The following is a 57671-nucleotide window of genomic DNA, read 5'->3' on the forward strand; positions in this document are numbered from 1 at the left end:
ACCCAGATCGCACAGCTAACAGAAGAGGCCTCCCCTCACACACCATAGGCTTGGTGCATTTTCTTCTGCAAAGAGGGTTGATCACCCCTCGTTCATAGGGTAAACCCCTCCTCATAGCCGGGTGGCCATGCCGCCAAGGCCCGGTGCCCAAGTAGCTCAGTTGGTAGAGCATGCGACTGAAAATCGCAGTGTCGGTGGTTCGATCCCGCCCTTGGGCACCATTTTTCTTACCCTGAAAAATTATTTTTTTACCGTTTCGATTACTGTTTCCTGCCGGTCTTCGACAGGCGGTAATAGAGCCTTTACGCAAAATAACTTTCCCTCCCTCGGGGGCAGGCTTACCATGCTGGTGTAGAGTCGAATTCGGTCTCTTATTCCAGAAGGAAGGGCCTCATCATGACCACAACCTCCCATCCCACTGTTACGCTCAGAAATGGCATCACGCTTCCAGCTCTTGGCATGGGAACATGGCGCATGGGCGATGATCCTGCACAACGAGCGCATGAGGTCCGTAGCCTTCAGATCGGGCTCGATGCTGGCCTCAAAATTATTGATACAGCAGAAATGTACGGTCATGGCCGCTCGGAAAACGTGGTTGGGGAAGCTTTACGAGGGCGGAGGAACCAAGCTTTTCTCATCAGCAAGGTTCTACCTCAGCATGCATCCTATAATGATATGCTCAAGGCCTGTGAACGCTCACTAAAGCATCTCGGTACGGACTATTTAGACCTCTACCTTCTACACTGGCGCAGCACTATCCCCTTTAATGAAACGCTCTATGCTTTCGAAACGCTCCGGGAGCGGGGCCTGATCCGGGATTGGGGTGTTTCCAATTTCGATACGAATGATATGAATGAGCTGGCCGACTTCGGCGCATACCCTCTCGTCAATCAGATTCTATATAGTCTGGAATATCGTGGCACAGAATATGACCTTCTGCCACGGGACGAAGAAGCGCACATCACCAACATGGCCTATTGCCCGATCGGTCAAGGGGGCGACCTGCTGCATCATCCCGTCCTGCGGGCTATTGCCCATGAGCATAAAACCAGCGTTGGCCATGCGACACCGGCACAAATTGCGCTGGCGTGGGTGCTACGCCGCAGCAACATGATTGCTATCCCCAAAGCAGCAACGCCTCATCATCAAGCTCTCAATATTGCCGCTCAAGAAATCCGGCTAACACAGGGCGACCTGAACGCCCTTGATGACGCCTTCCCACCGCCCAGCGTCAAAGAGGCGCTTGCGGTTATCTAATAAATAAACACCCATCCCAGCATTTCACTGGGATGGGTGTTAAGGGAAAACTTACCCCTGTTCCATACGGTCCATCGTCTTCCGAAGGGGATAGAGAGCCACTTTATGGATCACCGCTGCGGCGTTGGTGACCTGAAAACTCAGTGTCTCCAACGGGCTGGCTGGGTAGATCAGAGCCGTGCCGACAGACATGCCCTCATTAGCAAAAACCTCCAACGTGCAGGCATCCAGCACGATCCTCAACTTAAAGCGGCGGCTACCTGGAATCAGAGCAGAGGAGAATGTCCCCGTAAAGAAGGGATGAGTGAACCCGTGCAGATTGCTTCTATCCAACCACAGCTGGCAGGAGAAGCCATCAAAGCCGATACTCAGGCTTTCCCCCTGACGGTTGGAAAACGCCACCACAAAGCGGCCTGCTCGGCCCTGATCACCATCAGGCAAATTGCTCGCCCGATCCTCCAGCGACACATCAAGTAGTAGCTCCACAGCGTCCCCGGTTGGGAGGGATAGCTGACGGCTACTTTGTGGCTCCAGTCGGGACAGAGCAAACGGGATAGCAGGCTGCCGCAATGCTTCCAACCCATAAGGGTTCTGGGCGATCCGCAACCATCCCGCCGTATCCCGCCGCAGCACAACCTTGCGGGGGATGGTCATAATGCCACGCCAGCTTTTATTAGGCAGCTCCTCGCAATACTGCCAATTATCCAACCATGCGATATAGACCGTCTGATTACCCGGCATGTTCTCATAGGTCTGAAGAGCGTAACTGTCCTTGCCGAAATCCGTCAGGTCCACAATCGTATCATCAGGGGTGAAACGCTCACCATCAAACTGCCCAACAAAATACTGCGTGATGCTGCCCCCCTGTGGGCCGCCGGGGTTGATGGACACAAACAACACCCAGCGTTTTTCGCCGGGGGCTTCGCCTTCTACCTCCACCTCGGCCAGAGCCGGACATTCGTAATCCACCCCTGTAATGCCGGACGGGCCGAAATCACTCAAATGCATCCAGTGCTTCAGATCAAATGATCCATAGAAGGACACCTTATGCTCACGGGAGCGGACCACAACCATGACCCATTTTTCGGTTGGGGCATGCCAGATCACCTTAGGGTCACGGAAGGAATTATGCCCGATATCCAACACCGGGTTACCCTCATAATCCTTCAACGTCTGCCCCCCATCGGGGCTCCATGCAATATACTGTGTTTGCCGTTGCGGGGTTGCACGTGTGTAGATCGCCACAAGGCCACCGGCCATCGGCGGCAGTGCCGGAGCCATAGGAACAGGCGACATATCTCGTGATACGGGATTGTCACTCAGCTGTCTCAAAAGGTCCGTATTCGTCTTTGTTTTATCCAGTAGGTCTTGCGCCTGCTTGTTGACCGAACGCCGGTCCTGCTCATCTTCTGGCAATGATGGGAAAAGCTGGGCCGCTTTCTGGGCTGCTGTTTCTACTGACCCTGGCTGAGGTTTATCCTGTGTGCGGGGCGGGAACAGGCCAGAGCGGTTATCACGGTCTAGCACGGCACAGCCACTATAGGCCTCTCCGGCTTCCGTTTCCCGAATCGCAATCGGAAGGTCCTGCCATGTGTAGAGGTCTGTACTGACAGCATGTCCCCAATGGACATGGCCAGCATAAGGCCCAAATGGGTTGTACTGATAATAAAGATGGAAATAACGCCCATCAAAAATCAGTCCGTTTGGGTCGTTCATGAATCCTGTTGGCGGGGAGAAATGAATATTCGGTCGGTATTGCTTGTCTGCCAGTGTCTCATGCACAGGCTGGGGTGCGGGTGCGGCTGCGTTACCCGGCTCGGCATGGGCGTTGTTAGGCTGTGCAGGCGCCGCCTGTCCGCCGCCATTGCTTTCCGCTGCTTGAGCCCTACCACCCCACAGGGCACCTGCTGCCAGAAATGATCCCAGAACCATACGCCGATTGACGGTCATACTCTGACCCCCTCCCTAGGATTTGATGGAGATGACCCGCTCTCAGGTCCGCCGAAAAAATGCCCTTATCCGGTCCTGTTTTGCAAGTCATTTACCATTAAACATAAAAAATGTTTTATGATGCGCTGCGTTATTAACCATGCTGTTTCACTCATTGGCAGCGTGGAGCTTCTGTTTTACCGTTCCCGCTGCACTGGTCACTAGGATTGCAAGGTGGCCTTCCCGCTGCCACATCGCTCCAACCGCAGGGACCATCGCCCATGAAACGCCTCGACCCTTTCCTGATGTGCCTGATTGGTGCGGTTCTTCTGGCATCGTTTCTACCCTGTCCGACTATCTGGCAGCCGTGGCTCTCCCGCCTGACATCCCTGCTTATCATGCTGATGTTCTTCTTTCAGGGGGCCAAGCTGCACCGCAGGGCTTTGCTCGACAGCGTGAAGAACTGGCGATTACAGGGCATAACGCTGCTCATCACCTTTCTTGTTTTCCCCCTGTTAGGGATCGGGCTGTATGGCCTATCTCACCAGCTATCAGCTACTGGTTTTCTGGGGCCAGAACTCTGGGCGGGGATGCTCTTCCTCTGTTGCCTGCCTTCCACCATACAATCCTCCATCGCCCTGACCTCCATGGCCCGGGGCAACGTGCCGGCAGCTATCTGTGCAGCCACAGTATCGAACATTCTGGGCATTTTCATTACCCCCCTCCTTTGCGGCCTGTTCTTCGACCATAACAGCGGTGGCGGGTCCGGCCTTCAGACCATTCTTAATGTGGCAGAAGAACTGCTCCTCCCCTTCATTCTGGGGCAGTGCGTGCAACGCTGGATGGGCCCCATCGTCCACCGTCATAAGTTCCTCATTTCCTGTAGTGACCGTGGCTCTATTATCGTGCTGGTTTATTCCGCTTTCAGTACGGCAGTATTGCAGGGCCTCTGGCATCGTATCCCCGTCATCCTGCTTATCGGGGTGGGTGTCGCCGATGCCATAGTATTAGCCCTCGCACTAAGCATTACCTATCTGCTGGGCCGGATGATGCGCCAGAGCATTGAGGACGACATCACGTTGCAGTTTTGTGGTTCCAAAAAAGCCCTGACATCTGGCGTCACTATGGCCAGCGTCATTTTTCCCACCTCAGCTGGGATCATCGTCCTACCACTAATGATCTATCACCAGCTTCAGCTTTTCGTCTGCACCGTCATTGCCCGCCATTATGCACGACGCCCCCAGTTGGACCATGAAGCTGGCACGCCACAATAACGCTATCATGCCGCAGGATCATTGCCTGCCTGTTTCACAAATGTCGCAAGCAGGCTAGGCTTACCTCTCTTGCTCGCCCGCCATGGAGACAGACGTGCCACGTCATCCTACTGAATCACCCTCCATACGCCTCACCTATCTGGAGCGTCTACACGCCCACTTGGTACTAACAGGCACATTGCGAGAGAGCCTGCTGGAGCTGCTCAGCCGCCCTGCAGCCCCGCCACCGCTCCAACACTGGATCACCACCATTCTGGACCAGAACCAGAAGCAGGAACGGCAGATCGCCCACCTCCTCCGCACACACGGGGAAAAGCCCCGCAACGACTCAGACACCCTCTCCGGGCTGCTAGACACGGTGGTGACCTGTTTTCCCTCGGGGGATATTCCCGTCCACCTTCTGGGCGTGATGCTGGACATTGCGGGCTACATCGCCCGGCTACGCACCTCCCTTGCCCTGCTCCTGCTGCTGGCTGAAAAACTCTCCCTGACGGAGGATGCCACCATCCTCATGGAGCTGCGCCAGAACAGCCGGCATGCCTCCCGCAGCCTCAAGGAGGTCCTGCCCGCTCTGCTGACGAACGAGCAATAAGACACAAAGAAGGGGCTGCACACTCTCATGTGCAGCCCCTTCCTTTTCATCAGATGATCAGCCTGACCTTACTTCTCGACAGTCCCAGCAAGCAGGCCTGCGAGCGTGCGGGCAAAGCCGCTGGGGTCTGGCAGGGCTTCGCCTTCCTGAACACGGGCAAGGTCCAGAAGGATGCGGGCATGTTCTGCAACGCTCTCGCCCTTCTCCACACGTTCAGCCAGCGCGCGGATGAGCGGGTGACGGGGATTGATCTCCAACACCGGCGGCAGGGCTGGCATCTCCTGCCCGGAACGGCGCATGAGACGCTGCATAGCCAAGTCCGGCCCGCCCTCGCTCGTCATCACCACGGCACTGCCTGTCAGACGCACGGTGCTGCGGACATCCTTCACAGCATCACCCAGAGCGTCCTTCAGGGCTGGAGACAGCTTTGCCACATCGGCGGCTTCACCTTCTTCCTCGGTCTCCAGAGCGAACTTTTCAAGATCACCATGAGCCTGCGCTACAGAACGGAAGGTCTTGTCCTTGTAGGAATGGAGACGGTCCGGCCAGAAGCTATCCACAGCGTCGGAGAGCAGCAGGACTTCTAGCCCACGAGCACGGAAACCTTCCAGCTGGGCAGATGCCTTGAGGGCATTCAGATTGTCCCCGACCAGATAATAGATGGTCTCCTGCTCTGGCTTCATGCGGCTGATGTAGTCATCCAGCGTTGTCAGCTCATCATCACGAGTGGAATGGAAGCGGGAGAACTCGGCAATTTCCTGCCGGTGTTCGGAATCTTCCCAGAGGCCTTCCTTGATAACGAGGCCGAAGTTGTTCCAGAAACCGGTGAAAGCCTCACCACCTTCCTGCGCACGCTTCTTGATCTCGCTGATGACACGCTTGGTCACGGCTTTGCGGATGCGGGCCAGAACCGGCGTGGATTGGAGCATCTCACGGGAGACGTTCAACGGTAGGTCATCCGTATCGACTACACCCTGCACGAAACGCAGCCAGTTCGGCACCAGATTGGCTTCATCGGTGATGAACATGCGCTTTACATGCAGGTGCAAGCGGCTTTCACGGCTGCTCTGCTCCATAAAGTCGAACGGACGAGCACCGGGGAGGAACAGCAGGGAGGCAAATTCAACCGTGCCTTCAGCCTTCCAATGCAGTGTGGCGTAGGGTTCATCAAACGCACGAGCGACATGACGGTAGAACTCGGTATATTCCTCAGACGTGATCTCAGATTTCGGACGTAGCCAGAGGGCTTTGCCCTCATTGATGGTTTCTTCCTTTTCCTTGCCATCTTCGTCCGGCTCATGCAGCACGACCGGCCATGCAATATGGTCAGCCCATTTGCGAATGATGCTGCGCAGACGCCACGGATCAATGAATTCCTCGGCATCGTCCTTCATATGCAGGACGATGTCCGTACCCGGACGGTCACGCTCGGCGGGGCCGAGGCTGTAAGAGCCTTTCCCTTCGGAGACCCAGCGAGCAGCTACATCCTCACCAGCGCGGCGGGATACGACATCCACCTTATCCGCCACCATGAAAGCGGAATAGAAGCCCACACCAAACTGACCGATCAGGTTCGGGCGTTCTTCCGGCTTGGCATTGCTCAGCTTCTCACCGAAAGCCTTCGTACCGGACCGAGCGATTGTGCCGAGATTCTGGGTCAGCTCATCCGGGCTCATGCCTAGCCCATCATCGGAAAGCGTGATCGTCTTGGCATCTTTATCGGCTGAGATATGGATAGACGGCGTCTCTGGCAAGGAAAGGGCCGGGTTGGTCAATGCCTCGAAGCGGCGTTTGTCTATAGCATCGGCCGCATTGGCGACCAGCTCACGCAGAAAGATTTCCCGGTCGGAATAAAGAGAATGGACAACCAGATCGAGCAGCTGCCCAACCTCGGCACTGAAACTATGCTGCTTCATCTCTGCTGCGTTCTTGCCATCACTCATGATGCGTCGCTCTCCTCCAAAATGGCAGGCTCCATAGGCTTCATCTTCTGCGGCCATCCTGCCCCGCCGCCATAAGATGGTGCAGATATGGGAGAGGCCCTTCCCGCTTTCAAGCTATTAACAGAGCGGGAAGGAGTTGTTCATGGTCCTCATGAAACCACAAGAAGGACCTCAAACGAGGCCAAGAGATGTTCCTTCATCCACCACGATGGCCGACCCATGCAGGGCTACAGCCCCCGGGCCAGCAAGAAACTGCACCACAGCGGCAATATCTTCCGGCGTAGAGAAGCTCCGCTTACTGGGGTTGGCGTCTGCCACGGCCTTCAGGACATCAGCCTTCGTAGGGTCGTTGATCAACGCATCATGCATGGAGGTCTTTACCCGGCCCGGCTCCACGGCATTGATGTTAATACCCAACGGCCCGAGTTCGAGAGCAAGACTGCGGACTAATGCCGTAGCAGCCGCCTTACTGGCAGCATAACCCGCATACCCAGCAAAACCATAAAACCCACAGATGGAGGAAATGGCTACAATCTTCCCTCCCGGCACATCACCTTCTTTACGCCGGATGAACGGCAGGGCCGCCTGCACGACGTGCCACATGCCATTGACGTTGATGGTCATCATTTTATCGAACGCATCAGGCGTTTCATCCGTAATGGGCGTTCCAAAAAACACACCTGCGGAATGAACTAGAACATCCAGCGTCCCAGCTTTATCGCCAATGCTCTTCATCACCGTTTTTACGGCAGCAAAATCTGTAATGTTCACACCATAAGCACAAACATGCACATCATGTCCTGCTTCCCGGCCTGCTGCCTCTACAGTCTGAACAATTTTTGTATAATCACGCTCCGGGTTACTGCCCAGAAGGATAAGATTATCCCCTGCCCGTGCAAATGTCTCTGCAATCGCCAGCCCAATGCCGGAGGTACCACCCGTTACCAATACGGTTCTACCCTGTGTCATACCCACTATTTTCCTTCCACATCGTCATGCCACGACCTGAATGGCCATAGCTCAAGATATGGTCAGACGGGCACGACTTGTCCACCATGCCCGCCCCGGAACAAGTTGTCCGGTTTTTAGAACGTACTACCGCCCAGCCTTACGCCCTCTCCAGTAGTTGAGTCGACCTCGCAGAGATAAGGGCCAGCAGCCAGAAGCTCGATGGACAGGAAAAGCGGTTGAGCTGTTTTCTCCGCCCTATCAGACAGAACAAGACGAGCCTCGCCCTTGGTCCAACGGCAAGGAGATGCTTCTTGCACATCCCACCCATCCCGTTGGGGCGCGGAGAGAAAGCCCGTCACCTCTTCCCGCATACCATCTTCCCAAAAGAGTTGTACGCGACTAACCAACACACCTAGCCAGCGTCTATCATCCACAAAAGGACCAATCACATCACAGGGACGACTGATGCGGGAGATAAGCCTAACCTCATCGCATGTCTCTGTCAGACGGAACAGATACCGTTTCCCAGCCTTGCGAACCAAAGGCAAAGCATGACCTGATGGAGCCAATACAGTCAGATCAGGATCGGTGACTAAGTCTCTCGTTTCATTTATTCCTAATATGGAACGTTCCTGAATCTTACGATAAACAGGCTCCACAAAGGCCCGCTGAACACCTAGCGGTGCCGCTGCATCTTTCTCCCAGCACCGGCTAATACTTTCGGACCACTGGCCGGCCTGAAAAACAAAGCCATGACGATTGCCAGTTTCTAGGTAACTTTCCGTCAGCGCACCATCGACCTCGACAATGGCGTGAGGCTCGACCTCGAAATGCCAATAATCATATTCCGTAAGGCTTCGATCATAGAAAATAGAAGAGCCATTGACCAACATCCGTACCGGGATGAAATGGCCCTCCAGCAAAAGACAATGCTCTGCCGTAACGAACATATCCTTCTGCGGTACATTATCCGCCAGTGCATTCCGCCGGATGCATACAGGCCAGCCCGCCTCATCATCGGGTAATTCAGGCCGAACAGAAACATGCCCTTGCCCAACCCACGTAACCCGTCGAAGACCCTGTGACTGCCCCTCGGCCGTAAAGACCTGCACGGAATCCCCTACAGCTAACGTCTCCACGGCTACGGTTCCCGTGTCCGTGCGGACCATACTGCCGGGCAGATAACAGGTTATGACACCACCCCTTCCATCATCATGACCATTATTTCTGGTAAAATTATAGCCATAGCCCGTGATATTCCCCAGAAAATCCCGCTTGACCGTACCGTTAACTCGTAGATTAAACGGATCACCTTGCAGCGTTGTTGTCCGCCCGAGGCTCAAAAAACCCAGGGCATCAATCCCATCACCAATTTTTGTCCGGTCCGTGCTGGGGTCGTAAACAGCCCCGACAGACTGCGTATTCGGAAAGTCCATGACAAAATTTGAGGGAATTTGTGTTGTTGGTCTACCGAGACCGTCCACAAAATTAACTGGAACATCAAGCCGGACACCAAACCCCTGCACTTCTATCCGCAGCTCACCAGCATTAGGCCCCACCGTAATGGAGGACACTGCAGAAGCACTCAACAAACTGGAACGAATAACAAGGCGCCCCCCATCCAGCGTAAGCGAATTGCCTAGCCCTAGATTGACGAACCCCCCACCTACATAAGCTGTTGCGCCCCCCTGCACAGTGATGGAACAGTCACCACGCACCTGCCCTAAGAGAGAAGACAGGTCTACCTGAACAGGATCACCCGGTGAGGTATCCCGCGTGCGGGTCACAACGATGGATGAAAGCCCCCCAAAATCCAAAAGACTGGGGATTGATCCACTACCGTAGATAGTGGCTTTGCCAGCTTCCAACCTGATTAATGCCATGGCCATGTATTATATGCCCCGTTAGCCATTATGAAACGGGGAATGACTTAGGTCATTTTATTTAAAGTAAAATTAAAATACCCTTTTAAAAAAGCAATTTACGCGTTTAAAAAAGATAAACATGAAGTATAAACCAAAATTATGCCAATATTGTCTATATTTCTACACAATATACCAATTTTTGACATAGTTACACTCCTCATCATGCCCCACCTTTCAGGAAAATTATTTCACCCTACTCAGTGAAGCACATCAGCTAATGGAGTTAGAACCAGCTACGGATACCAAAGGTGAAACGGGCCTCACTTGCCGTCTCACCCCGTTTCCGCGCCATATGCCGCCCTTGCGTAAGGGGAGAATCATATGTCACGGCAACATAAGGAGCCATTTTACGCCAAACCTCATACCGCAGACGCAACCCGGTATCGATATCCGCCAACCCTGACCCAATCTGCCGCCTTGGGTCAGCACGACTATAAAGATTCAACTCCACTTGCGGTTGAAGAATCAGCCTGTTGGTCAACAGAATATCGTAAGAACCCTCAAACCGAGCCGCTACACCACGATCACTGAAATAACCGGTCGCCTGCACCTCGAACTGGTACAGGGCCAACCCCTCCACACCAAAAGCACCCCAGGCACGGGTCCGACGACTATCCAAATCCAACCGGACACCACCCTGAAGGTTAAAGTAAGTGGAGATCGCCCGGCTATAAAGCAGTTCCTGATCCCCATCATGAACTTTCCCTTTTGTCATGGTGCCTTCGCTCTTCAGCCAGAGACGGTTATAATCTCCACCATACCAAGCCTCACCATCCCAACGGAGTGATGACTTTCCACCAGCCTGATACCGCCCCTCAAACTCATCCAGCACACCATGAAACCAGCGGCCCATATCCATTGCATGCATATGGTGCCCAATATCCACTACGGGAGCGGGTGCATCTACGGCTTTATGAACGATGCGGGGCTTTTTCTCCGATAGCGGCTTTCCGATAGTCTGTGCCTTCAGTGTGGCAGGGTGGGAAGATGCCTTCATACCCGGCATGTCCATACCCTCCATATCGGACATATCCATATCGCCCATGTCCGACATATTCATTCCGGACATGTTATGATCGCTCTCCCCGACAGGCGACATGGTTCTCCCATTATCAGGCGCAGAATGGGTTATCATCATCCCATCCATTGCCTGCGCTGCCGTGGCCAGAAAACACCCTATTAGTATCAGGGGCAGTGATTTCCCTGTTTTCATGAGATTACCACCTCCCGGAACATACCAGTTTGCATATGGTACATAAGGTGGCAGTGATACGCCCATGTGCCCGGCGCATCTGCCGTTACCAGCACGCTCATGCGGGAACCGGGCTGCGAGATGACGGTATGTTTTAAAGGCCGATGCTGGTCATCCGCCCCATTTTCCAACTCACTCCAAAGACCATGAAGATGAAGAGGATGTTCCATCATCGTATCATTAATAATCGTAAAACGAACTCGCTCACCTCGGGCCAGGTGGATTGGTCCGGATTCGGAATATTTGCGGCCATTAAAGCCCCATATATACCGCTCCATATTCCCCGTAAGATGTAGGATGATCTCCCGTGAGGGGGGGCGTTGATCCGGTGGTGGCCGCAAGGCAACAAGATCGCTATAGGCCAGCACACGGCGACTTATGCCTTCCAGCCCATCCCCCGGACTGCTGACACGCTCAATCGGGCTGGCAGCCACATTCTGGTTTTCCACATTTAAGGGCGGAGGACCGGGATCATCAATCTCATCAGCCGGTGTCCGTTGTATGACGGGCGGCATGGCCATGCCCTTCATACTACCCTTCATGGGCATGGCCATACCCATATCCACCATGCCCCGCACGGGTCGGGGGTCCATCGGTGGCACGTCTCCCAGCAGGCCATATCGTGGCGTCAACGTGCCACGGGCATAGCCTGTTCGGTCCTCACTTTGGGCGAAGATCGTATAAGGCTGTGCCTTCTGTGGTTTCACCATTACGACATAAGTCTCGCCCGGACCGATACGAAACTCATCAACCGGCACGGGAACAACGGGATTCCCGTCTGCTTCCACCACCTGCATCTCCAGCCCCGGGATGCGAACATCAAACAGCGTCATAGCCGCTGCATTGATGATGTGCAGGCAGACCTGCTCACCAGGCTGAAACAGCCCGCTCCATCCAGCTGATGGGGCCTCACCATTCATGAGATATGTATATAAGACCCCACTGACATCAGAGATATCTGTGGCACTCATCCGCATGTGGGACCACTGCAAACGGCTCTTCAACGCCGCACCCAGGCCGCCCGCACGGCGGCTTTCCTCTGGCAAGGACGCAAGACTACGCTGCCGGAAATTGTAATAATCGTCCTGCATCTTGAGGTTATCGACAATCTGCTCTGCCGATACGTCCGACCAATCCGACAGCAGAATCATATGGTCCCGATCAGCCTTTGGCAGCAGGGATGGCCCCATAGGCTCGACCACCAAAGCCCCGTAAAGGCCCGCTGATTCCTGATGGCCCATATGGCTATGATACCAATATGTTCCACTCTGGAGGACCGGAAAGGAATAAGTGAACTTTCCACCAGCAGGAATCCCGGCAAAGCTCAGCCCCGGCACACCATCCTGATCACTTGATAGGCGGATGCCGTGCCAGTGCAGGGATGTTGGTTCATCCATGTGATTATGAACATGAATACGAACCTCCCGCCCTTCCTGCCAACGCAGAACAGGGCCGGGCATCTGACCATTAATGCAATATCCCTCGCCAGAATGCCCCGCAATACGGACCTTCCGACGGGTAATATGCAGGTCCATCTCCAGTGGTGGAAGCGGTTTGGTCATGGAGAGTTCGGCCCGGCCTGTCCCTGACAGAGCCACAAAAGAGCCCGCTGCCCCCAAACCAGCCAGAAACTGGCGGCGCAGCATGGAATGATGCGACATGATAAACTAACGACCTGAAAGACATGACACGAACAGCCAGCCCCTACAGGGCTGACAGAAAAGGCAAGTCAGACAGACAGTGCAGCAGGTGGACGCCAAGGAAGTGCACTAAGGGACCACAAAGGCCGTTGTACTTCATAAAACGGGAAGGTCGCTTTCGACATCCGTACGGGGTGCAGTATCTGCTTTTCTGGCAAAAGCCCAGCCTCGCAAACCGCATGATGGCTCTGACAGCATGGGGCCATGCCATCTTCCATAGCCATTCGGGATGAGGATGTATCGTCCATCATCATGTCCGGCATACCCATCGCAGATTGCAGATGGACCATGGAGGATGGCATGTCCATTCCACCAGCCATAGCCGTAGGCATGACAAATAGCGGCAACTGCATCATCAGACACAGCACTACCCCCATCACCATACGAAAGAGCCATCTAACTGGCATGATACGCCTTTTCTCCTCCTGCGATCCTCACCAGATTAAGGAGGTTCCTCCCTTTTGGGAAGGCAATTCCTAACATCCCCTTATCACAAGCGAGATTTTCATGAGCCACTCCCTAACCCTGCCTATCATCGGCCTGAAATGCGAGGGCTGCATCCGCTCTCTGACCCGTGCCCTTGAAGCCTCCCCAGCCATTGAGACAGCCACTGTCACGCTCGACCCGCCACAGGCGCACATCATTTTCGCTGGCCCCGCCCTCTCTAGGGAGGACTGTGCGCTCCTCATTCAGAAGGCCGGTTTCGAGACGGCCTAAAGAAAAGAACCACCGGGGTCCATGGCCCCCGGTGGTTCTTCAATATCCATATCACCGCCCTGAACAGGCAGTCGTGTCATGGTAGATTAGAAAAGTCCGCCACCCTTGGGCAGCAGGCTGCCTGTCAGGAAGGACTGCACCGCACCATCACGGTAGCCCTGTGTCCCAACATAACCACCGGACAGACCCAGCATTGCGCCCGTCAGGCCACCAAACGCCAGTCCCAGAATCACGCCGACGGCCTCAGCAATCACGCCAACACCGATGACACCGCCTGTACCGTTGGCACCACCGTTAGCACCACCTGTGAGGCCACCAACGGCCGCACCGACAACACCATCCACGATGCCGCCAACGAGGCTATCTGCCAAACCAAGCGAAGCACGCACAGGGAAAAGGCCAGTGCTGCTATTGCTGCTTCCTGAAGAACCCGTCCCGTCACGGTAGCCGAAGAGACCAGCACCAGATACCGCACCAAGCTCGTTAAAAGAAAGTTCACGCATTTCTAGAACCTTTCAATAAACTCACACTCAATTGCGAGTGGGAGCAGTATGCATTAAAAAATGGAAATATGTTTTCATTATGTCGCTGTTATTTTTGATTTTTTACCATATTTTTTATAATTTATTACCTACGCACTCCTATTTTGTACTTTTCCTTATTTTTAAATCTACCTTCTCTGTTTTTTAACATTAATTCCCTAGAGTCCCGCATCGGTGACAGTCATAGAGACTGCCCAACCCTCTGTAGTTTAAGGTACAAAACATGCGTGAACTTAGCGTTGTAGAACTGGATGCCGTTTCTGGTGCTGGTTTTCTGGGCGACCTATTGGGTCTTGGCGGTTCCTCCAACCGTGCTCAGGGTACCGGGACCGGGGTATCTAACGGCTTGGCAGACTCCATCCTCGGCGCTATCGCCGGTGCTTCCATCGGTGCAAACAGCGGTATGATTATCGGCGGCATACACGGCGGTGACGGCGGTGGCGTCCTCGGTATTGGGTCCATTGGTCAGGCTGTTGGTCTGATCGTGCCGACCATCATGGGTGCCATCAACGGTTGTATTCTGGGTGCTATCTACGGCTTTAGCAACGGCCAGACATGGATCAACCAGCTGATCCAGGGTACGGCTAACGGCACAATCGGTCAGGGACCGAATGCTGCTGCTATCCGTATCTAAAACCAGCTTTCACCCTAAATCTCTCTAAAAAATCCCCGCCTGTTTTTCGGACAGGCGGGGATTTTTTTCTAAAATAGACGTCCTTCCTATCAAGCGGGACTAGGGCTGGCAGCTCCAGCCACAGGTGAGGCCGAAACACCCCCTCCCTGCGACAGATTAGCCATCATCTCGGCTGGAACACCCATAACAAATATCCCATCCGCTCTTTCCGCCGTACCGGGACGATGGGTTACAACTACTCGGGTAATGGGCAGCTCATTCAACACCGCTTCCACAGCCTGTTCAGAGGCAGGATCAAGATTGCTCGTTGCTTCATCAAGGAACAGAATACGGGGAGCCTGATACAGCGCACGAGCAAGAATCAAGCGTTGCCTCTGCCCACCGGACAACGTACTCCCCATCTCACCGACAATCGTTTCCAAGCCCATCGGCATACGTTGGATATCTTCATGAATCTGTGCATTTCTTGCACATTCTGCCACCCATTCTAGGTCCATCTCATCATCAAAGCCTGAAATATTCTCAGCAATGCTGCCAGAAAAGAGAATATCATCCTGAAGAACACCAGCAATCCGGGCGCGATAAGCCTCCCTGTTAGAGGCTTTCAGTTCCATACCTTTCCAGAATATCTGGCCCTCTTCAGGCTGGATAAGCCCCATCAACAACCCCAACAGGGTGGATTTGCCACAGCCTGAAGGCCCAACAATCGCCAGACTTTTCCCCGGATAGACCTTTAGATTCAGGTGACGGAACACCCATGTGTCTTCCTTGCCGTAACGATAGCCAAGGTTACGACATTCCAGCATCGGAACATCTGGATTCTCCATTCCATCATCATCGGTAAGCCCAGCAGTATCGCTCACCGGGCTATCTGCCTCGCTCCCCTCTGCCTCGGCCAACGCAATATCCGACAGGCGGTCACACTGAACCTTCAAATTCTTGATCTTGAAAGCAACGCCTATCAAACTGCCAACACGACCACAGAACTGGTCACGATAGCTCATAAAAGCCATCAACATACCAATGGACATACCACCGGACATCACCATCCGTGCCCCCAGAACAAGCGTTGCCACTTTGTCCAGGGCGATCAGAATTTCCTGTGCTCGAGCGAAGATGAGATCATAACGCTGGATACGCAGCCCCGCATTAATGTTGTCGATCATCCGGTTAGTCCAGACGACTGTCCGACGCCGTTGAAGGCCCATCAACTTGATGCTGCGGATACCACGCAATGTCTCGATAAAATGCCCCTGCTGCGCGGCTGAATGAACCAGAGTTTCCTCACTCATCTCCTTATAAGGGCCGTACTGGATGAAGCGCACGACTAGGTCCACCAGCACAGTGATAGCCACAAGGGCCGCCATCCATTTGCCGTAGATGATGATCATGACCAACATACCGATGGCCATGATTCCATCCAGAACACTCTGCACCAGGTCTGTCGTAAAAGTATGCTGAATGGCCCCGAGGCTGCCAAAGCGGGATATGATGTCCCCCGCCCCACGCTTTGCAAAGAAATCCTGCGGAAGGCTAAGCAGATGGGTAAACAGGCTAACATTCCATTGTAGCGAGATACGGGTGGAGAAAATCATCACCAACCATGTACGGAAGGTGGAAATCACTCCCTGTATGACCACAAGAATGAGCATCCCAGCCGCAATGGTCCAAAGGAGGGACTTGTCGCCTGTTGTCAGCACCTCATCAATGACCACCTGCCCTAGCATGGGGTTGATGAGAGCCAGAGCCTCCAGCCCCAAAGACAGCCCGCCCAATGTCCACAGGACCGTTTTTAGCCCCACGATATGGCGGAACATGTCCCGCACCTTCAGCAGGGAGCGGTCATCTTTTTTCTCGAATTTAGTTTCCGGCGTCAGCTCCAATGCCACGCCAGTGAAATGACGAGACACCTCCTCCAGAGCAACTTTCCGTTCTCCTCGAGCCGGATCGTTGATGACAATGCCGGAATCCGTAACCTTCGTCAGCACAACAAAATGGTTAAAATCCCAGTGCAGGACGCAGGGGCGGGAGAGTTTGCTAAGGTCATCTAGCTCCAGCCGGACAGGGCGGCAATGCAAACCGTAGCGACTGGCAATCTTCATCAAAGCCCGCAAATTGAGCCCCGTGCCAGACACCGATGTCTCTCGCCTTATGGAAACAAGGTCCACCAGACGCCCATAATGGCACAGCACCATAGCCAAACAGGCTAGTCCGCACTCTGCAATTTCTGTCTGTAGGATAACGGGAACCTTACGCCGAAAACCAGTATGGATAGTATGAAGATTCACGGCGTCCCCTCTGTCTGGTGATCATGTCTGGAAGGAGCGGAAGATGGGGCGGTTTCTGGCCGGGATACCCTGTCCGCCAGAGAAGCAGCAGGTGCAGCACTGCCAGATATGGATCGGACGGTGTCCACCATGGAAACCACAGGATCGAGCAGCCACTGGTAAAGTTTGCGCTGGTCGATAGCGATTTCCGCATCCACAGCCATACCAGGGGTCAGCTTTTCATGCTGACCATAAGCAATGATGAAATCCTGATCCGGCCGAACACGGATACGATACACATCCGCACCGGGCTGCGGGGCAGACGCACTGCCCCCCTGCTGGGCCGTTTTAGCTGCGTAATTGCTCCGCTCTGGCAAAGGTGCCTTGGTGACCTCCACCACTTCCCCCTCATAAAGGCCGAAACGCTGGTAAGGATAAGCGGCATATTTCAGCAACACATGTTGCCCAGGGCGGACGAAGCCAATGGCCTGACTGTTCACATACAATTCTGCTTGCAGCTTGGCCTTGTCTGGCAGGATGCTCAGCAAAGACTGCCCGGGATTGACCCGCTGCCCTACAACTGTGCGGATGCCATCCACCATGCCACTAACACGAGCGTTGACAACCCCCATGCTCTGGCCATGTGCCTGAATGATCTGCCGCTGCACATCGGAAAGACGAACGGCAAGATCGTTCATGTCTTCAGCAACCTTATACTGGTGCCGATTGATCCTATACTGGAGGTCAGCCATATGGCTGTTCATTTCAACAAGTGTCCGCAAAGTCTGGGACTGCGTATCCATAAACTGGACATAGCTGAAAAGCTGACTCTGGAACTGGCTTTCCGTCACGAGATGGCGATCCATAGCCGTCCGCATCTCGTTCATGGCCCTTTCAATCAGGGGCAGAGACTTCTTGTCCCGCCCTGATTGCTCCTGCAACATACCATATTGCTGATGCAAAAAATTGAGCTCATCCTTAAGAGAGGACAGTTCTACCGGGGCATCGGAAGCCAGAAGTTTCTGCCGGCTTTCCAATAGGTTTTGCTCCCGCCGCAGCCCATCAATGAGCTGCCGCCCAGTCGCCCCGGATTCCGACCAGCTGGAAACATCCACGCTGAAGAGCCGCTCACCCGTTGTCACATGGTCGCCTTCATGGACATGGATTGTGGCAATAACACCGCCTTGATCCGCTTCCGCAACGACTAGCCCTTCGGGCGGCAACATGACCCCATTGGCATGAATACGCCGCGTATAAGACCCAAAAGCAACGTAAACCCCCAGACAGACGACAAGTGCCACAGTACAGAGCGCTGCGATCTTCCCCGAGAGGGGTTCGATCAACTGGACGGAGCCGATCCACGCCTCCTGCCGCCATTTTAGGGCCTCTCCCCTAAAAAGCGGGCTTGCTGAATCTTCAGCCATACACCACACAAACAGTTAAAAGAAAAAGTAAATGAATATTAACGGTTATCATGCATAATATTATATCCACACACAAAACAAGCAAGTCACTAAATGACTAACGCTTTCTTTACTTGGGGTTAATATTTTATGTATCTTTTCTTTTGCTTGCCAGAGAAAAGACACGCCACTCTCCTAATAGCGTTCATCAGCTTCTTCTCACCGCTGCCCACTCTGGCGGCAACGGACCCCGCCCCTGTCACGCATCTTTCCCTGCAAGAAGCCATGGCTATTGCCTATCGCTCCAACCCAGAAATACTCCGTGAACGGGCCATATTGAGGCAAACAGATGAATCCATGCCGGAGGCTCTGTCCGGCTGGCGGCCAACAGTGACGGGCAGTGCAACGGCCAACTATAATGAATCCAACTACGTCACGTTCCCGTATGGGGGGAGCTTCCGCTACAATCAGAAATTCCGGGCACCGGGCTATGCGGCGGGTGTAACCATCAGCGAGCCCCTCTTCCGTGGGGGCAAAACATGGGCTTCCATGCGCAAGGCTCGCAGCTCCATCCTTGGGGAGCGGGCTCACCTTGTGGATATCGAGCAGCAGCTCTTCATCAATGTTGTTTCGGCTTATGTGGCGGTCACACAAGCCCGTGCCCTGCTGGCCCTAACACTGGAAAATGAACATACCCTGAAGGGTCAGGTCGAACTGACAACCCGACAGCTTGCTCTGAATCAGGCTACCCGTACCGATGCCCTTCAGGCGGAATCACAATATGAGGCGGCACAGGCCTCCACACGTCAAGCGGAGGGGCAAGTCCGTGTTGCGGAGGCTACCTTCCAGCGGGTTATAGGAATTGTTACGCCAGAAAAACTTTCTCCAGCAGAACGGCTTCCTTCTCCTTTTGTTTCAGAGACGCAAATAAACCAGCTAACCATCAATGACCTACCACAGGTCATGCAAGCTCAATATCAGCTCGAATCAGCAAAGCATGACGTTAAACTAGCCATCGCCGAGCTGCTCCCAGAGGTTTCCGCTCAAGCCTCCTATCAACGGCAGGTGAATCAGGGGAATGGTAAATTCTCCGAAGATGCCACAGCCGTCATGCTTCAGGCCTCCCTACCGCTCTATCAAGGTGGTGGTGAATATGCCCGCATCCGGGCAGCCAAACAGGCGGTTGATGCGGCCCTCCATAATCTAGCCGAACAGCGTCGTGAAGCCCGGGAAACAGCCCTAAGTGCGTGGCAGAAACTTACTGCCGATAGTGACCAGCTTGCACGGAACCAAAAAGCCGTTGCTACTGGTGTGGAGGCCCTCCACGCCATTCAGCAACAGGAGCTTCTAGGCGTCCGTACCACTTTTGAAGTGCTCCAGCAGCAGGAGCTGCTCTTTGATCAACAGAAGACGCTCGTCCAGAACGCTGCCAACCTAATTCAGGATTCCTACCGGCTGGCCGCAGCAACCGGCCATCTAACAGCCAAAGAACTCAAACTGCATGTAGCTCTCTATGACCCGCACGCCCATTATCATCAGGTGAAATGGAAACTCATCGGGATGGAGTAAAACACCTCCCCCCTAAACATACCTGACACGCTACAGACCTCTCATTCTGCTCTGGTCCTGTTCCAGTAAACAGGGCAGAATGAAGCACCATGCAGCCTAAGTCCGACCCTACCCTCGCCTCGGTTTCCGCTCCTCTTACATCATCTGGTGTAAAGGATACGCCCTGCGCCCGGCAGAAGGCCCGACGGGCAAGGTTCGTCCAAGGTAACATCATGCGCCATGTTATCACCATGGCCGGGACGGGTGCCATCGGGCTGATGGCTGTCTTTTTCGTAGACCTACTCAATTTCTTCTACATCTCCCACCTGCATGACCCCACACTAACGGCAGCCATCGCCTTTGCGACCTCTCTGGGGTTCGTACAGGTGGCTGTGTCCCTCGGCATGTCCATCGGGCTTGGTGCCAATACGGGGCGCCTCATTGGTGCCTGCCGCCATTTCCGTGCACGACGCCATGCTTCGGCGTTTCTGGTCATCATGCTGGCTGTCACTACCACTCTTGGCCTCATCACGGCCTGTCTGGCGCACCCGCTTCTACAATTGCTCGGAGCACGAGGGGCAGCGTTGGACCATGCCACGCACTTCCTTTACATCACCTCACCCGCTCTGCCGCTGGTCTGCCTGGGCATGGCCCTGTCCTCACTCCTGCGTGCTGTGGGGGATGCGGGCCGTGCCATGAGGGTGACCCTGACAGGGGCCGCCTGCACGATCATCGTGGACCCTATACTGATCTTTGGCCTGCATCTGGGGCTGGAGGGAGCGGCCATCAGTACCGTACTTTCACGCTGTGTTATTTCCCTAAGCGGCTTTCTCAATCTCCGGGGGCATGACATGCTGGAGCGCCCCCGCCTAAAAATGATTCCCCATGCCAGCCGGTCCATCGGTGCCATTGCCTTACCTGCAATTGGCACCAACATGGCTACACCCATTGGTAATCTCATCGTCACTCATGCCATGTCCCGCTTCGGGCTTGAGGCCGTATCCGGGCAAGCCGTGATAGACCGCATGGTACCTGTCGCCTTTGCCTTTGTCTTTGCCCTAACAGGCTCCGTCGGCCCCATTATGGCGCAGAATCTGGGTGCCCGTCAGCCTGACCGCGTTAAGGAAACCTTCCTTTCCGCCCTTAAGCTAACAGCCCTCTGTGTTGGACTAGATTGGCTGATCTTCGCCCTATGCGAGCCGCTAATCCTCCATGTGTTCCATGTTCAGGGAGCGGGGATAGAGCTGGTGCGGCTCTTCTGCCACTGGGCCGTGGCCAGCTACATGTTTATTGGGCTGCTCTTTGTCTCTAATACAGCCTTCAACAATCTGGGCCACCCGCTCTATTCCACTGCCTTCAACTGGGGGCGGGCCACATTGGGCACGATCCCCTTCATCGCCGTTGGCGTCCATTATGGCCCCCAAGGGGTGATGATCGGTCAAGCTCTGGGCGTCACGCTCATCGGCTCTCTAGCCCTTATTGCCGCCCTCACCGTCATTCACCGCCTCGGCCAGACCCTCCCTCACCGGAAAGGCAGAATACACTAGCCATTCTTCCCACCGGCAAACACTGCCCGGTAGAAAGCCTGCTCCCGGGCAAGGGAATCCGCAATCACATCGGCATCCCGGAAGCCATGCCCCTCTCCCGGATAAACATGCAAGGACGACGCCAGAAGCTGCTTTTGTAAAGCCTGCCCCTGAGAAAGCGGCACGACACGATCGGCATCTCCATGCAGAAACAGCACGGGGGCCGTAATCTTCTCCGGCCATGAAAGCGGCGACCGGGCTAAATAAACCTCTTCCTCCTCCGGCCAAGGCGCCACAAGGCCATCCAAATAGCGAGCCTCGAAACGGTGCGTTTCCTCAGCGAGCCCCCGCAGGTCTGTAACGCCATAAAGGGATGTCCCCGCTACAAACAGGTCAGACTGCGCCAAGGCGGAAAGGACCGTCAGCCCTCCGGCACTGCTACCACGGATGACGCAGCGTTGCGGGTCCACCAGCCCTTGTTCAATCACGCCTTGAACGGCCCGGCAGCAGTCCTGCACATCCAATACACCCCAGTGTCCATCCAGTGCAGCACGATACGCCCGACCAAAGCCGGTAGAGCCACGATAATTGACATCCAATACGGCAAAGCCCCGTGATGTCCACCACTGGACCTTGAAGGACAGGTCTGTCCGGGCCTGCCCAGTCGGGCCGCCATGAACGATCACAACAAGCGGCGGCTTCCCCGCCACGGCCTCACAATGCGGCCCCTGTGCTGGGCGATAGAACTGAGCATAAAGCGGCCCTGGTCCGTCCTCCACGGGGAAAGATAGCGTTTCTGGCAAAGCAATATCCGCCGCCACAACATCAGATGGCAGCTCCCATGCCTGACGAACAGTCTCTCGCTCCTGCGCTGCACCATCCAGCGTACCGATCAGCAGGGCAGGGGGCGCATCGGGCGGGCTATTTAACCAAGCAAACCGCTCCCCATCACCCAAGGGGACAGGAACATCATCCGGTACAGCACCAGCCAACACATTCTGCCAGCCGGCTTCCGGCTCATAAAGCAGAGTCACCGGCACGCCATGCCGTACGGCACGGGCCAAAAGCCGCCCGCCTGGTAGAGCCGCACAACAACTCTGCCCGAACACCCAAGCCGGAAGCCCCACCTCAGCCGGGGCCGGGGGTAGAGAGCAGGCATGCCATGCCACGGTATCAGATTCCGCCAATTTTTCAGGCTCAAAAGCAACTGGCGTCCAATGTCGATCATAGCCGGAGGGAGCATCAACTGGAGCGGCATCAGACAGCGCATAAAGACGCGATCCGTCCCAGAAAGGCCCCATCACGCTACAATCCTGCCCCGTCCCGCCGGCAAGGCAAAGCGTCCCACCTGCGCCGGAAAGGTCCGTCACATAAAGGCCCGTTTCCGTCCACGGCATATGAGGATTCTGCCATGCAATGAAGGTTAGAAACCGGCCATCAGGCGAAAGACGGGGAGACATGTAAAAATCCGCTCCACTCTGGAGGGAGCAGATCATCCCCTCTGCATCAATTTCCACAAGGTCTGCCCATTCTTCACCTGTGGCTGTTTCTACTTCCCGGACGCAAACAAGCCGACCATCACGCAAGGAGAGGTCGGCGTAGCGATACGTCACACCCTCCGGCCCTGTGGCGGGACAAAGGGGGAGGGCGGTACGACCATTGAAACTGCGCCAAAGGCCCCCTTTTCTACTATCACTAAATACCACAACCATATCCGGCCCGTGACATTCAGCGGCCCATGCCCCGCCACCATAAACATGCATATCCGTGCCCACCTGAGCCTCTGATGGTGTGAGGTCATGCAGGGTGCCATCAGGTGCTCGCCCGACTACAACGCTCCGTCCCTGTTCATCAGGGCGTCGCTCCTGCCAGAGAACCCAGCCCTCCACGGCTCGTATTTCCGCAAAGCTGCGTGTCCGGCGTGTCATAAGGTCTGGCGTGACCCAGGGCAGGGAGGGAAGGGGTAGGGAAGGGGGTGACATCATGGTGTCTCTCCTGCAAAAACGCTCTTGCCTTATTTCGAACTGCCCCGGTATCCTGCAGACAAGAAAAACTGGCAGGGCAGTCCGCCATCTGGATCGATTCTTCCGGCTGGGCTGGCTAGTGCAACCGCATGCCCCCTTTACCTAGAGGAAGCCTCCCCCCTGATACAGCATCTCTCTGCTTTTCTCGAACATCTCCCCCCGCTTTATGCGTATTTAACACTGGGGGTCATTATCCTTCTGGAGAGCACAGGCATCCCCTTGCCTGCCGAGAGTCTGCTTATTTTCGCTTCCCTCTATGCCTCCCATACACACCACTTCACCCCGGAAGGGTTGATCATCTCGGCTATAAGCGGCGCTATCATCGGGGATAATATCGGCTATATCATTGGCTATCAGGTCGGGTATCGCCTGCTGGAAAAGCACGGGCACAAAGTCGGCCTACATAATGACCGCCTCATTCTTGGCCGCTACCTCTTTCGCCGCTTCGGCGGGGTTGGTGTACTGCTAGGCCGTTTTATTGCCTTCTTGCGTATCCTAATCGCCATTCTCGCCGGGGCCTCCCGGATGCCGTGGCCGACCTTCACACTCTATAACGCCCTCGGGGGAGTGCTCTGGGGAGCGTGCTACGTGCTCATTCCCTATGAGTTGGGCAGCCAGATTGACAGCTTCACCGGCCCTGTCGGCATCGGGCTGGCCACTGTTATGCTGACACTTCTGGTCGGCTCTTTCCTTTTTCTCCGCCACCACGAGCAGACACTCGTCAAAAAAGCATTAGCTGACGAGGAGCAGCGTGAAGCCAGAAAAAAGAAACACCGCCATCACTAATCAAAGGCTCGGACTTTACACCGCAACATGTGAGGGAGGGAAAATACCCTCCCTTATGGCCGTACCACGATCATAATGACGATGAGGACCATCAGAACAGTCGGCACCTCATTAGCGATCCGGTAGAAGCGTTCGCTATGCCGGTTCCGCCCGGCGGCAAAGTCGCGGCGCCATACAGCGCAGGCCCCGTGGAACATAAACAGGCCCAATAGACAAACAACCTTCACCCACCACCAGCCAGAAGACCAGCTCACCACACCGGGTAGGGAGGCCATCAAGGCCCCGGTAAAGAACGTCACAACCATGGCCGGAGCCATAATCTGCCGTTGCAGGCGGCGTTCCATCAGGCTGAAACGGGCACTCTCCTCGGAGCCTGCCTTGATCTGCGTGTGGTAAACAAACAGACGGGGCAAGTAGAACATCCCAGCCATCCATGACACGAACGCCATGATGTGTAACGACACAAACCAGCTAAGATGTTCCAGCAGAAACAATACCATAATCCAGTTATCTCCCGTACGTTCCGATCCAGCCGCCAGCCCCGGGCATAAACGCCTTCTATGGCCACCTTACGACTATCCCCGCTTGAAAACCGGTGCCAGAGCGGCCTCCAGCAGAGGCATAACCTCCCCCAGATGCTCCACCTGCACAAATCCTTCCACCGGCCAAAAAGCAGGCAGAGGGTGAGAAGCTGGCCGTAGCAAAATACAGGACATACCTGCCCGCCGGGCTGCATCGGCCCCGGTATCGCTATCCTCAATCACCACGGTTTCCTCTGGCCTGACACCCTCCGCCTCAGCACCATGCAGATAGACGGCCGGGTCTGGCTTGGGTGCCCCCATATCCGCTGCGGAATGGATGCGCTCTTCTGGCAGAAGACGATTCATCCCGGTGAAGCCAAATTTTGCATCCATCTCCGCCATAGATGAATTAGACCCAACACGGACGGGAACATGCCGTGCCGCCAGAGCCTCCAGCAGCGGGATGGCTCCCTCCACCGGCCCGACACCTTCCTGCATGAGCCTGACGAGATTATCCCGCATTTTCGTATTCGTGCCGGGGGGCAGGGGATGGCCCAACTCGACCTCAAGCTCCTTCACCACCTGGGGCAGAGCCTTGCCCGCAAAACGGGCCACCCCCTCCTCATCGGAGATATTCAAACCCAACGACCGGGCAAACCCTGCCGTTGCCCGGCAGGATGGCCCTTCGCTGTCGATCAGCACGCCATCACAGTCAAAGATGACCAGCTTCAGTCCCGGTCGCAATGCGTCTTTCATGATTATACATCCCTGATCGTCTCAACCAGCGTGGCCACATGTTCCGGCGGCGTAGTCTTGATAACACCATGCCCCAGATTGAACACATGTGGTCGCCCTTTAAGGCTGTCCCGGATGCGACGCACTTCTGCCTTCAAAGCCTCACCGCCATTCAACAGGATCATCGGGTCGAGGTTACCCTGAAGGGTCACCGTCTCGGGCACCATTTCAGCCACCTTGGCCATATCCGCCACCGTATCAAGCGCCAGAGCGTTAATGCCAGTCTTCTCAGCATATTCCGCTACCATGACACCGCCCAGACGTGGGAAGCCAATCAACGGCACATCTGGATGGCGGGCACGAATATAAGCAACAATCTGCCGGGTCGGCTCGATCACATAACGGCGGAAGGCCTCCGGCGGGAGGATGCCTCCCCATGAATCGAACAGCATGACGGCCTCAGCCCCAGCCTCAATCTGCCCACACAGCATTTCAGCCGTGTTGCGGGTCAGAATATCCATCAATTTATCAAACAGGGCCGGGTTATTCTGCATCATCGCCCGGATATGGGCGAAATCACGGGAGCTACCCCCCTCGACCATGTAGCACGCCACAGTAAAAGGGCTGCCAGCAAAGCCTAGCAAGGTTGTTTCTGCCGGCAGTTCTACCCGCAAGCGGCGCAGGGCCTCCCGCACGGGGGCCACGGCTTCCATCATCCGCCCTTCATTCAGCCGGGCAAGGTCTGCCTCGCTGCGAATGGGGGTCATCACAGGGCCGCGCCCTTCCTCAAAGCGCAAGTCCTGACCCATAGCCCATGGCAGAATGAGAATATCCGAGAACAAAATCGCCCCATCCATGCCATAGCGGCGGATAGGCTGTAAGGTCAGTTCCACAGCGATATCGGGGGTCATACAGCGTGTGATGAAATCCGCCTGCTCCCGCATGGCCCGGAACTCCGGCAGATAACGCCCCGCCTGCCGCATGAGCCAGACAGGCGGCGGCCAGACAGCCTCACCCTTCAAAGCCCGCAGAAGCAGCTTGTTCTGTGTTTCCCCTCCCATAGGGGCAGCTCTGTCCTGTTGTGTCATGCCTGTACCTTGTTCAATATCCCGGGAAAGGGGAGGGGGTGACGTGCCCCCGCCACGGCCATATCCATTGTATGGCATCCGTAGGATTATCCTTGCCCCGCAGGAGCGGCGGGCGTCAACTATGTTCAACTATGTAACGTAGGTGCTGTCGCAAGAGGAACTGATATGATAGCGGCTGTTCAATAGACCGTAAGGAGTACCCTTCATGCCCGTTCTTGCCAGCGGCTCTACCATCCGCCGTCAGCTTCTCAATGCGGCCGGTGTCACCGTAACTGTAAGCCCCGTGGATGTGGATGAAGACACCCTGCGCCAGCAGGCGGAGCAGAAAGGCCTATCCTTACAAGAGACAGCCCTTGCACTAGCCCACGCCAAGGCAGAAGCGGCTTCTCCCCAACACACTGGACGATTCATTATCGCCGCCGACCAAATTCTGGGACTAGACGGACAGGCCTTTGCCAAACCGGCTGACCTAACCGAAGCCCGTACCCATCTTCTAACCTTGCGGGGCCGAACACATACCCTCCACACCGCCGTAACACTTTGGCGAGACGGGCAGGCTCTCTGGTCCCACAGCAGCAGCCCAACACTGACCATGCGGTCCTTCTCGGATGATTTTCTAACCCAATATCTCCAGCAGGAAGGCACGGCTCTTCTCGCCTGCGTTGGGTGCTACCGGATCGAAGGTCTGGGCATGCAGCTTTTTGAATCTATCTCTGGCAGCAGTGATGCCATTGCGGGGCTGCCGCTTCTTCCTCTACTGGCGGCCCTGCGGCAACAAGGTGCCCTGACAGCATGAAGACAAACCGACAAGCTCCCTGAGAACAGGGGATAATATTTTGTGGAAAAAAGTGCCTTTACCCCCTTGCCTTTCTCTCCTGTGTGACGCTATACACTCCCCACACAGTGCATTACGGATGCACCGTAAAAAGTGGGGCCATAGCTCAGTTGGGAGAGCGCTTGAATGGCATTCAAGAGGTCGTCGGTTCGATCCCGATTGGCTCCACCATATTTCCTCTTACAATTTGTTTCATGTGAAGCATTGGCCGGATAGCCCGTCTGGTTCTATCGCCGGTACTGCCACATCATCTTCAGCCATGTTTCTTTCCTGATGCAGGCTCACCCCACACTTACGACCCGCCTGCGTCATGGTGCCAGAGTGGTTTTTCCTCCCGGCTGGTGGGGGTTTACCCTCCGCACTTGGGCGGCCCTCTTACTCTCCCTTCTTGTCGCCTTCTGGACACAAATTGAACCCCCTGCCAGTGCCGCTGTAACAGTCATGCTGCTGGCTCAACCTCTGCGAGGGCAGGCCCTTAGCAAAGCCTTTTACCGTGTCGTAGGAACCCTGATTGGGGGCGTAGTCGCACTCTGCCTCATCTCCATGTTTGGGCAGGAGCGTCAGATTCTGCTCGGCGGATGCGCCATCTGGATGGCCATATGCGCCTATGTCGGCACATTACGCCGGGGGTTCCGGGCCTATGGGGCGTTACTGTCTGGCTATGTCGTGGCCCTGATCGCCATTGCCCATATTGATGCCCCACAAAATGCTTTTCACGTCACAATCGCTCGTGTGTCCACTGTGATGATCGGGGTAGCCTCCATCGCTACGGTCGCCCTGCTTTCTGGCACGCCGCATGTCTGGCCCCGGCTTGTCCGTGGCCTTCAAAAAGTAGCTGCGGAGGCACGCCATGAAACCCACCTCGCCCTTGACGACACTATACCGACCCTTACCTCACTGGAGACCATTGCCCTCTCCAGTACCGTTTTCTCACTGGCTCACCAGGTGCATGACACCCGCACGGAACTAACCAAAGGCAGACTCCGGGCAAAAGGGGCACAGGTCTGTCTGATCGGTATGGTCACGGCCCTGTCCTGCTGCCGTAGCCTGCTCTTCCTCATGCGCCATGCCACTATAAGCCCCGCTGTCATGGCACTGACACGCTCGGACATACACGCCCCCTCTGGCACGGACCGGACGACCATCATGGCCGACCTGCTGGACCGCCTGCCAGCAGATACACCCCGCCTGACCCGCGCCGATGCGTGGCGTCTGGAGCGCACTGCCAGCCTGATCGCCAGCCGCCATAGCAGCCGCAAAGGACTCAACACGCTTCTAAAGGCGGCTCCTCTGGGCAAGGTAAAGGCCATGAGCCAATTTGCCTTCCATCCGGACAGGGTCGCAGCGTTCATCAATGCTATCAGAGTGCTATTCTGCTTCAGTGTAGCAGCGGCCCTCTTCATTGGCAGTGGGCAGCCCAATGCCTCCACGGCCCTTTCTCAATGTGCCATGCTGCTGTGTCTAGGTGTTACCCAGCCTAATAGTGCTACCTTTGGCCGGGGCATTCTGGTCGGTACGCCACTCGGCATCATTACAGCCGGGATTACATCCTTCTTCATCCTGCCGCACACCAGCACGGTACCCAGCATGGCCATTATCATGCTCCTTCAGGTCATCATCAGTTGCCTGCTCATCATGAATCCGGCCACAGCCGCCATGGGTTCACACTACGCGCCTTTTTTCTTCGTCTTTCTGGGGTTGAACAACCACCACGATTATAACTTCCTCAGTTTTGTGGACCGCAATACGTTCTATCTCTGTGCGGCAGGGATCACCGCCTTCTTTCTCATCAAGTTTATCCCACCACAGCCACGGCGGACACGATTCCGCATCACTCTGTCCATCGCCAACGAGCTGGAACGTCAGTTTTCCTCTCGTTCTCCCGCTTTCACCCCGGCCTTGCTCAGCCGTAAATATGACAGGCTCCACCAGCTTTATACGTTGAGCCGAACCATCAGCGAGGCCAGCAAAGGCAAAGCAGCATGGCGTATCTGTGAACGCTTCATCAGTCTAGCCGACCTCACCACGGCACTGGCCCGGCTGGAGCTAGACCTCAAAACAGCCCGCCAGTACCCAGAACTGGCCCAGCTCGCTGAAACCACACAAAAAGATATGAGCCATATGGAGCTCTTTTCTCTGGCAGAACATCTCTCCCTCATGGCAGAAAAGATGCTCTCTCAGGTGTCTTCCGCCTCCAAACCGGCTTATGTTGTGGCTGTTCTCTGTGCAGCAGGGCTGGAAGAAGTTCGCTTTCTCCTCCAGGAGAATAAATCTGCTCTCCGCCACTACGGAATAGGACGCAGGCGATGGTAATGCGCCATCTAGTCATCAATCTGGACGGGCTTTTTGTCTCTTCCTTCATCATCGATCTGGCCCTTGCCCTGCTGGGGACCTTCTTGCTCCGCCTCATCCTCCAGTGGTTGCGGCTCTGGCGTTTCTTTGCCAATCCGCCTTTGGCACAATTCGCCATTATGATCTGCCTGCTCGGCCTGTTCACCATCCTGCTATAAGGCTGCCAGTGTTTACCCGTGCCTATCGCCTCATCCGTTTTTCTGTCACGGCCTCCATCCTTTGCGTGGCTGGGTTTGTAGCTGTTGTCCTCTGGGATTATTACACCGCCGCCCCCTGGACCCGTAACGGGCAGGTCCGTGTTCAGGTAGCCAATATTGCCCCCCGTGTTTCCGGGCAGATACTCACCGTGCCAGTGCATGACAACCAGCAAGTCCATGCCGGGGATGTGCTTTATGTCATCGACCCATTCGACTATCAGGTCGCCCTTGAAAAGGCCGATGCGGATGTAAACAAGGCCAAGGCAGACCTCGACTTCCGCCTGAATCAGGCCCGGTGGCGCCATGCCATTCCCGGCACGGCTGTCTCGCAGGAAGAAAAGACGCAATATGAGGCATTAGCCCAGCAAGCTAGAGCCATTTACAATACGGCACTGGCCCAGCGCAAACAGGCTCAAATCAATCTGGACCGCACAACTGTTCGCAGCTCCATAGATGGCATCATCACTAACCTGACTATGAGACCGGGTGACTTCGCCTCTGCGGGGCAGGTGAACATTCATGTCATCGACACAAATTCATTCTGGGTAGATGGGTATTTTGAGGAAGTGAAAGTCCATGACCTTAGTATCGGCGACCCAGTCCGCATGGACCTAATGGGCTATCACACACCACTATATGGGCATGTAAGCAGCATCACCCGTGGTATCGCCAGTAAAAATGCCCTGACCAACACCCTTGGCCTCCCCATGGTGGACCCTGTCTATACATGGGTGCGGCTGGCCCAGCGTATCCCTGTCCGCATCAGCCTGGATACCATTCCGCCGGACCTCAACCTTGCCGCTGGCATGACTGCAACGGTCACGGTCATCTCCGAAAAAGGCAACAGACGGCGGCGCAGCAACGAGGATGCCTTCCAGCATCTCAGTGACGATCTCCGCCATCTCTTCGGCTATAAATAAGGCAGGAGAGGCCACCACTAACGGAAGCGCCTCTCCACCCCTATCAGGCATGCTGAGCGGCCCTCTCCTGAAGCACTTCCTTATGGGGAACACCACCAGAGCGCAGCAGATGGCGTAGTTTTTTAACGATGGGGAAAACCTCAATATTTTGATCCCCACCCTGCATGTTCCATGCCTTCTGCTCCATCTCCACGATGTCCTTATCCTCATGGAAGATGCGGTTAGTGAACACCCCCAGCACCGGCCAGATGAGGTCCAGCACAAACGGCACCTTTGGTCGTAAGACAGACAACAGCCCGAAAGTCTGGCAGCTCTGCCCATCACCACTATCGGGCACATAGACAGCAAAAAGCTGCATGATCAGGTCGCCATCCTTATCGTGGATATGCAGGCTCTGATATGGATATGACGTACGGATGGTCACGACCTCTTCCACAGGCTGGGGCTTGTTGGGGTCATATTTATGTTTGCCAAAAATCAGCCGTTCCGCCAGTGGCTGGCCCTCGCTGCCCACACGGGCGAAGCTATAGCGGGCTTCTACATAACCTTCCCCCTGATCACCCCCCAGATAGCGGGCTCTAATCTTGCCCATCTGCCGCCGGTGCAGGAACTGATGATTCATGTCCATCAGGTTCTCGTGCATGAAGGTGTAATGGCACTTCACAGATGGATCGAAACGCCGGGTTTTGAAGGCCCTGTTCCCCACCTGTGCCAGCTCTGGCAACGGGGTTGTTCGTGCTTTCTCTGGGTCGCCGGGAAAAATGAAAATCATCCCACCTGCTTCGATACAAGGGTAGGGTCGTACACAGTTCGGGATACGCTTCTGGTTTTCATCCTTGCCCAGATAGGGAATATCCTCGCAATCCCCTGTCCGACTATAAGCCCAGCCGTGATAGCCGCATTTAATAGTCCCACCTTCTACAACGCCCTCACTAAGGGGCACCTGTCGATGGGCGCATTTATCTTCCAACGCATAGACCGGCCCTCTCTTTGGGCGGACGAGTACGACAGGCTGCCCACTAAAATTGCGGCCTATAGCCCGCCCAGCTTTGAGGTCCTCCGACCAGGCAACGGGGTACCAATAATCCGGTGAGATATCGATCCTACGAAGATCATGAGGTTGTTCTGACAATAATTCAGTCATAGCACCAACACCGTATGCTTATTGAGGAGCAACACCTAACATACGCCAGCACACCACTGACGGCCATAGCATCCGATAAAAGGTTCCTACCCTTGGGGTAGAACGGGCGTTCCTTTGCAGGTGATGGGGATGTTATTATATAACATTACCTCTGCTTACGGCTTGAAAGTCTCTCATGTCCCTGTTGCGCCCCTTCGCCTACCTGTCCTTCCTTCTGCTGCTGATAGCAGGTCTGCTACCCCGCCCAGTCCTTGCCGAAACCGGAGCAGGGCAGGAGCAGGCTCCTCCGCTGCTGACCTGCGTGGAACCTGTATGGTGCGACGTTGCCCAGCAGATCGGTGGCCCGGCGTTACGGACACACGCCCTCATCACCAGTGAAGGGTTAGACCCCCACCATCTTCAGCCGTCCCCGCTGATGGCCCGGCAGCTAGCTGTAAGTGATGCGGTGCTGCTCAATGGAGCAAACTATGATGACTGGGCAGCAAAACTTCTACCGCCTTCTGTAACGCTCTTCATGGCTGCGGACCACACGGGCTGGCTGGCAGGGGATGACCCACATCTCTTTTTCGACCTCCCCACCGTGCGGAAAACAGCCCAGCAGATCGCCACATGGCTTATAGCGAGGACACCACAAAACCATCAGGACATCAGCAACCGCCTCGCTCTATTCGAAAAACAAATCGACCTGATCTCCGAACGTCTCCAGACCATCAGTCTATCACATCACGGTACGCCTTTCGCCATGACTGAACCCGCTGGTGCACGTCTCCTTCTAGCCGCAGGGCTGGAAATGACAGACCAGAGCTGGGCACGGGCCTTGATGAATGAATCCGGCCTCGCTCCGTATGATACCGCCCAGCTAGAAACCGCCATCCAACGGAAAACCATCCGCTTTATGGTCTACAACCCGGCCATCAGCGCCCCTCAGGCTAGCAGAGTGGAAGACATGGCCCGGCAGGCGGGTATTCCTCTCATCGCCATTGGGGAGAGCCTCCCCGCTAAGCAGCACTGGCAGGACTGGCTGAACACCATTCTCACATCACTTGAAGAGGCCCTGAAACAGACAGCCCCCCAAGCTGCCCCCACCCAATCCCAGCCATGAAAGGAGCCTATCTTTCCTGCCGGGGCGTCAGCCTTCAGGTTGGCAGGCACTCCATCCTACACCACGCTACGCTAGACCTTCCTCTGGAAGGGCTGACCATATTGCGTGGCCATAACGGGGCTGGGAAAACCTGCTTCCTCCGGGCTCTCATGGGGCTGCTTCCTCTACGAAGCGGGCAACTTCTCATCAATGGGCGGCCCCCCGTTAAAGCCCGTCAGCATTGTGGCTACATGCCCCAGAAAGCCGATGATACAGCCCCCATGTTACCCGTTATCAGTCATGTTATGGCCTGCCTGAAGGGGACACATTGGGGGATTCCTCTCCCCAACAGAACCCGCCAGAAAGCGAAGGCCCTTCTTGAGGAGACCGGGGCTCTTTCTCTCGCCGGCAAGCCACTTGGCGTTCTTTCCGGCGGGGAGCGGCAGCGGGTGGCACTAGCACAGACTCTCGCCAACGCCCCAGACCTACTCATCCTTGATGAACCTTTCGCTGCGCTGGACCCTAAAAGCCACGAAGCCCTGCTTCAGCTCTTTGCCCGACTGCACCAGCGAAACGGGACAAACCTGCTCATCACGGCTCATGGCCCCCTGAAGACAAAAAACCTCCCACTGCCCATACGGGAGATCACCCTGAAGGAAGGCACGCTGCATGTCTGAACCCGGCCTCTTTACCTTCCCTTTCATGCAACATGCTTTTCTAGGGTGTTTTCTGGTCTCTCTACTGGGCGGTAGTTTAGGATGGCTCATGCTACTACGGCGGCAGGCCTTTGCTGCCCACGCTCTACCTCATATTGGCTTCAGCGGGGCGGCAGCGGCTGTGTGGCTGCACTTTCCTCCACTAGTGGGCATGGTAGCGGCCAGCATGGCGGGCGGCTTCTTTATGGGACGGGAGCAGCAGGGCAGGGGACATCCCGCCCAACGAGATACGATGACTGGGCTCATTCTGGCCGCCAGTCTGGGTATTGGCATCTGGTGTCTGCACGAGGCCAATGAAGCATCGTCCCAGACAACGACACTGCTTTTTGGTGATGTTCTGGGGCTGGATGGCCCAACACTGGGCCTGCTTGCAGGGCTAGTGGCAGCCTGCCTCGCTGGGGTGGCCCTTCTTTGGCGGCCTCTGCTTTTCATCAGCCTCTGTCCTAGCCTCGCAGAGGCGCAGGGCCTCTCATCAACCCGACTAGGGCAGCTCTTTCTTCTCCTCGCCGCCCTTGCTGCCGCTGCCTGTGCGGAAATCGCCGGGGCGTTGCTCTGTTTCAGCCTGATGATCGGCCCTGCCTCTGCCGCCCTAAAGTTAGAACTCTCTCCCTTCCGAGGGATAGTCTGCTCCGTACTGGGTGCGCTCCTGCTCTCATGGGGTGGGCTGATCCTTTCATGGTATAGTAACATTCCGCTGCCATTCTGGATCAGTCTGGGCGGGGTCGGTCTTTACCTGTTGGCCTGTGCCCTTATGAAGGGAAAACTACCCCCATCAAAAATCCGTAAGATTCATCAAAATTAAATGAAAGATAACGAGGATAGCCACAACAACGACATGAAATAGGATCACCCATTTGCCATCCAGTACGAACACCTCATTATCGCTCTTCGGCCAGACAGTCCGAAACAGCTTGTACCAGAAAGACGGTGCCGTGACCGGTCCTGCTGAAATTTTCATCTCTGTCTGTCTCCCTCATGACCATCAGATATCCGGCCTGACTTTAGAACGGAATGAACACTCCCAAAAGGATGACAGTTACCACAAATTATAAAACTTCTCCTTGAGAGCGGTTCCTTTCCCCGCTATGCGCCCTTATCATGAAATTATGATCGGTCCATCATTCCTGTCCCGGCAGGCTGATAATGGCCTTTTGACCTGTTTGAGAGATTTTTCCGTGACGCACCCCGCCATGCCAGACCCTCAGGAACATTTTCTGGATGGACCAAGCCTCCCCACCGGGGTGACACGCTTTTGGTTGGTGCGTCATGCTATTGTGGAAAAGACGGCACGACAGACCATGTATGGCACGCTAGATGTGCCCCTTTGCCCCCGGCATCTCAGCAACCAGCAGCCTGCTTATAAAGCACTGGCCCGCCGTCTGCCTCGCCAGGCACTCTGGTTTTCCTCCCCCCTCCAGCGGGCTCGCAAAACCGGGCTGACCATCCAAAAAGCTGGGAATTTCTCTGCCCCTATGGAAATAGACCCCGCTTTTATTGAGCAATCCATAGGAGAGTGGAACGGCACCCCTCATGACACGTTCCCTGCCTTGCTCAAAAAGCCAGCCCCCCCTTTCTGGTCCATCGCTGCGGATGAACGCCCCCCAGGGGGAGAGAGTATGATGGATGTCCGCCAGCGTATCGGTCAGGCACTGGATAGTTACGCCCAACAAAATACGGGACAGGACATGATCGTCCTCAGCCATGGCGGGGCAATCCGTATGGCACTGTCCCATTGCCTCGACATCCCTGTGGACACCGCACTGCGCCTCTGCATCCAGAATCTTTCCCTGAGCATCATCGAGCATATTGCTGGATATTGGAGGGTAGTCGCCATCAACGAACTTCCTGACTTCCAAGAGTTCGCAGAATGAAGGAATGGTTTAAGGATGATCTGTTCCGCGTTGTTCTAAAAAATGCGGGGAAGCTGGGTTCAACCAAACTGATCGGGGCCATGGTAGGCCTTGCTGCCCTGGTCATGACCGGGCGGGCACTACACCCCCATGACTTCGGTGTCCTAACCCTGATCGCCTCCTATATCGAAACCGTAGCAGCTGTCGGCCAGTTCCAAAGCTGGCAGATCGTCCTGCATTATGCTGCCGTCCCCTGGCAGAAAGGCGAACGGCAAACTGTCCAGACCAGTATCAGCCTGGCCATAGGTTTGGATATCTGTGCCGGGCTTGTCTCCATGATCTTTGGTATGGCGGCCTTTCTCTGCCTGGGCAAGACGCTGGGCATCCATGATAAACCTACCCTGCTGGTGCTGCTCTACTGCACATTGATCCCCGGTATGGGCAGTACGGCGGCCTATGGGATCCTCCGGCTTTTCGACCGCATAGACCTCGTCTCACGCCAGCAGCTCATCACGCCGACAGTCCGTGCTATTGGCTGTCTGTTCGCCTTGTTGAGCGGTACCAAGTTAACCGGGTTTGTCATCGCTTGGTATCTAGCCCTCCTTGCCGGGCAACTCTATCTCTGGGGCACGGCCCTGCTCGAGCTGAAACGCCATGATCTACTAAAAGGGCTCCGCCCCAGCATCATGAAGGCAGCCCGACAAATGCCCGAAGGCATGTGGAGCTTCGTCTGGACAGCCAGCATCACTACCATTCTGGAAACAGTCTGGGAGCCGATCAGTAAACTGCTCGTTGGTAAGATTGTCAGCACATCGGCTGCGGGTCTCTATTCTCTATCAATGGAATTTCTGGATGCTGTCCAGCGGCCTGCCAAGCTTCTAGAAAAAAGCTATTATCCAGAAGTTGTTCTCATGAACCCACGGACCTCCGCTCCCTGGAAGCTAGCCCTGCGGACAAGTGTTCTTTCCGGTGCGTTAGGGCTGCTGGCTATGTTGGTGGTCTATGTGGGCGGGAAGCCTGTCATCAGCATGTTCGGCCACCGCTTTGGTGATGCAGCCACCCTGATGATGTGGATGTCGCCATCGCTAGTCTTCTTCACCGCTGGTCTGCCTATGGAGGGCGTCCTCTACACAGCCGGACGCTCCCATTACATCATGCTGGCACAGCTTGTTTCCGTCATTCTGTATGTCCCGCTGCTCATCTATATGGGCCATCATTATGGCCTGAACGGCGCAGGGCTTGCCTATGCTCTTGGCATATTCTTTGCTACCATGACCACATTCGTCATGATGGGTATGACCTATCTGCGCCGGAATAAAATTATCCTCCCGCACGAAAGAGAAACCCGCCAAAATAGCAACCTGCCTACTGCATCAGGCAGCTAAACCTCATCAGGAGACGAGCCAAACCCATGCCCATCTTCCCCTTCCGCCCTTCTGCCAGCCGCCGCAGTACACCGGCTTTCCCACAGAAGATGCTGGATACCGTCTTTGAGCATGTCCTTCTTGATGATGTTCCTCATCCTGACACGCCACTGCCGGACGATGTTCTACCGACCTGTGACATGGCCGAGATCAAAGATGGCTATAATCTCTGCTGGCAGCTTCTGGAGCATGGTGTGGACCGCAAGGCCTTCCGCCGCCTTATCCTGAAGATTGCCCTTTCGGGCAAGGCCAGTGAAGACGAACAACTGGCCTTCAAATATGCACGAGCCAAGTTCAAACATATGCGCTTTGCCTGTGCTAACTTTACCCGACATCACCGCTATCCGATCCTGCTGCATCTCATTACCATCGTCATGGGCAATATGCAGGATGCCTTTAAAAACCATCAGAGGCGGGCAACCCTGACTAACGGCCTCATCCTCTGGGTGGCTCTATCACCGGCTTATTACTGGCTCATCGCAGCACCGATCGCCCTATGGAAAGAGGACAATACAGCCGGAATCATTGCTTATCAGAAAAAAGAAAATGCCAAACTGGCAAAGCTGATCCGCACGCTGGATGCCACAACAGGCCATGAATTCCATGTCATGCGTAAAATCATCAGCCGCCGTGTGGCCTTCAATGATACATTACGCACAATCCGCCCCTCACAAAAGCTAGACCAGCTTTCTGAATATCTAGCTACGATCAACGGCCTGATGGGCGATTTCCATGATGGGTTGATTGAGAAAAAACTGGAGGGAACGCAAGATTACCGGCGGGACCGCTTCCAATCACCAGAGGAGATCCCCCAAAGGCTTCAGGCTTTCTTGAAACGCTGCCCTCGTTAAACAATAAAAAAACCGGGCTGGCAACTTTGGCCAGCCCGGTGCAACAGATAAAACCCGCCCTTCAGACAAGCCCGTATTTTTCCAGCAGATAGAGTACTTCCTGCTGCACAGCCTCGTAGGACTGCCGAGCGTCGACCTCAACCAACGGTGCATGATTAAAATTCAACTGCGGCATAAGCTCCGCTTTGATCCGCAGAGCCTCCAGATCATGATCCGGTTTACGGCTATGTGCCGTCTCCGCATCCACATTCAACCGAATGACCAGATCGGGCTTAAAGGCCGCAATTTTGCGGTAAATGCCACGCTCCAACCATGCCAGAAAACGGATCAGCGGATTATGGCTATATGCCGCTGAAAGACCAGGGCCATCACACTGGCCGGGGACTTCCATCTGCGGATAACGATCCGTCACGACAAGAAAGCCCTTCTCCACAGCTCGCTTAACCCGCCAAAAACGCTTCAACCGCACCAAAGAAAAAGAAAACAGAACAAGTCCTGTCAGAAAGCCCGGCATTTTTTCGCCTTTGGTCCGGGCCTTCTTGGCCTTTTTGTTCAGCTTCTTTTCCAATGCAGCACCGATGAAGGGCAGGGTGCCGATCCGCCGCCCGAGATCACCAGAGCCAAGGCCAAGATACCCATAGACAGCCGGTCGTGTTTCGGAAAAATGCTGAACCAGATATTGGCTGATGCTGGATTTCCCGGATCCATCACAGCCAACAAGCGACACTAACCTACCCGCACGACCAGCCTGTCCGCCACTATGAGGGCTTCCAGCCTGATCGGCTTGGGGATAAAGCGCCAGTACCTTGCGGACCGCCTCCTCAGCCTGAGCCAATACTTGCTCCAGAGGGTCGGTCGCATCAATATCAACAATGGGAGCCCCTGCAAAATCTAGCCTTGAAAGGTCATCAATCTTACGGGCCAACTTAAAGGCCACATGATCAGGCTTACGCCGTAAGGCTGTTTCCAGATCAACATTAAGCCGTATGACGACATCCGGCCTGAACCGAGCCATCCGTGCATATAGCGTCCGTTCCACCCCGCTAAAGAGCCGGAACAAAACACCATCGCGGTTCAAATTCGCCAAAGTAGGGCCGTCCATAGGTCCGGGAACGCTATTCTGCGGGTAGCGGTCTGTCAGTATCGTCATGCCCTGCTCATGCTTATACCGCATCAGCCCGTAACGCAGCACCCGCCGCATGGACAGCACAAACCCCGACACAGCTGCCAACACACCGGCCTTTTTGCCGGACTGTATCTTGCTGTTCTCTTTCTTAGCCTTACCTGTCACATACGGGCCGATAAGGGGGAGGGGGGCTAGCGTCCGCTCCAAATTACCTGCCTGCTTGCCCAGATGGCAGAACGCTGTTGGCCGCTCGGCCTGCAACAACGCCAGCAGGGCCGTCCCCACGGTGGATTTCCCACTTCCATCGCACCCGACCAAGGCTATCACCGGCTGATGCCGCCCTGCGACCGACCGAGGCTTGAACTCGCTTACACGCATAGCACTCTCATCTTTCCTGACGCTGCCATCCTATCCTGTCCTGCCTGTCCATAACAGACTTATGGTAAGGCCGCCCGCATAAAGTGCCCTGTATCTTCCTCCCTGACCTTCATCAGCCAACACAAAGCACTTCACAGCAATATGGCAGAAGCAGATAGCACCCGAGTTCGCCCTAACAAATTACAAAAGGCCTATAAGTTTAACATGTTGGAACACGTCATCATCCCGAAACACTTACGACCATAAAAAATGGCTGGCACCTGTAAAGCTACCAGCCATCCAGCAACACTTATTAAAGACCTATCTCTCAGGCTCTATCATCACCCGGCTGCGGGCCAAACCTGTTGTCCCCCGGCGTCCCCGGCAAACAGAGAAAGATGATATTCACGATAGGCAATAAAAGCCACCAGCCGGAACGGTCTGTATCATGTAACCGCCGTACCCCAGCAGCTATACTAGGAAGAAAACTAAAAAGGACATATAGCCCCCTCAGGACATCAGTCCCATTGATACGGCTAACAAATAGAAGGCCGATAGAAACAAAGAAATTAAATAGCGCAAAATACCAATATTCATCCATTTATTTCAATTGAAAACATATTATTCATTATGCCCTGGTTAAGGACTTACAATGCCACTCCATACCGACGAGCACACCAGACCACGACAAGATAAAGCAGAATAGTCAGCACACAACCAGCCGCCAGACTACCCCAAAAGGGCCAGCCGCGCCGCAATAAAAACGGAATTAATAAAAACATAGGCAAGGATGGCAAAACGTACCAGAAAGTCGCCTCACTATGAGTAGCCATCAGCTCACGGTCTGGTTTCTCGGCCCAGAGGAAGATCATCCCCAGAACAGACACGAGTGGCAGGGACGCAATAAGGGCTCCCAGAGCCGGCAAACGACGGGCCACCGTAGCGATAGAGGCCACAAGTACGGCAGACAGAACAGTTTTTAAGAGAAAGGGGATCATTTTCTTTCCGACAAAGAGCACACAGCGGGTGTTCTGCCGCTTGCATCCGAAAAGTTATTCATATTTTTTCAGGGGAAATCGGCCGATTGTGGTGGGCACACTAGGGCTCGAACCTAGGACCCGCTGATTAAGAGTCAGCTGCTCTACCAACTGAGCTATGTGCCCACAATCGGTAACCGATGGATGGTTATCTATCAGCCCTTATCAAACCTGACAAGAGGATTTTAAACATTTCATCAAAAAAATTAGCCTTACCCGGTCAGACGGGCCATCAGAGCCTCAAACTGCTCCAAAGATGAATAATTGATCTTCAATGAGCCACTTTTTCCGTTAAACCGGATCTGCGTTTTCAGGCCAAAACGGGCAGAAAGGTCTTCCTCCAACCGGGTGATCTCCGGGGCAGGGGCCGCAGCGACCTTATCCTCACTGGCAGCCTTGTTCAGACGGGCCACAAGGTCTTCTGTCTGACGGACATTCAACCCCTTTGCCAGCACCTCCGCCATACCAGCTACCGGGTCGGGGTGGCCAAGCAAAGCACGGGCATGACCAGCACTCAGCCCACCATCCCGCAACTGGACCAAAACCGCCTCCGGCAAGTTCAAAAGGCGCATGGTATTGGTGATGTGCGAACGGGACTTGCCAATCGCCCCGGCAAGTTCCTCCTGCGTCAGACTATAATCCTGTAACAGCCTTTGCAGGCCCATTGCCTCTTCAACGGGGTTCAGGTCCGACCGCTGGAGGTTCTCAACCATAGCGGCCGCCATCGCATCCGTATCATCAAGCTGACGGATATAAACCGGCACTTCATGCAGGCCCGCTTTCTGGGAAGCCCGCCAGCGGCGTTCACCAGCGATGATCTGATACCGCCCCTTCTGCTCGGGGTCCGGCCGGACAAGAATAGGCTGAATCACCCCACGGGAGCGGATGGAATCCGCAAGTTCCGCAAGGCGATCCTCATTCATATCGCGGCGAGGCTGGAAAGGGCTGGGGGCCAGTAAGTCCACCCCCAAACTCCCCGGCTGGGATGGAGCATGGACCTCCCCCTGTGGGGCACCAACACGGGCCAGATTGGGGGCCTGATCCCCCAGAAGAGCCGCCAGACCCCGGCCAAGTTTGCGAGAGGAGGGGGATGCCTTCTTTGCCATGTCGCTCAGCCTTTCTTCTTCAGCCGTTTCAGCAGCTCAGCTCCCAGAGCCTCATAGGCCAATGCCCCAGTAGAACTACGGGCATAATCCATGACAGGGCGGCCATGACTCTGCGCCTCGGAAATACGGATATTACGAGGAATCATCGTCTTAAAAACCTGATCCCCAAAGAAGCCACGTGCATCTTCTGCCACCAGAGCAGACAAATTGTTACGGGTATCGAACATCGTCAGCACGATCCCTTCCAGATGTAGGTCTGCATTAAAGGCCAGACGCACCCGCTCGATAGAACGAACCAACTGGCTGATCCCTTCCAGAGCGAAAAACTCACATTGCAGCGGCACTAACACACTCTGCGCCACAACAAGCGCATTAAGCGTCAATAGCCCAAGGCTAGGCGGGCAATCGATCAGGATAATATCATACCGGTTTAGCAATGGTTGCAATGCATCCCGCAGCCGGTATTCCCGCCGGTCCTGATCAATCATCTCCAGCTCGGCCCCGGCCAGGTCGCCATTAGCGGGCATGACATCCAGCTTTGGCACAACGCTAGAGCGCAGGAGTGTCTCGGAAGGGGCGTCCTCCAGCAGGGCGCCATAGATCCCACGGCCACGCTCATCATATTCCAGCCCGAGGCCGGTGGACGCATTCCCTTGCGGGTCGAGGTCCACCAGCAAGACACGCTTATGTCGTGCCAGAGCCGCCGCCAGATTCAGGCTGGTGGTCGTTTTACCGACACCCCCCTTCTGGTTGGCAATAGCGATGATATGCGGAGTGTGTGAGGCAGCTTTAGACACGTCTGAAATCACTGATCCTGAGAAGGGCCCCGTCAGGGTCTGTTCGACTGGGAAGGGTTTCATATGTCATGTGCCAGTCAGAGCGGGCACTGGTCAACTCATCTGATGCTTTTCTTCCCTTCAGGAAAAGACAATAACCGTCTTCCTTCAACAAGGGGCGTGCCCAGTCGAGCAGCTGGGGGAGGGGAGCTAGCGCACGGGCAGTTACAATGTCTGCTGGTTCAAGAGCCACCTGTTCAATCCGTTTTGCCAACACGGCGACCCGGGCACCACATTCCCGAGCGGCCTCTCGCAGAAAAGCACATTTACGCTGGTCAGATTCAATCAGAGTGACCGGGTTCCCTGTGGCAATCGCCACGATTAAGCCAGGGAACCCACCGCCAGAGCCAAGGTCTGTTATCCGAGCACCAGCGGCAATATGTGGGACAAGCTGGAGGCTGTCCTCAATATGACGCTGGCGAAGATGAGCAATATCTTTCGGGCTCACGAGATTGATCTTCTCATTCCAACGGGTCAGCAAGCTAGCAAAGTGAGCGAGCTTCTTTTCTGTTTCATGTGAAACATGCGTCATCATGTACGGCTCCTGACATAAGCAAGCAGAGCAACAAGAGCCGCCGGGGTCACGCCCCGGACACGCCCCGCAGCGGCAAAATCAGCAGGGCGGGCGGCACTCAACCGCTCCTGCATTTCCTGGCTCAGCCCCCCGATTGCCCCATAATCCAGATCATCCGGCAGGCGCAGTGCAGCTTCACTTTTCAGCTGCTGAATTTCCCGTTCCTGCCTGCGCAGATACCCACCATAGCGGGCCTCTGTCTGCACATGCCGCCCGATACGGACCGGCAAAGAGGCAAACCACGGGGCAAGGCTGGCGATCTGAGCCTCATCAGCCTGCGTTGCCAGTACATCCAGCAGGCTGCGCCGCCGGCCATCCTGTGAGACCTCAATGCCATGCTCCCGCAGATGCTGGGGTAGGAAGGCCGGTTTCCGGGCTTCTTCCATCGCCTCCTCAATCTGGCGCACCGTTTCACGGAATGCTGCTTCACGTTCTGGCCCGACACAACCCGCCTCAATCGCCTTGGGGGTAAGGCGTAGATCAGCATTATCGGCCCGCAATAGCAGACGATATTCTGCACGGGACGTGAACATGCGATAAGGCTCACTGATGCCATGTAGGGTCAGGTCATCAATCAACACACCGAGGTAGGATTCCTCCCGCCCCAGCGTCAGCGGCTCCTTACCTCCTACAGCACGGGCTGCATTCAGCCCGGCTAAAAGCCCCTGTGCACCTGCTTCCTCATAGCCCGTCGTCCCATTGATCTGCCCAGCAAGATACAGACCGGGCAAGGCCCGCAACTCCAGAGACGGGCGCAGCTCCCGTGGGTCAACATAATCATATTCCACAGCATAACCGGGAGTGACGATACGGGCCGTCTCCAACCCCGGCATAAAAGCGATCATCTGCACCTGTACCTCCGCTGGTAGGGAGGTGCTGATGCCGTTGGGATAGACCAGCTCCCCACCCGGATTGCCCGGTAGGGCCTCTGGTTCCAGAAACACCTGATGACTATCCCGCCCTGCAAAACGGACGATCTTATCCTCAATAGACGGGCAGTAACGGGGTCCCCGCCCGGTGATCTCACCGCCATACATTGCCGAAAGATGCAGATTTTCTTCAATGATCTTATGAGTCTGCGGGGTTGTCTGCGTGATGCGGCAAACGATCTGCTTATTGGGTAGGGAAGTTGTCAGCGTGCTAAAGGCTTCTGGCTCCGCATCGCCCTCATCGGCAGGCAGGGCTTCCCAGTCGATGCTATCACGGGCTAGGCGAGGCGGGGTACCGGTTTTTAGGCGGCCCATTTTTAGCCCCAGAGCTTCCAGACGTTCCCCTAGCTGCGTGGCAGGAGCATCGCCAATACGTCCGGCAGGCTGACTAACCCGCCCCGTATGAATCACACCCCGCAGGAAGGTGCCACTCGTCAATACGACAGCCCCAGCAGAGAAACGCCGGCCATCCTCACAAACCACACCCCGGACATGCCCTTGCTCAACAATCAGATCACCCACAGCCCCAGCCAGCATGGTCAGGTTGGGCGTGGCAGCTAGAAGCTCCTGAATAGCCGCCCGGTACAGCGAGCGATCCGCCTGCGCTCGGGGCCCATGCACTGCTGGCCCTTTGGAGCGATTCAGCAACTTGAAATGAATCCCCGCCCGGTCGGCCGCCTTGCCCATAAGGCCATCAAACGCATCAATCTCCCGCACGAGATGGCCCTTACCAATGCCACCAATAGCCGGATTGCAGGACATACTCCCCACAGTGTCCAGCTTGTGCGTCAACAACAAGGTTCGGGATCCGAAACGAGCGGCGGCGGCGGCGGCTTCCGTCCCGGCATGACCTCCCCCCACCACGATGACATCATAAATATGCGTAGGTGATGTACTCATTGAGGTAACGTCACTTTCCTATACAGAACTGGCCGAAAATCGTATCGAGCAAGGCTTCGACATCCACATGTCCCGTCAACCGTCCGAGAGCCTGCATAGCTAGCCGCAGCTCCTCCCCACGAACCTCCGGCCATGGGGCTTCCAGCGCACGAGTTAGATGCTCTTGCGCTTCTTTCAATCCGGCCCGATGACGGGCACGGGTCAAAGGTGGCGTGCCACGCTGAGCCATAAGACGAGCCAGATGAGCCTTTAGCCACTCCCGCAAAGGGGCCAGCCCTGCTTCATCCTTTGTATGAATGCCGAGTTCACCCACCCTTGCCGGGGAGAGGTCCGTCTTTGTTCGCAGCTTTATGGCATGATCTGCCAGCAAGGGCGTATCATCATCCGGCCCCACAAGATGAAAGAGCAAGTCTGCATCCTTAACATGCCGCATGGTGCGGCGGATGCCTTCTGCCTCAATCTCATCATCCGTTTCCCGCACACCAGCCGTATCAATAAGCCGGACACGGATACCTTCAATCACCCAATCGACAGCAATGGCATCCCGTGTCGTGCCCGCCTTTTGCGTGACGATCGCTGCATCCTGCCCACTTAGCGCATTCAGCAGGCTGGATTTACCAACGTTCGGTGCCCCGGCCAGAACGATCTTCAAACCATCACGGACGATCTCGCCTCGTTCATCAGCAAGATGAGCCTGCATCTCTTCTCCCAAAGCGCGGCAATCCCCCAGAAGGGCCTCTTCTACCTCCGGGGGGAGTTCCTCATCCGGGAAGTCGATCAAGGCCTCCTGCTGGGCCAAAATCTGCCGCAACCGAGACGCCCAGCCTGTATAAAGCTGGCTCAATGCCCCATCAACCTGACGTAGAGCCTGGTGACGCTGGGCCTGCGTATCGGCCTCTATCAGGTCCGCTATGGCCTCGGCCTGTAACAGGTCCATCCGGCCCGCCTGCACGGCCCGCCGGGTAAACTCCCCCGGTTCAGCAGGGCGGGCACCAAGAGTAACAAGAGCGTGTGCTACAGCTTCTACAATGGCCGGACCTGCATGAAGATGCAGCTCGAAACTATCTTCCCCCGTATAGGAGCGTGGCCCCGGCAGCCAGAGAACAAGGGCATGATCCAGCACGTCACCTTCATGCTTCAGAGCCCGCAGGCTGGCATGTCGGGCCGCAGGCACTATCCCGCATAGGGCTTCCAGCAGGGCGGCACTTTCCGGCCCACTAACCCGCATGACGGCAATAGCCCCCTGCACCGGGCCAGTTGCCACGGCAAAAATAGTATGAGTGGATGTACTGGATGGTGTCATGCGCCTTTCATACAGCACTCAGACGGGAAAAGCAGCGGTCTGAAGAAAGAATTGACGCCCCCCTGTAAAACGGGCAGCCTTATTTTCATGCCACAGCTTTCTTTCCATTCTCCCCTCGGTGCCTTGACCCTTAGTGAAGAAGAGGGGCAGATCGTCTCCCTTGATGAAGGCTGGGGCCGAGACCAGAGCGAAACACCCCTCCTGCTAAAGGTGCGGGACATGATGCAGGATTATTTTGACGGTGAGGCGGTGGACTTCCAGTCTATTCCGCTGATGCTGGATGGCACCGCCTATCAAGAACGTGTCTGGGCGGCCCTCCGTGCTATTCCCCACGGCCAGACCCGCACTTATGCCGAACTGGCCAAAACTATTGGCGGGAGCCCGCAATCTATCGGTCAGGCCGTGGCCCGCAACCCGCTGCTCATTCTCATTCCGTGTCATCGTGTCCTGCCCTCACATGGCAGGGGCTATGGTGATTATAGCGGATTTGAAGGCGCAGAGAGCAAGGCCTTCCTGCTGGGGTTAGAACAAGAAGCATCCAGTTCCTGAAACAGGGGATCATCCAGCCTTACCTTATTGCCAAAACTGACCATCACATGATCTTATAAAAATGTGATGGCAAATTTTCATCGCCTGCATCGGCTTGCCTCGCAAAAAATAACGGGGATTTTTTTATTTAAAAAATATTTATAAGAAGAAAAATAAAATCAATTATTGAAAACTCGCCAAAATCAATAATGAAAAAATGTCAATTTCCTCCCATTCCAACGAAAAGGAATGATTATATATGGTTAATGACCATGATTTACCTCTTACAATCGCACGAATACAATTCGCCTTTACCGTTGGCGTACATATAATATTCCCAGCATTTTCGATCGGTCTATCTGTATTCCTCACCTTTCTTGAAGGCATGTGGTTAAAAACGAACGATAACCGTTATTTGAATCTCTTTAAATACTGGTTGAAAGTCTTCTCCATCGTCTTCGGCATGGGGGTCGTCTCTGGCATCGTGATGGCCTACGAGTTCGGTACCAACTGGGCAGGCTTCTCTGCCAAGGCAGGGCCCATCACAGGCGTGCTTCTCTCTTACGAAGTCATGACGGCCTTCTTTATGGAGGCTGGTTTCCTTGGTGTCATGCTGTTCGGACTGAACCGTGTCGGCCGCAGAATGCATTTCTTTGCAACCTGTGCCGTCACTACAGGAACGCTGATCTCCATGACATGGATCCTTGCATCCAACTCATGGATGCAAACCCCACAAGGCTATGTCATTGACCAAAAGACAGGCCGTTTCCTGCCCCATGACTGGCTGGCCATCATCTTCAATCCATCCTTTCCCTACCGGATCACCCATATGGGGCTGGCTGCCATGCTTTCAGTGGCCTTCACGGTAGCTGCCGCGGGTGCATGGCATCTGCTCAAGGCCAAAAAGAGCGGTACACAGGCAGACAGTACGATCCGCCTCATGTTCTCCCTGTCCCTCTGGATGATTGTCATCACAGCCCCTCTCCAGATCATAGCGGGCGACATGCATGGGCTGAACACCCTGAAATATCAGCCTGCCAAAATTGCCGCCGTGGAAGGCGACTGGACAAGCGAAACACGAGCCCCTGAACTGTTGTTCGGCATCCCGAACATGAAGACAGAACGTACGGATTACGCCATAGGGATTCCGCTACTGGGCTCCTTCATCCTGACCCATGACATCAACGGCAAGGTGCCCGGCCTGAAAGATTATCCGGCAGACCAGCGGGCCCCGGCACCAATCGTGTTCTTTTCTTTCCGCATCATGATTGCCCTGGGGGGGCTTATGCTGCTCTGCGGCCTCTGGTCACTCTGGCTGCGGCGCCGGCAGCATTTGTTCGACCATCCTCTTTTTCTGCGGGTGATACTCACCATGGCACCGGCTGGGTTTCTGGCTCTGCTCTGTGGCTGGGTTACGACAGAAGTCGGGCGGCAACCATGGACGGTCTACGGCCTACTTCGCACGAAAGACAGCGCCTCACCGCTGGCACTCTCCAGCCTGTCTTTCTCCATGCTGTTTTTTGTTGCGGTCTATCTCTTTGTTTTCGGCTCAGGCCTCCTGATGCTCATCCGCCTGCTACGGGCCACCCCAGAGGCTGCTGACAACACCAGCGATGACATCATGATCCTAGGTAGCCATCATCATACGATCTCTCAGAACAAGGATGCGTCATAACATGTCCGGCCTTGCATTCTATCTTCCCTTCATCTGGGCGTTCATCGTCATTCTGGCCATTTCGGTCTACGTCATCCTTGATGGCTTTGATCTGGGAATTGGCATACTCTTTGCTTTCGAGAAAAAGCCGGAGCATCGTGACATCATGATCAACACGATTGCCCCCGTCTGGGATGGTAATGAAACATGGATGGTTCTGGGTGGAGCAACCCTGTTCGGTGTTTTCCCCGGTGCTTACAGCACGCTGCTGCCTGCCTTCTATATCCCCATCATCATCATGCTGGGGGCTTTGATCTTCCGTGGTGTTGCATTCGAGTTCCGCATCATGGCGCACTCACCCAATCATCGGGCCTTCTGGAATACGGGCTTCATGGCAGGGTCCACACTTGCCGCTTTCTGTCAGGGCTGCATTCTTGGCGGGTACGTTCAGGGAGTGCATACAAGCCACGGTGCCTTTGCCGGGGGAGCCATGGACTGGCTGACACCGTTCAGCGTTCTTTGTGGCCTGTCCGTTGTCACAGGTTATGCGCTTCTTGGTACGACCTGGCTCGTTTGGCGCACATCCGATGAGCTGGAAGCACGGTGCCGCCACTGGTCCAAGAAATTATCCATTCTGATGATTCTCTGTATCATTGCTGTTAGCTGCTGGACGCCGTTTCTTCATGCGCCCTATCTCCATCACTGGATTGCCTTTCCGAACATTCTGTTCGGCCTGCCTGTTCCTCTACTGGTGGCACTGGCCGGTTTCCTGATGTGGCGGACCCTGGACAAGGAACACGCCATCACGCCTTTCCTGTGCGTCATTGGATGGTTCCTGCTCAGCCTGGTTGGCCTGGCCATTACCATCTGGCCCTACGCTGTACCACCAACCCTGACCCTGTGGGATGTAGCATCTCCAGTTCCCAGCCAGCTTTTCCAGCTCGTCGGAACCGTCATCCTGCTCCCCATCATCACGGGATATTCGATCTATTCCTACTATCTTTTCCGTGGAAAGGTCACAAAAACCGATGGATATCACTAAGTTCACCACATACGATGAGAAGAAAGTGCCAGCCTCCTTCTCCAAACGTCTAGCGTGGTTCTTGGCCCTCTGGGGAATGGGCACTCTTGCCATCATCTTGGTGGCAAGCTTCCTTCACCTTCTGATCCCCCATGGCTGATGGTCTGACATGGACCTCACCTACAGAAAAGGCAGGGCCATATGCATGGCCCTGCCTTTTCTTTCATGGCCAACAGACCAGCCTATTAATCAGTTGTTCATCGCATCGAAGAAATCCTGATTGGTTTTGCTGTAACGCAGCTTATCCAGCAGGAAGTCCATAGCATCCATCGTGCCCATCGGGGCAAGGATGCGGCGCAGGACCCACATCTTGGAGAGGGACGCCCGATCCACCAACAGCTCTTCCTTACGGGTGCCGGACTTGGTGATGTCGATAGCCGGGAAGGTCCGCTTATCTGCCAGTTTACGGTCGAGCATGAGTTCGGAGTTACCCGTCCCCTTGAACTCTTCGAAGATGACTTCATCCATACGGGAGCCTGTATCAATCAGGGCCGTGGCGATGATCGTCAGGGAGCCACCTTCCTCAATATTACGAGCCGCACCGAAGAAACGCTTCGGCCGCTGAAGGGCATTAGCATCCACACCGCCGGTCAACACCTTGCCGGATGAGGGCACGACCGTATTGTAGGCACGAGCCAGACGGGTGATGGAATCCAGCAGGATGACCACGTCTCGCTTGTGCTCAACAAGGCGTTTTGCCTTTTCCAACACCATCTCTGTTACCTGCACATGGCGATGTGCTGGTTCATCGAAGGTGGAGGACACAACTTCACCACGGACAGACCGGGCCATGTCCGTTACTTCCTCTGGCCGCTCATCAATCAACAACACGATGAGAAATACATCTGGATGATTAGCAGAAATGGAAGCCGCAATGCTCTGGAGCATCACCGTCTTACCCGTTCTCGGCGGTGCAACGATCAAAGCGCGCTGGCCCATGCCGATGGGAGAGACCAGATCAATCACCCGAGAGGTGTAATCCTTCTGGTCCTTCCGATCACGGCCCTTACCCTTGGCAGGAGCCGGAGCAGCACCGCTTTCCCCTGTTGGCTCGGTTTCCATACGGAGGCGACGCTCGGGGAAGAGGGGGGTCAGGTTATCAAAATTGATGCGGGCACGAACCTGTTCTGGTGCCTCAAAATTGATCGTATTGACCTTCTGCAGGGCAAAATAACGTTCTCCATCCCGAGGGGCACGGATCTCACCTTCCACCGTATCGCCGGGGCGCAGGGCAAAACGCCGCACCTGAGCCGGAGAAACATAGATATCATCCGGGCCAGGCAGATAATTGGCTTCTGGGCTACGGAGAAAGCCGAAGCCATCCGGTAGAATCTCGAGCGTCCCTTCGCCGTAAATGGCCTGTTCACGCTCGGCAAGAGTCTTGAGGATGGCAAACATCATATCCTGTTTACGCAGGGATGATGCATTTTCGACCTCCAGCTCTTCAGCAAAAGCCAGCAGATCAGCAGGGGATTTCTTCTTCAGTTCGGCGAGATGCATGAAATGATGCGCCTTGATATGCCCCGGTGGGGTAATAATCGGGAGAAACAAAAACCAGATATAGGCCGGATACCCGCACGGTCCTGCATGGCGGACCATGCGCCACGGAGCATGCCAGACCTTAGGGGCAGACAGAACTGCCTTCCGGTGCGAAGGAGACGACCCGGAAGGCAAAGCAGGACGCCGCCACCATCAGGTCGGCTTTCTTCCTAGGTGAAAGAGGGCCGCACTGTCAAGCGGCCCCCAATAAAGCAAAGCCGGCCTCTCAGACCACCTTCAGCATGGCATCCGCCGTACGTAGGGCAAGGGCCATGATTGTCAGTGCTGGATTGGCCGCACCAGAACTTGGGAAGGTAGAATGATCGCTGATCCACAGATTATCGATATCAAAGCTACGCCCATAAGGATTTACCACCGCCTCCCCGGCGTCTGTTCCCATCCGGCACGTCCCGATCATATGGGCCGCACGACTGATAACACGGATATCCTTCGCCCCAATGGACTCCCACATCTTCACCATCAAGCGGGAGGCATGACGGTGCATGGCTTCCTCATTGGGGCCATATGTATGGTCGATCCGTGGTTTAGGCAGGCCAAAGGCATCTTTCTCATCAGAGAGGGTCACACGGTTCTCATCCCGTGGCAGGCTCTCGCCATGCATCCCAATCCCTGCGCTGTAATTATAGGCGGCCAAGGTCTGGCTCAGTGCGTCACCACGGCGTCCATCCGCCCGCACGAGATTAGCGGCCCACGTTAAAGGCATCATCCCCAGAGACTGCAACAAATACCCCCCGGCAAAGTCAGCATCCTTTGGCCGCAACATATCCTCAGAGATGGTCAGGGACGGATATCCCTTATTGGGACGTGTTTCTTCATCAAACACACCCCAAACCTGTGTAGAGACGTGTGTCATGTAATTACGGCCTACCTGCCCGGAACTGTTTGCGAGGCCGTTATTCAGAAGCAGACGTGCCGTTTCCACAGCCCCAGCGGACAGCACAACAGCCTTACATTTCTGCCGTTCTTCCCGCCCATTGCGAATGTAAATGACCGCCGTAATCCGCCCTTGGCTGTCCCGCTCAAACCCGGTCGCCATGCACCCGGCCCGCAGCTCTGCCCCATGGGCACAGGCCAACGGCAGATAAGTATTATCCGCACCGGATTTTGCCCCATTCCGGCACCCCTGATGGCACGCACCACAATTCACGCAGCCTTCACGACGGCCAAAATAGGGCTGATCACGATCTTTTGTTACTACGGCCAGAGGGCCATCTGCATGACGTAGGCCAATATTATCACAAGCCTGACGCATCTTTAGCGCCGCCCGATTAGGTGCAGCCGGAGGATAGGCATAATGGCGGCTTTCATCCCAAGGATAATGGGCTGGGCCACTCACACCGATGAAGCGTTCCACTTCTTCCACATAAGATTGAAGCTCCTCCGCACCGAAAGGCCAGTCCACACCTTTTCCGCTCTCGCTATATAGCTTGTAGTCCCGAGGGTCCATACGAGGCAGAAATGCTCCATAATGAAGGAGGGACCCACCAATCCCTGTTCCGCTATTATTGCCACCAAAGGCCTGAGGTGTACCACCGCCAGAAAGACGCTCATGCAGCCAGTACAGTTCCTGTGCGGTTGGCTCATCGGGCGTATGAGACCGGGCATTAAAAGATGGTCCGGCTTCTAGCGCCACAACTTTACGCCCAGCCATGGCAAGCCGGGCAATAAGTGGTGCACCACCCGCACCAGTACCGATAACCACAACATCGGCGGTTTCCTGTGAAAAATCGTTATGTGTTTCCTGCGTCATGCAACGGTTTCCATCAGCTTATGGATTAAAGATGTTTGTACTGGGGTACATGGGGACAGTACTGCCTAAGGCGAAAGAGGTACCGAGTACCGGGGACGGTACTGTACCCCCTTATAAAACGGGGATTGTACACAGCCTCGTTGTGGAAAAAGAAGGATAACATTCTGGAGCCCTTGCTCTGCCTGCCTTCCGAAGGTTGTACACAGTGTTAGTAAACTGGGGTACATTTTTCGAAAGCCGGGTACCCCGGTTTCCACAAGGTTCTTCAACAACATCTAACTCTTAGATTTATAATCTTATCTGTTGTGTTGATCGGATGTTCCATTCCTCAACCTAGCTTCAGTCTGATCTGTAGCATTGAAAAATGAGACTGTATCAAACCCCTACGACAGTCTTTTTCTGCCCTCGTACAAAGGCAGAAAAGCCCTAAAAGACCCCGTTATGACAGTTCCAAAAAATGGCGCTCATTTTTTGGCTCAAACGCTTCTCTCTTGGTGAGTGATCCAGTAGAAAACCCTTGAATTTCCTCATCTCCTCCGGTCAAATTGGATGATATACCAAGTTGTTCCTGTGCAATGGGATGCGCCAGAAAAGCAGCAACGATCTGGTTGCGAAGATCACCACTCCAAAGGGCCATTTGCGCTGTAGAAAAAGGGGCTGAAGGGGTATCAGGTAATGAACCATCAAAGGCCTTGTCCAGAATTGTACCACGCTGCTCTGGGTTAAGAGTGGAGTAATTCTGCTGAAACAGAGCCTGTGTATAGAGGTTCAGAGAGGTGAGACCATCTTCCCATGCGGTAAGGTCTGTCGGTAGATCAGCAAAACGCCATCCATCTCCCGGCCCGGCGAGCGTATGGTCAATCATGACGGCCAGATTGAGATGTACATCGCCCAGAAGTGGGGCTTGTGGGAGAATGTCATCGCAGACTAGCTCAAGCAGCTGAAATGCTTCTGGAGAAAGATGCTCTCGTTGGCCTTGTTCCTGCTCTATTCTTTGAAGCAGGGCAGTGCGTGTTCGAGAAGATAGATGATCTGATTGAAGGAAAGTAGGCAGGGGGCGTGTCATGAATGGTTTCCTGCTGGATAGAGTGAAAAGATAAAGAGAAGGCTTTACCCTATAGCCTCATAGGGAGATATAAGGCTAATGAGAGGCCGGGTCTCTTCCGGGAGGTGGGAGATTGGGTCCATTTTTCAAGTTCTGGAATGGCAGGAGTCACGATGACGGTTGAAATTAAAGTCCCTGTGCTTGGTGAAAGCCTGAAACAGGCAACCGTAATGCGTTGGCTTAGGCAGTCTGGTGAGTATGTGCAAGCTGGTGAAGCTGTCATGGAACTGGAGACGGACAAGGTCACATTAGATGTAACATCCCCCGTAGCAGGGGCATTGAGCCATGATCTGCCAGAAGGCACTGATGTTGAGGTGGGGCAGGTCATTGCCTTAGTGGATGATCAGGCTACACCCCCTGTAGTGGAGCAGACTACACCACAAGCTCCTCAGGATGTGGATGAAGAGCAGAATGTGACCGATCATGGGGCGGCGACATCTGGTGAAGCAGATCAACCCGTGGTGACTGGTGGTTCTGTCACCCATCCGGCACCTGCACGAGCGGACACGCCTGCACCTCTCCCGACCGAAGACGGAACAGGAGAACGGCGTGTGCCTATGAGCCGCCTGCGCCAGACCATTGCGCGCAATCTCAAGGCGGCGCAGAATAGTGCGGCTATTCTAACGACGTTTAATGAAGTTGATATGAGTGCCGTTAAGGCACTGCGTAGCCAGTATCGGGATCTATTCGAGAAGAAGCATGATGGCGCCCGACTGGGTTTTATGTCCTTCTTTGCTCGGGCTGTTGTGGGAGCTCTGAAGGATTTTCCGGTGCTGAATGCCCGGATTGAAGGCAATGAGATCGTTTATCAGGATCATGTCAATCTTGGTATTGCCGTAGGAACGGAACGTGGGCTGGTTGTTCCAGTTTTGCGAAAAGCGGAGACCTTAGGTTTTGCTGAGTTGGAACGCCGTATTGCCGATTACGGCAAGCGAGCCCGAAAGGGCGGGCTTGCGCTGAAAGAGCTGGAAGGCGGTAGCTTTACCATCACCAATGGCGGGATTTTCGGTTCATTGCTATCAACCCCTATTCTGAATGCGCCACAATCCGGCGTGCTGGGGATGCATGCCATTCAGGATCGGCCCGTGGCACGAGATGGGCAGGTCGTCATCCGGCCTATGATGTATGTAGCGCTATCCTATGATCATCGCCTTGTAGATGGGCGGGAGGCTGTCAGCTTCCTTGTGCGGCTTAAGGAACTGATTGAAGACCCTCGTCGCCTGTTGTTGGATATCTGATTTCCAGCCACGATAAAGAAAACCCCCTCCATCCGATCGGGATGGAGGGGGTTTTTCATCCGTTCAGTGCAGGGATACTGAGCAGAAAGTGGGATCAGTGGCCCCAACCAGCAGGAATCTTGCCACCATTATTGGCCAGCTCGGTGTAGACCTGCTTGATCAGCCAGACATTCATCGTGGCTGTATCGTTTTTGTCCCCGGTATAATGCAGGTCATCAGCCAGAGCCTGACGAGCCTGCAGGGAGCTGTCGAGGCCTAGAAGCTTGAGCAGATCGACAATGGATTCCTTGTAGTTCAGCGGCTGGCCTGCTTTGGCAGCCAGTTCCTTCAGAACGGCATCAACATCTACCTGTGAGATGGAGGGAGCCGCTGAGGCAGCGGCTGGCTGTGCCGTATCGGCCGCCTGGGCAGAAGAGCCGAACAGGCTTGTCGCAAAGTGAGAAACTTTAGAAACGATATCGTTAAAAAGACCCATGATATATTCCTTCCCTGAAACAGGAATGACTGGTCGGTATGACCCTGCCACCGAGAGCGGTAGCAGGGAGCATGACAGAAAGGATCAGTAACGGTACAGGTCGTGCTTGAACGGCCCGTTAGGGGAAACCCCGATATAATCCGCCTGAGCCTGTGTCATTTTGGAGAGCGTTGCGCCCACTTTAGCAAGATGGAGAGCCGCAACCTTTTCATCAAGGATTTTCGGCAGGGTATAGACTTTTCCTGCCTCATACTGGCCTGCTTTTGCGTTCCAGAGTTCGATCTGGGCCAGTGTCTGGTTGGTGAAGGAAGCGGACATCACGAAGGACGGATGACCGGTAGCATTGCCCAGATTGACCAGACGGCCCTCGGAAAGAAGGATGAGGCGGCGGTTCGGGGCCAGCTCGATCTCATCAACCTGCGGCTTGATGTTGGTCCATTTGTGGTTGCGCAGGGCAGAAACCTGAATCTCACTATCGAAATGCCCGATATTGCAGACAATGGCCCGGTCCTTCATCTCACGCATATGCTCGATGGTGATGATGTCCTCGTTGCCGGTGCAGGTCACGAAGATGTCACCACGAGGGGCGGCGTTCTCCATTGTGACGACCTCATAGCCTTCCATAGCGGCCTGAAGGGCGCAGATTGGGTCAACCTCTGTTACCAGCACGCGGCAACCTGCACTGCGGAGAGAGGCGGCGGACCCCTTACCCACATCACCATAACCAGCCACAACGGCAACCTTGCCAGCCATCATGACATCAGTGCCACGGCGGATAGCATCCACAAGGCTTTCACGGCAGCCATAGAGGTTGTCGAACTTGGACTTGGTCACACTGTCATTAACATTGATGGCCGGAACCTTGAGCGTGCCTTTACGCTCCATGTCCCAGAGACGATGCACACCCGTTGTGGTCTCTTCAGAGATGCCACGAACTTCCTTGAGGAGTTCAGGGTATTTCTCATGCATGAGAGTGGTCAGGTCGCCGCCATCATCGAGGATCATGTTCGGTGTCCAGCCATCCGGCCCTTTGATGGTCTGCTCGATACACCAGATGAATTCTTCCTCGTTCATGCCCTTCCAGGCAAAAACGGGAATGTTGGCCGCAGCAATGGCAGCAGCAGCCTGATCCTGCGTGGAAAATACGTTACAAGAAGACCAGCGGACCGTAGCACCGAGGGCGATCAGCGTTTCGATCAGCACAGCGGTCTGGATGGTCATGTGCAGGCATCCGGCAATCCGGGCACCCCTTAGCGGCTGGCTTGTGCCATATTCCTTACGGAGGGCCATCAGGCCCGGCATTTCACCCTCGGCGATGGAGATTTCCTTACGGCCCCAGTCGGCCAGGGACATGTCACGAACCTTGTAGTCCTGCGTAGCCATATATGTTTCCTTAGTTTCAGGCGGTTGGTTATCATGGACGGAACCGCAGGCAGGCAAGGCCTTTGTGCGGTTCCTGCACTGGGAAACTATAGAGCCTTGCCGTGAGGCTGGAAAGAAGAACGGAGCAACAGTTTTCCGTTACAAAATAGTGTCATCCATATTGCGTCCTATCGGGCAACGTGCCAGAGAACGGGCGGTATTCATATGTCTGGAACCTTGGCTTTTCCCGATGAAAGGGATGTCCGGCCACCTTCAGTCCGGGCAGGAAAACTGTAATGGGGGGTGGCTGTGCCCGACAATACTGCTCCAATTTTTCCGTTTACAGTGCTGGACCCTTCCTTGAAGGAAGCTCACCCTATGGCCCGGATTAAAGGGCTTGTCTGGGCGGTTCGTGCCGTGCCAGGGCAGGGCATTACACCGCTGGAAGCCGAAGAGGTGCAGCGTATTCTCCAGTCTCCCAGCGAGGAAGGCTATGAGGTCGCATCTGGGGAAAATGGCTGGTGTTGGTTGCATTTCGATACGGTACATAGTTCTGCCCGTACCTATGTAGGCCGTCTGCCGGGTATGCCAGAGGATGTAGGTACTATGCTGGCAGAGACGGATTACGGCATTGCCCTTGAGGCCGCCGATGATACGGTCTGGGGGGCTCTTCCAGCTTTTGATGATGCTCTGGCAGAAGAAGATCGGGAGATTTGCGCTTGGCGTTTTGCTATGCGGCAGAATATTTTGATCACGACACGGCGGA

Annotated in this window: 53 protein-coding genes and 3 tRNA genes (2 of these 56 running past the window's edge); 26 read left to right on the top strand and 30 right to left on the bottom strand. The window is 55.1% G+C overall.

The window, feature by feature from the left end; genetic code table 11:
* The 3 genes from CPA57_RS07740 to CPA57_RS07750 all read left to right on the top strand — a co-directional run.
* Nucleotides 1-48, top strand: partial view of a DNA gyrase inhibitor YacG gene (locus tag CPA57_RS07740; protein ID WP_182082231.1) — the end only. Its footprint begins 150 nt before the window's first position; only the last 48 of its 198 coding nucleotides appear in the window; its start codon lies off the left edge, out of view; the stop codon is at nucleotides 46-48.
* Nucleotides 49-145: 97 nt separating this feature from the next.
* Nucleotides 146-221: transfer RNA gene (locus tag CPA57_RS07745), tRNA-Phe, on the top strand.
* Nucleotides 222-396: 175 nt separating this feature from the next.
* Complete coding sequence (locus CPA57_RS07750) at nucleotides 397-1257, top strand: aldo/keto reductase (RefSeq protein ID WP_182082232.1); 861 nt, start codon at nucleotides 397-399, stop codon at nucleotides 1255-1257.
* A gap of 51 nt (nucleotides 1258-1308) precedes the next feature.
* Here the strand turns inward: CPA57_RS07750 and CPA57_RS07755 are convergent, their stop codons facing one another.
* Nucleotides 1309-3207: a glycoside hydrolase family 32 protein gene (locus tag CPA57_RS07755; RefSeq protein WP_182082233.1), complete on the bottom strand. Its 1899-nt coding sequence runs from the start codon at nucleotides 3205-3207 to the stop codon at nucleotides 1309-1311.
* Nucleotides 3208-3467: 260 nt separating this feature from the next.
* On the opposite strand from CPA57_RS07755, the gene CPA57_RS07760 reads away from it, so the two are divergent.
* A complete protein-coding gene (locus CPA57_RS07760; protein ID WP_182082234.1) occupies nucleotides 3468-4460 on the top strand; it encodes a bile acid:sodium symporter family protein in 993 nt (330 codons plus the stop codon).
* A 94-nt stretch (nucleotides 4461-4554) separates the two neighbouring features.
* Nucleotides 4555-5052: a DUF892 family protein gene (locus CPA57_RS07765; RefSeq protein ID WP_182082235.1), complete on the top strand. Its 498-nt coding sequence runs from the start codon at nucleotides 4555-4557 to the stop codon at nucleotides 5050-5052.
* Between the two features lie 68 nt (nucleotides 5053-5120).
* Here CPA57_RS07765 and htpG read toward each other — a convergent pair whose 3' ends face one another.
* From htpG to CPA57_RS07795, 6 genes are all read right to left on the bottom strand, one after another.
* Complete coding sequence (htpG, locus tag CPA57_RS07770; protein WP_182082339.1) at nucleotides 5121-6995, bottom strand: molecular chaperone HtpG; 1875 nt, start codon at nucleotides 6993-6995, stop codon at nucleotides 5121-5123.
* Between the two features lie 171 nt (nucleotides 6996-7166).
* Nucleotides 7167-7964 carry an SDR family NAD(P)-dependent oxidoreductase gene (locus CPA57_RS07775; RefSeq protein WP_182082236.1) on the bottom strand — a complete coding sequence of 266 codons (798 nt, stop codon included), beginning with the start codon at nucleotides 7962-7964 and terminating at the stop codon, nucleotides 7167-7169.
* A gap of 116 nt (nucleotides 7965-8080) precedes the next feature.
* On the bottom strand, nucleotides 8081-9835 hold the full coding sequence (locus CPA57_RS07780) for a Hint domain-containing protein (RefSeq protein ID WP_182082237.1): 1755 nt from the start codon (nucleotides 9833-9835) through the stop codon (nucleotides 8081-8083).
* Nucleotides 9836-10094: 259 nt separating this feature from the next.
* Nucleotides 10095-10940, bottom strand: a complete 846-nt coding sequence (locus CPA57_RS07785) for a copper resistance protein B (RefSeq protein ID WP_229709342.1) — start codon at nucleotides 10938-10940, stop codon at nucleotides 10095-10097.
* A gap of 140 nt (nucleotides 10941-11080) precedes the next feature.
* Nucleotides 11081-12784, bottom strand: coding sequence for a copper resistance system multicopper oxidase (locus CPA57_RS07790; RefSeq protein WP_182082238.1), 1704 nt, complete (start codon nucleotides 12782-12784; stop codon nucleotides 11081-11083).
* 68 nt (nucleotides 12785-12852) lie between these two features.
* On the bottom strand, nucleotides 12853-13230 hold the full coding sequence (locus tag CPA57_RS07795; protein ID WP_182082239.1) for a hypothetical protein: 378 nt from the start codon (nucleotides 13228-13230) through the stop codon (nucleotides 12853-12855).
* Nucleotides 13231-13330: 100 nt separating this feature from the next.
* Here CPA57_RS07795 and CPA57_RS07800 point away from each other — a divergent pair, with 100 nt between their 5' ends.
* Nucleotides 13331-13540 (top strand): heavy-metal-associated domain-containing protein, encoded by a 210-nt coding sequence (locus CPA57_RS07800; protein WP_182082240.1) that lies wholly within the window; start codon nucleotides 13331-13333, stop codon nucleotides 13538-13540.
* 86 nt (nucleotides 13541-13626) lie between these two features.
* On the opposite strand, the gene CPA57_RS07805 is transcribed toward CPA57_RS07800, so the two are convergent.
* Nucleotides 13627-14043 carry a hypothetical protein gene (locus CPA57_RS07805; RefSeq protein WP_182082241.1) on the bottom strand — a complete coding sequence of 139 codons (417 nt, stop codon included), beginning with the start codon at nucleotides 14041-14043 and terminating at the stop codon, nucleotides 13627-13629.
* Between the two features lie 262 nt (nucleotides 14044-14305).
* Between CPA57_RS07805 and CPA57_RS07810 the strand changes: the two genes are divergently transcribed.
* Entirely contained in the window at nucleotides 14306-14716 is a 411-nt protein-coding gene (locus tag CPA57_RS07810) for a hypothetical protein (RefSeq protein ID WP_182082242.1), read from the top strand.
* Nucleotides 14717-14805: 89 nt separating this feature from the next.
* Here the strand turns inward: CPA57_RS07810 and CPA57_RS07815 are convergent, their stop codons facing one another.
* Both CPA57_RS07815 and CPA57_RS07820 read right to left on the bottom strand, forming a co-directional pair.
* Entirely contained in the window at nucleotides 14806-17004 is a 2199-nt protein-coding gene (locus CPA57_RS07815; RefSeq protein ID WP_182082243.1) for a peptidase domain-containing ABC transporter, read from the bottom strand.
* Nucleotides 17001-18407, bottom strand: a complete 1407-nt coding sequence (locus tag CPA57_RS07820; protein WP_182082244.1) for an HlyD family efflux transporter periplasmic adaptor subunit — start codon at nucleotides 18405-18407, stop codon at nucleotides 17001-17003. The genes CPA57_RS07815 and CPA57_RS07820 overlap by 4 nt, the downstream gene beginning before the upstream one ends.
* Nucleotides 18408-18536: 129 nt before the next feature.
* Between CPA57_RS07820 and CPA57_RS07825 the strand changes: the two genes are divergently transcribed.
* Together CPA57_RS07825 and CPA57_RS07830 are read left to right on the top strand one after the other, a co-directional pair.
* On the top strand, nucleotides 18537-19955 hold the full coding sequence (locus CPA57_RS07825) for a TolC family outer membrane protein (RefSeq protein WP_182082245.1): 1419 nt from the start codon (nucleotides 18537-18539) through the stop codon (nucleotides 19953-19955).
* Between the two features lie 212 nt (nucleotides 19956-20167).
* On the top strand, nucleotides 20168-21481 hold the full coding sequence (locus CPA57_RS07830; RefSeq protein ID WP_182082341.1) for an MATE family efflux transporter: 1314 nt from the start codon (nucleotides 20168-20170) through the stop codon (nucleotides 21479-21481).
* On the opposite strand, the gene CPA57_RS07835 is transcribed toward CPA57_RS07830, so the two are convergent.
* Nucleotides 21478-23445: an alpha/beta hydrolase family protein gene (locus tag CPA57_RS07835; RefSeq protein ID WP_182082246.1), complete on the bottom strand. Its 1968-nt coding sequence runs from the start codon at nucleotides 23443-23445 to the stop codon at nucleotides 21478-21480. The genes CPA57_RS07830 and CPA57_RS07835 overlap by 4 nt on opposite strands.
* Nucleotides 23446-23703: 258 nt before the next feature.
* Here CPA57_RS07835 and CPA57_RS07840 point away from each other — a divergent pair, with 258 nt between their 5' ends.
* Entirely contained in the window at nucleotides 23704-24270 is a 567-nt protein-coding gene (locus CPA57_RS07840; protein ID WP_229709344.1) for a DedA family protein, read from the top strand.
* A gap of 53 nt (nucleotides 24271-24323) precedes the next feature.
* Here CPA57_RS07840 and hemJ read toward each other — a convergent pair whose 3' ends face one another.
* The 3 genes from hemJ to hemE all read right to left on the bottom strand — a co-directional run bounded on the left by hemJ (nucleotide 24324) and on the right by hemE (nucleotide 26587).
* On the bottom strand, nucleotides 24324-24770 hold the full coding sequence (hemJ, locus tag CPA57_RS07845; protein WP_182082247.1) for a protoporphyrinogen oxidase HemJ: 447 nt from the start codon (nucleotides 24768-24770) through the stop codon (nucleotides 24324-24326).
* A gap of 75 nt (nucleotides 24771-24845) precedes the next feature.
* Entirely contained in the window at nucleotides 24846-25547 is a 702-nt protein-coding gene (locus CPA57_RS07850; protein WP_182082248.1) for an HAD family hydrolase, read from the bottom strand.
* A 2-nt stretch (nucleotides 25548-25549) separates the two neighbouring features.
* Nucleotides 25550-26587 carry a uroporphyrinogen decarboxylase gene (gene hemE / locus CPA57_RS07855; protein WP_182082343.1) on the bottom strand — a complete coding sequence of 346 codons (1038 nt, stop codon included), beginning with the start codon at nucleotides 26585-26587 and terminating at the stop codon, nucleotides 25550-25552.
* 232 nt (nucleotides 26588-26819) lie between these two features.
* Between hemE and CPA57_RS07860 the strand changes: the two genes are divergently transcribed.
* The 5 genes from CPA57_RS07860 to CPA57_RS07880 all read left to right on the top strand — a co-directional run bounded on the left by CPA57_RS07860 (nucleotide 26820) and on the right by CPA57_RS07880 (nucleotide 30918).
* Nucleotides 26820-27410 carry a Maf family protein gene (locus CPA57_RS07860; RefSeq protein ID WP_182082249.1) on the top strand — a complete coding sequence of 197 codons (591 nt, stop codon included), beginning with the start codon at nucleotides 26820-26822 and terminating at the stop codon, nucleotides 27408-27410.
* A 134-nt stretch (nucleotides 27411-27544) separates the two neighbouring features.
* Nucleotides 27545-27620: transfer RNA gene (locus tag CPA57_RS07865), tRNA-Ala, on the top strand.
* A 102-nt stretch (nucleotides 27621-27722) separates the two neighbouring features.
* On the top strand, nucleotides 27723-29762 hold the full coding sequence (locus CPA57_RS07870) for an FUSC family protein (RefSeq protein ID WP_182082250.1): 2040 nt from the start codon (nucleotides 27723-27725) through the stop codon (nucleotides 29760-29762).
* The gene (locus CPA57_RS07875) at nucleotides 29756-29959 is read left to right on the top strand and encodes a DUF1656 domain-containing protein (RefSeq protein ID WP_077396834.1); all 204 of its coding nucleotides are present in this window, start codon (nucleotides 29756-29758) and stop codon (nucleotides 29957-29959) included. Before CPA57_RS07870 ends, CPA57_RS07875 begins: the two co-directional genes overlap by 7 nt.
* 8 nt (nucleotides 29960-29967) lie before the next feature.
* Entirely contained in the window at nucleotides 29968-30918 is a 951-nt protein-coding gene (locus CPA57_RS07880) for an efflux RND transporter periplasmic adaptor subunit (protein ID WP_077396836.1), read from the top strand.
* Between the two features lie 43 nt (nucleotides 30919-30961).
* On the opposite strand, the gene CPA57_RS07885 is transcribed toward CPA57_RS07880, so the two are convergent.
* Nucleotides 30962-32062, bottom strand: coding sequence for an aromatic ring-hydroxylating oxygenase subunit alpha (locus CPA57_RS07885; RefSeq protein ID WP_182082251.1), 1101 nt, complete (start codon nucleotides 32060-32062; stop codon nucleotides 30962-30964).
* A gap of 175 nt (nucleotides 32063-32237) precedes the next feature.
* Here CPA57_RS07885 and CPA57_RS07890 point away from each other — a divergent pair, with 175 nt between their 5' ends.
* The 3 genes from CPA57_RS07890 to CPA57_RS07900 are packed head-to-tail and all read left to right on the top strand — an operon-like array spanning nucleotide 32238 to nucleotide 34661.
* Nucleotides 32238-33164 carry a metal ABC transporter solute-binding protein, Zn/Mn family gene (locus tag CPA57_RS07890; RefSeq protein WP_182082252.1) on the top strand — a complete coding sequence of 309 codons (927 nt, stop codon included), beginning with the start codon at nucleotides 32238-32240 and terminating at the stop codon, nucleotides 33162-33164.
* On the top strand, nucleotides 33161-33820 hold the full coding sequence (locus tag CPA57_RS07895) for a metal ABC transporter ATP-binding protein (protein WP_182082253.1): 660 nt from the start codon (nucleotides 33161-33163) through the stop codon (nucleotides 33818-33820). Before CPA57_RS07890 ends, CPA57_RS07895 begins: the two co-directional genes overlap by 4 nt.
* Nucleotides 33813-34661 carry a metal ABC transporter permease gene (locus tag CPA57_RS07900; protein WP_182082254.1) on the top strand — a complete coding sequence of 283 codons (849 nt, stop codon included), beginning with the start codon at nucleotides 33813-33815 and terminating at the stop codon, nucleotides 34659-34661. Before CPA57_RS07895 ends, CPA57_RS07900 begins: the two co-directional genes overlap by 8 nt.
* Here CPA57_RS07900 and CPA57_RS07905 read toward each other — a convergent pair.
* A complete protein-coding gene (locus tag CPA57_RS07905) occupies nucleotides 34632-34817 on the bottom strand; it encodes a hypothetical protein (RefSeq protein WP_182082255.1) in 186 nt (61 codons plus the stop codon). The two genes, CPA57_RS07900 and CPA57_RS07905, sit on opposite strands and share 30 nt — an antisense overlap.
* A gap of 148 nt (nucleotides 34818-34965) precedes the next feature.
* On the opposite strand from CPA57_RS07905, the gene CPA57_RS07910 reads away from it, so the two are divergent.
* From CPA57_RS07910 to CPA57_RS07920, 3 genes are read left to right on the top strand one after another with little or no spacing between them, the layout of a single operon-like run.
* The gene (locus CPA57_RS07910) at nucleotides 34966-35730 is read left to right on the top strand and encodes a histidine phosphatase family protein (protein WP_326831376.1); all 765 of its coding nucleotides are present in this window, start codon (nucleotides 34966-34968) and stop codon (nucleotides 35728-35730) included.
* A complete protein-coding gene (locus tag CPA57_RS07915) occupies nucleotides 35727-37094 on the top strand; it encodes a lipopolysaccharide biosynthesis protein (protein ID WP_182082256.1) in 1368 nt (455 codons plus the stop codon). Before CPA57_RS07910 ends, CPA57_RS07915 begins: the two co-directional genes overlap by 4 nt.
* Before the next feature lie 26 nt (nucleotides 37095-37120).
* Nucleotides 37121-37984: a hypothetical protein gene (locus CPA57_RS07920; RefSeq protein ID WP_182082257.1), complete on the top strand. Its 864-nt coding sequence runs from the start codon at nucleotides 37121-37123 to the stop codon at nucleotides 37982-37984.
* Nucleotides 37985-38045: 61 nt separating this feature from the next.
* On the opposite strand, the gene CPA57_RS08975 is transcribed toward CPA57_RS07920, so the two are convergent.
* From CPA57_RS08975 to mnmE, 9 genes are all read right to left on the bottom strand, one after another.
* Nucleotides 38046-39488, bottom strand: coding sequence for a nucleoside/nucleotide kinase family protein (locus CPA57_RS08975; protein ID WP_229709345.1), 1443 nt, complete (start codon nucleotides 39486-39488; stop codon nucleotides 38046-38048).
* Nucleotides 39489-39795: 307 nt separating this feature from the next.
* Complete coding sequence (locus CPA57_RS09075; RefSeq protein ID WP_182082258.1) at nucleotides 39796-40068, bottom strand: DUF805 domain-containing protein; 273 nt, start codon at nucleotides 40066-40068, stop codon at nucleotides 39796-39798.
* A gap of 46 nt (nucleotides 40069-40114) precedes the next feature.
* On the bottom strand, nucleotides 40115-40465 hold the full coding sequence (locus tag CPA57_RS07935; RefSeq protein WP_182082259.1) for a DUF3147 family protein: 351 nt from the start codon (nucleotides 40463-40465) through the stop codon (nucleotides 40115-40117).
* Nucleotides 40466-40554: 89 nt separating this feature from the next.
* Nucleotides 40555-40630 (bottom strand) — tRNA-Lys (locus CPA57_RS07940).
* 86 nt (nucleotides 40631-40716) lie between these two features.
* Complete coding sequence (locus CPA57_RS07945; RefSeq protein WP_182082260.1) at nucleotides 40717-41610, bottom strand: ParB/RepB/Spo0J family partition protein; 894 nt, start codon at nucleotides 41608-41610, stop codon at nucleotides 40717-40719.
* Between the two features lie 5 nt (nucleotides 41611-41615).
* Nucleotides 41616-42416 (bottom strand): ParA family protein, encoded by an 801-nt coding sequence (locus tag CPA57_RS07950; RefSeq protein WP_407647574.1) that lies wholly within the window; start codon nucleotides 42414-42416, stop codon nucleotides 41616-41618.
* Nucleotides 42400-42978: a 16S rRNA (guanine(527)-N(7))-methyltransferase RsmG gene (rsmG, locus tag CPA57_RS07955; protein ID WP_182082345.1), complete on the bottom strand. Its 579-nt coding sequence runs from the start codon at nucleotides 42976-42978 to the stop codon at nucleotides 42400-42402. Before rsmG ends, CPA57_RS07950 begins: the two co-directional genes overlap by 17 nt.
* A complete protein-coding gene (gene mnmG, locus CPA57_RS07960; protein ID WP_182082262.1) occupies nucleotides 42978-44849 on the bottom strand; it encodes a tRNA uridine-5-carboxymethylaminomethyl(34) synthesis enzyme MnmG in 1872 nt (623 codons plus the stop codon). The genes rsmG and mnmG overlap by 1 nt, the downstream gene beginning before the upstream one ends.
* Nucleotides 44850-44859: 10 nt before the next feature.
* Nucleotides 44860-46152: a tRNA uridine-5-carboxymethylaminomethyl(34) synthesis GTPase MnmE gene (gene mnmE / locus CPA57_RS07965; protein WP_182082263.1), complete on the bottom strand. Its 1293-nt coding sequence runs from the start codon at nucleotides 46150-46152 to the stop codon at nucleotides 44860-44862.
* Between the two features lie 87 nt (nucleotides 46153-46239).
* Here mnmE and CPA57_RS07970 point away from each other — a divergent pair, with 87 nt between their 5' ends.
* The 3 genes from CPA57_RS07970 (at nucleotide 46240) to cydB (ending at nucleotide 49376) form a co-directional block, all read left to right on the top strand.
* A complete protein-coding gene (locus CPA57_RS07970; protein WP_182082264.1) occupies nucleotides 46240-46701 on the top strand; it encodes a methylated-DNA--[protein]-cysteine S-methyltransferase in 462 nt (153 codons plus the stop codon).
* Nucleotides 46702-46939: 238 nt separating this feature from the next.
* Nucleotides 46940-48355, top strand: coding sequence for a cytochrome ubiquinol oxidase subunit I (locus CPA57_RS07975; RefSeq protein ID WP_182082265.1), 1416 nt, complete (start codon nucleotides 46940-46942; stop codon nucleotides 48353-48355).
* Between the two features lies 1 nt (nucleotide 48356).
* Nucleotides 48357-49376, top strand: a complete 1020-nt coding sequence (gene cydB / locus CPA57_RS07980) for a cytochrome d ubiquinol oxidase subunit II (protein WP_182082266.1) — start codon at nucleotides 48357-48359, stop codon at nucleotides 49374-49376.
* 228 nt (nucleotides 49377-49604) lie between these two features.
* On the opposite strand, the gene rho is transcribed toward cydB, so the two are convergent.
* From rho to CPA57_RS07995, 3 genes are all read right to left on the bottom strand, one after another.
* Nucleotides 49605-50915 carry a transcription termination factor Rho gene (rho, locus tag CPA57_RS07985; protein WP_077396992.1) on the bottom strand — a complete coding sequence of 437 codons (1311 nt, stop codon included), beginning with the start codon at nucleotides 50913-50915 and terminating at the stop codon, nucleotides 49605-49607.
* Nucleotides 50916-51180: 265 nt separating this feature from the next.
* Nucleotides 51181-52725 (bottom strand): GMC family oxidoreductase, encoded by a 1545-nt coding sequence (locus tag CPA57_RS07990; protein WP_182082267.1) that lies wholly within the window; start codon nucleotides 52723-52725, stop codon nucleotides 51181-51183.
* 439 nt (nucleotides 52726-53164) lie between these two features.
* Nucleotides 53165-53791: a gluconate 2-dehydrogenase subunit 3 family protein gene (locus CPA57_RS07995; protein ID WP_182082268.1), complete on the bottom strand. Its 627-nt coding sequence runs from the start codon at nucleotides 53789-53791 to the stop codon at nucleotides 53165-53167.
* Nucleotides 53792-53943: 152 nt separating this feature from the next.
* On the opposite strand from CPA57_RS07995, the gene sucB reads away from it, so the two are divergent.
* On the top strand, nucleotides 53944-55068 hold the full coding sequence (sucB, locus tag CPA57_RS08000) for a dihydrolipoyllysine-residue succinyltransferase (protein ID WP_182082269.1): 1125 nt from the start codon (nucleotides 53944-53946) through the stop codon (nucleotides 55066-55068).
* A gap of 94 nt (nucleotides 55069-55162) precedes the next feature.
* On the opposite strand, the gene CPA57_RS08005 is transcribed toward sucB, so the two are convergent.
* Both CPA57_RS08005 and ahcY read right to left on the bottom strand, forming a co-directional pair.
* Entirely contained in the window at nucleotides 55163-55543 is a 381-nt protein-coding gene (locus tag CPA57_RS08005; RefSeq protein WP_182082270.1) for a DUF3597 domain-containing protein, read from the bottom strand.
* An 84-nt stretch (nucleotides 55544-55627) separates the two neighbouring features.
* Entirely contained in the window at nucleotides 55628-56926 is a 1299-nt protein-coding gene (gene ahcY / locus CPA57_RS08010; protein WP_182082271.1) for an adenosylhomocysteinase, read from the bottom strand.
* A gap of 357 nt (nucleotides 56927-57283) precedes the next feature.
* On the opposite strand from ahcY, the gene CPA57_RS08015 reads away from it, so the two are divergent.
* Nucleotides 57284-57671, top strand: the start of a protein-coding gene (locus CPA57_RS08015; RefSeq protein WP_182082272.1) for a CorA family divalent cation transporter. The gene runs 626 nt beyond the window's last position; the window shows 388 of its 1014 coding nt (coding positions 1-388); the start codon lies at nucleotides 57284-57286; its stop codon lies off the right edge, out of view.

The sequence above is a fragment of the Bombella favorum genome, from assembly GCF_014048475.1.
GTDB classification, from domain to species: Bacteria; Pseudomonadota; Alphaproteobacteria; order Acetobacterales; family Acetobacteraceae; genus Bombella; species Bombella favorum.

Bases quoted from the DNA above. Each gene is read 5' to 3' on its own strand.
- CPA57_RS07750 (WP_182082232.1), top strand. From the start codon at position 397: ATGACCACAACCTCCCATCCCACTGTTACGCTCAGAAATGGCATCACG.
- CPA57_RS07755 (WP_182082233.1), bottom strand. From the start codon at position 3,207: ATGACCGTCAATCGGCGTATGGTTCTGGGATCATTTCTGGCAGCAGGT.
- CPA57_RS07760 (WP_182082234.1), top strand. From the start codon at position 3,468: ATGAAACGCCTCGACCCTTTCCTGATGTGCCTGATTGGTGCGGTTCTT.
- htpG (WP_182082339.1), bottom strand. From the start codon at position 6,995: ATGAGTGATGGCAAGAACGCAGCAGAGATGAAGCAGCATAGTTTCAGT.
- CPA57_RS07775 (WP_182082236.1), bottom strand. From the start codon at position 7,964: ATGACACAGGGTAGAACCGTATTGGTAACGGGTGGTACCTCCGGCATT.
- CPA57_RS07780 (WP_182082237.1), bottom strand. From the start codon at position 9,835: ATGGCCATGGCATTAATCAGGTTGGAAGCTGGCAAAGCCACTATCTAC.
- CPA57_RS07785 (WP_229709342.1), bottom strand. From the start codon at position 10,940: ATGTCCGGAATGAATATGTCGGACATGGGCGATATGGATATGTCCGAT.
- CPA57_RS07790 (WP_182082238.1), bottom strand. From the start codon at position 12,784: ATGTCGCATCATTCCATGCTGCGCCGCCAGTTTCTGGCTGGTTTGGGG.
- CPA57_RS07795 (WP_182082239.1), bottom strand. From the start codon at position 13,230: ATGCCAGTTAGATGGCTCTTTCGTATGGTGATGGGGGTAGTGCTGTGT.
- CPA57_RS07800 (WP_182082240.1), top strand. From the start codon at position 13,331: ATGAGCCACTCCCTAACCCTGCCTATCATCGGCCTGAAATGCGAGGGC.
- CPA57_RS07805 (WP_182082241.1), bottom strand. From the start codon at position 14,043: ATGCGTGAACTTTCTTTTAACGAGCTTGGTGCGGTATCTGGTGCTGGT.
- CPA57_RS07810 (WP_182082242.1), top strand. From the start codon at position 14,306: ATGCGTGAACTTAGCGTTGTAGAACTGGATGCCGTTTCTGGTGCTGGT.
- CPA57_RS07820 (WP_182082244.1), bottom strand. From the start codon at position 18,407: ATGGCTGAAGATTCAGCAAGCCCGCTTTTTAGGGGAGAGGCCCTAAAA.
- CPA57_RS07825 (WP_182082245.1), top strand. From the start codon at position 18,537: ATGTATCTTTTCTTTTGCTTGCCAGAGAAAAGACACGCCACTCTCCTA.
- CPA57_RS07830 (WP_182082341.1), top strand. From the start codon at position 20,168: ATGCGCCATGTTATCACCATGGCCGGGACGGGTGCCATCGGGCTGATG.
- CPA57_RS07835 (WP_182082246.1), bottom strand. From the start codon at position 23,445: ATGATGTCACCCCCTTCCCTACCCCTTCCCTCCCTGCCCTGGGTCACG.
- hemJ (WP_182082247.1), bottom strand. From the start codon at position 24,770: ATGGTATTGTTTCTGCTGGAACATCTTAGCTGGTTTGTGTCGTTACAC.
- CPA57_RS07850 (WP_182082248.1), bottom strand. From the start codon at position 25,547: ATGAAAGACGCATTGCGACCGGGACTGAAGCTGGTCATCTTTGACTGT.
- hemE (WP_182082343.1), bottom strand. From the start codon at position 26,587: ATGGGAGGGGAAACACAGAACAAGCTGCTTCTGCGGGCTTTGAAGGGT.
- CPA57_RS07860 (WP_182082249.1), top strand. From the start codon at position 26,820: ATGCCCGTTCTTGCCAGCGGCTCTACCATCCGCCGTCAGCTTCTCAAT.
- CPA57_RS07870 (WP_182082250.1), top strand. From the start codon at position 27,723: ATGCAGGCTCACCCCACACTTACGACCCGCCTGCGTCATGGTGCCAGA.
- CPA57_RS07875 (WP_077396834.1), top strand. From the start codon at position 29,756: ATGGTAATGCGCCATCTAGTCATCAATCTGGACGGGCTTTTTGTCTCT.
- CPA57_RS07885 (WP_182082251.1), bottom strand. From the start codon at position 32,062: ATGACTGAATTATTGTCAGAACAACCTCATGATCTTCGTAGGATCGAT.
- CPA57_RS07890 (WP_182082252.1), top strand. From the start codon at position 32,238: ATGTCCCTGTTGCGCCCCTTCGCCTACCTGTCCTTCCTTCTGCTGCTG.
- CPA57_RS07895 (WP_182082253.1), top strand. From the start codon at position 33,161: ATGAAAGGAGCCTATCTTTCCTGCCGGGGCGTCAGCCTTCAGGTTGGC.
- CPA57_RS07900 (WP_182082254.1), top strand. From the start codon at position 33,813: ATGTCTGAACCCGGCCTCTTTACCTTCCCTTTCATGCAACATGCTTTT.
- CPA57_RS07905 (WP_182082255.1), bottom strand. From the start codon at position 34,817: ATGAAAATTTCAGCAGGACCGGTCACGGCACCGTCTTTCTGGTACAAG.
- CPA57_RS07910 (WP_326831376.1), top strand. From the start codon at position 34,966: ATGATCGGTCCATCATTCCTGTCCCGGCAGGCTGATAATGGCCTTTTG.
- CPA57_RS07915 (WP_182082256.1), top strand. From the start codon at position 35,727: ATGAAGGAATGGTTTAAGGATGATCTGTTCCGCGTTGTTCTAAAAAAT.
- CPA57_RS07920 (WP_182082257.1), top strand. From the start codon at position 37,121: ATGCCCATCTTCCCCTTCCGCCCTTCTGCCAGCCGCCGCAGTACACCG.
- CPA57_RS08975 (WP_229709345.1), bottom strand. From the start codon at position 39,488: ATGCGTGTAAGCGAGTTCAAGCCTCGGTCGGTCGCAGGGCGGCATCAG.
- CPA57_RS09075 (WP_182082258.1), bottom strand. From the start codon at position 40,068: ATGGATGAATATTGGTATTTTGCGCTATTTAATTTCTTTGTTTCTATC.
- CPA57_RS07935 (WP_182082259.1), bottom strand. From the start codon at position 40,465: ATGATCCCCTTTCTCTTAAAAACTGTTCTGTCTGCCGTACTTGTGGCC.
- CPA57_RS07945 (WP_182082260.1), bottom strand. From the start codon at position 41,610: ATGGCAAAGAAGGCATCCCCCTCCTCTCGCAAACTTGGCCGGGGTCTG.
- rsmG (WP_182082345.1), bottom strand. From the start codon at position 42,978: ATGACGCATGTTTCACATGAAACAGAAAAGAAGCTCGCTCACTTTGCT.
- mnmG (WP_182082262.1), bottom strand. From the start codon at position 44,849: ATGAGTACATCACCTACGCATATTTATGATGTCATCGTGGTGGGGGGA.
- mnmE (WP_182082263.1), bottom strand. From the start codon at position 46,152: ATGACACCATCCAGTACATCCACTCATACTATTTTTGCCGTGGCAACT.
- CPA57_RS07970 (WP_182082264.1), top strand. From the start codon at position 46,240: ATGCCACAGCTTTCTTTCCATTCTCCCCTCGGTGCCTTGACCCTTAGT.
- CPA57_RS07975 (WP_182082265.1), top strand. From the start codon at position 46,940: ATGGTTAATGACCATGATTTACCTCTTACAATCGCACGAATACAATTC.
- cydB (WP_182082266.1), top strand. From the start codon at position 48,357: ATGTCCGGCCTTGCATTCTATCTTCCCTTCATCTGGGCGTTCATCGTC.
- rho (WP_077396992.1), bottom strand. From the start codon at position 50,915: ATGCATCTCGCCGAACTGAAGAAGAAATCCCCTGCTGATCTGCTGGCT.
- CPA57_RS07990 (WP_182082267.1), bottom strand. From the start codon at position 52,725: ATGACGCAGGAAACACATAACGATTTTTCACAGGAAACCGCCGATGTT.
- CPA57_RS07995 (WP_182082268.1), bottom strand. From the start codon at position 53,791: ATGACACGCCCCCTGCCTACTTTCCTTCAATCAGATCATCTATCTTCT.
- sucB (WP_182082269.1), top strand. From the start codon at position 53,944: ATGACGGTTGAAATTAAAGTCCCTGTGCTTGGTGAAAGCCTGAAACAG.
- CPA57_RS08005 (WP_182082270.1), bottom strand. From the start codon at position 55,543: ATGGGTCTTTTTAACGATATCGTTTCTAAAGTTTCTCACTTTGCGACA.
- ahcY (WP_182082271.1), bottom strand. From the start codon at position 56,926: ATGGCTACGCAGGACTACAAGGTTCGTGACATGTCCCTGGCCGACTGG.